Source organism: Adlercreutzia sp. ZJ141, from assembly GCF_011038965.1.
Classification (GTDB): Bacteria; Actinomycetota; Coriobacteriia; order Coriobacteriales; family Eggerthellaceae; genus ZJ141.
This window is the reverse complement of record NZ_JAAKEB010000006.1, coordinates 1-57,671: the sequence shown is the minus strand read 5'-3', so window position 1 is coordinate 57,671 and position 57,671 is coordinate 1. Positions and strand designations below refer to the sequence as shown.

Annotated in this window: 54 protein-coding genes and 1 tRNA gene (1 of these 55 running past the window's edge); 51 read left to right on the top strand and 4 right to left on the bottom strand. The window is 55.4% G+C overall.

The window, feature by feature from the left end:
* From G7Y44_RS03990 to leuB, 23 genes are all read left to right on the top strand, one after another.
* On the top strand, positions 1-187 hold the 3' portion of the coding sequence (locus G7Y44_RS03990) for a DUF4160 domain-containing protein (RefSeq protein ID WP_165247763.1). It extends 92 nt beyond the left edge of the window; 187 of the gene's 279 nt are visible here — the last part of the coding sequence; the start codon falls outside the window, past its left edge; the stop codon is at positions 185-187.
* Between the two features lie 108 nt (positions 188-295).
* Positions 296-1,651 (top strand): amidohydrolase family protein, encoded by a 1,356-nt coding sequence (locus tag G7Y44_RS03985; RefSeq protein ID WP_165045787.1) that lies wholly within the window; start codon positions 296-298, stop codon positions 1,649-1,651.
* 4 nt (positions 1,652-1,655) lie between these two features.
* Positions 1,656-1,850: a CASC3 protein CASC3 gene (locus tag G7Y44_RS03980; protein ID WP_165045785.1), complete on the top strand. Its 195-nt coding sequence runs from the start codon at positions 1,656-1,658 to the stop codon at positions 1,848-1,850.
* Positions 1,851-1,886: 36 nt separating this feature from the next.
* Complete coding sequence (locus G7Y44_RS03975) at positions 1,887-2,744, top strand: twin-arginine translocase TatA/TatE family subunit (RefSeq protein WP_241159171.1); 858 nt, start codon at positions 1,887-1,889, stop codon at positions 2,742-2,744.
* Between the two features lie 3 nt (positions 2,745-2,747).
* Positions 2,748-3,578, top strand: coding sequence for a twin-arginine translocase subunit TatC (tatC, locus tag G7Y44_RS03970; protein WP_165247761.1), 831 nt, complete (start codon positions 2,748-2,750; stop codon positions 3,576-3,578).
* Between the two features lie 165 nt (positions 3,579-3,743).
* Positions 3,744-4,106: a hydrogenase maturation nickel metallochaperone HypA/HybF gene (locus G7Y44_RS03965; RefSeq protein WP_165247759.1), complete on the top strand. Its 363-nt coding sequence runs from the start codon at positions 3,744-3,746 to the stop codon at positions 4,104-4,106.
* Positions 4,107-4,177: 71 nt separating this feature from the next.
* Positions 4,178-5,062, top strand: a complete 885-nt coding sequence (nadE, locus tag G7Y44_RS03960; RefSeq protein ID WP_165247757.1) for an NAD(+) synthase — start codon at positions 4,178-4,180, stop codon at positions 5,060-5,062.
* Positions 5,063-5,164: 102 nt separating this feature from the next.
* A complete protein-coding gene (locus G7Y44_RS03955) occupies positions 5,165-6,649 on the top strand; it encodes an FAD-dependent oxidoreductase (RefSeq protein WP_165247755.1) in 1,485 nt (494 codons plus the stop codon).
* On the top strand, positions 6,646-7,359 hold the full coding sequence (gene yfcE, locus G7Y44_RS03950; protein WP_165247753.1) for a phosphodiesterase: 714 nt from the start codon (positions 6,646-6,648) through the stop codon (positions 7,357-7,359). Before G7Y44_RS03955 ends, yfcE begins: the two co-directional genes overlap by 4 nt.
* Positions 7,360-7,579: 220 nt before the next feature.
* Positions 7,580-7,933 (top strand): Hpt domain-containing protein, encoded by a 354-nt coding sequence (locus tag G7Y44_RS03945; protein WP_165045775.1) that lies wholly within the window; start codon positions 7,580-7,582, stop codon positions 7,931-7,933.
* Positions 7,934-7,990: 57 nt separating this feature from the next.
* Positions 7,991-8,371 carry a metal-dependent transcriptional regulator gene (locus tag G7Y44_RS03940; RefSeq protein ID WP_165247751.1) on the top strand — a complete coding sequence of 127 codons (381 nt, stop codon included), beginning with the start codon at positions 7,991-7,993 and terminating at the stop codon, positions 8,369-8,371.
* Positions 8,372-8,583: 212 nt separating this feature from the next.
* Entirely contained in the window at positions 8,584-9,465 is an 882-nt protein-coding gene (locus tag G7Y44_RS03935) for an FtsB family cell division protein (RefSeq protein ID WP_165247749.1), read from the top strand.
* Positions 9,466-9,606: 141 nt separating this feature from the next.
* Entirely contained in the window at positions 9,607-10,581 is a 975-nt protein-coding gene (locus G7Y44_RS03930) for a Ppx/GppA phosphatase family protein (protein ID WP_165045769.1), read from the top strand.
* Between the two features lie 29 nt (positions 10,582-10,610).
* Positions 10,611-10,693 (top strand) — tRNA-Leu (locus G7Y44_RS03925).
* A gap of 134 nt (positions 10,694-10,827) precedes the next feature.
* The gene (locus G7Y44_RS03920) at positions 10,828-11,883 is read left to right on the top strand and encodes a polyprenyl synthetase family protein (protein WP_165045767.1); all 1,056 of its coding nucleotides are present in this window, start codon (positions 10,828-10,830) and stop codon (positions 11,881-11,883) included.
* A gap of 104 nt (positions 11,884-11,987) precedes the next feature.
* The gene (locus tag G7Y44_RS03915; RefSeq protein ID WP_165045765.1) at positions 11,988-12,887 is read left to right on the top strand and encodes a peptidoglycan-binding domain-containing protein; all 900 of its coding nucleotides are present in this window, start codon (positions 11,988-11,990) and stop codon (positions 12,885-12,887) included.
* A 432-nt stretch (positions 12,888-13,319) separates the two neighbouring features.
* Positions 13,320-14,588 carry a 3-isopropylmalate dehydratase large subunit gene (gene leuC, locus G7Y44_RS03910; protein ID WP_165247747.1) on the top strand — a complete coding sequence of 423 codons (1,269 nt, stop codon included), beginning with the start codon at positions 13,320-13,322 and terminating at the stop codon, positions 14,586-14,588.
* Between the two features lie 12 nt (positions 14,589-14,600).
* Positions 14,601-15,098 carry a 3-isopropylmalate dehydratase small subunit gene (gene leuD, locus G7Y44_RS03905; RefSeq protein WP_165247745.1) on the top strand — a complete coding sequence of 166 codons (498 nt, stop codon included), beginning with the start codon at positions 14,601-14,603 and terminating at the stop codon, positions 15,096-15,098.
* A gap of 74 nt (positions 15,099-15,172) precedes the next feature.
* Positions 15,173-17,710: a phosphatidylinositol-specific phospholipase C domain-containing protein gene (locus G7Y44_RS03900; protein WP_165247743.1), complete on the top strand. Its 2,538-nt coding sequence runs from the start codon at positions 15,173-15,175 to the stop codon at positions 17,708-17,710.
* Between the two features lie 159 nt (positions 17,711-17,869).
* Positions 17,870-18,157 carry a type II toxin-antitoxin system Phd/YefM family antitoxin gene (locus G7Y44_RS03895; RefSeq protein ID WP_241159170.1) on the top strand — a complete coding sequence of 96 codons (288 nt, stop codon included), beginning with the start codon at positions 17,870-17,872 and terminating at the stop codon, positions 18,155-18,157.
* Positions 18,154-18,477: a type II toxin-antitoxin system RelE/ParE family toxin gene (locus tag G7Y44_RS03890; protein WP_165247742.1), complete on the top strand. Its 324-nt coding sequence runs from the start codon at positions 18,154-18,156 to the stop codon at positions 18,475-18,477. The genes G7Y44_RS03895 and G7Y44_RS03890 overlap by 4 nt, the downstream gene beginning before the upstream one ends.
* Positions 18,478-18,486: 9 nt before the next feature.
* On the top strand, positions 18,487-18,738 hold the full coding sequence (locus G7Y44_RS03885; RefSeq protein WP_165247740.1) for a hypothetical protein: 252 nt from the start codon (positions 18,487-18,489) through the stop codon (positions 18,736-18,738).
* Between the two features lie 219 nt (positions 18,739-18,957).
* Positions 18,958-20,064: a 3-isopropylmalate dehydrogenase gene (leuB, locus tag G7Y44_RS03880; protein WP_165247738.1), complete on the top strand. Its 1,107-nt coding sequence runs from the start codon at positions 18,958-18,960 to the stop codon at positions 20,062-20,064.
* Positions 20,065-20,201: 137 nt separating this feature from the next.
* On the opposite strand, the gene G7Y44_RS03875 is transcribed toward leuB, so the two are convergent.
* Positions 20,202-20,582 (bottom strand): NifB/NifX family molybdenum-iron cluster-binding protein, encoded by a 381-nt coding sequence (locus tag G7Y44_RS03875; RefSeq protein ID WP_165045756.1) that lies wholly within the window; start codon positions 20,580-20,582, stop codon positions 20,202-20,204.
* A gap of 326 nt (positions 20,583-20,908) precedes the next feature.
* On the opposite strand from G7Y44_RS03875, the gene G7Y44_RS03870 reads away from it, so the two are divergent.
* Both G7Y44_RS03870 and G7Y44_RS03865 read left to right on the top strand, forming a co-directional pair.
* The gene (locus G7Y44_RS03870) at positions 20,909-21,337 is read left to right on the top strand and encodes a helix-turn-helix domain-containing protein (RefSeq protein WP_165247736.1); all 429 of its coding nucleotides are present in this window, start codon (positions 20,909-20,911) and stop codon (positions 21,335-21,337) included.
* Positions 21,337-21,960: a zeta toxin family protein gene (locus G7Y44_RS03865; protein WP_165247734.1), complete on the top strand. Its 624-nt coding sequence runs from the start codon at positions 21,337-21,339 to the stop codon at positions 21,958-21,960. Before G7Y44_RS03870 ends, G7Y44_RS03865 begins: the two co-directional genes overlap by 1 nt.
* Positions 21,961-22,052: 92 nt before the next feature.
* Here the strand turns inward: G7Y44_RS03865 and G7Y44_RS03860 are convergent, their stop codons facing one another.
* Complete coding sequence (locus G7Y44_RS03860; protein WP_165247732.1) at positions 22,053-25,004, bottom strand: hybrid sensor histidine kinase/response regulator; 2,952 nt, start codon at positions 25,002-25,004, stop codon at positions 22,053-22,055.
* A gap of 191 nt (positions 25,005-25,195) precedes the next feature.
* Between G7Y44_RS03860 and G7Y44_RS03855 the strand changes: the two genes are divergently transcribed.
* The 20 genes from G7Y44_RS03855 to G7Y44_RS03760 all read left to right on the top strand — a co-directional run bounded on the left by G7Y44_RS03855 (position 25,196) and on the right by G7Y44_RS03760 (position 49,557).
* Positions 25,196-28,165: a hypothetical protein gene (locus tag G7Y44_RS03855; protein WP_241159169.1), complete on the top strand. Its 2,970-nt coding sequence runs from the start codon at positions 25,196-25,198 to the stop codon at positions 28,163-28,165.
* Between the two features lie 120 nt (positions 28,166-28,285).
* Positions 28,286-29,596, top strand: a complete 1,311-nt coding sequence (gene hisS / locus G7Y44_RS03850; RefSeq protein ID WP_165247730.1) for a histidine--tRNA ligase — start codon at positions 28,286-28,288, stop codon at positions 29,594-29,596.
* 366 nt (positions 29,597-29,962) lie between these two features.
* Complete coding sequence (locus tag G7Y44_RS03845) at positions 29,963-30,877, top strand: substrate-binding domain-containing protein (protein WP_165247728.1); 915 nt, start codon at positions 29,963-29,965, stop codon at positions 30,875-30,877.
* A 186-nt stretch (positions 30,878-31,063) separates the two neighbouring features.
* Positions 31,064-31,924, top strand: coding sequence for a phosphate ABC transporter permease subunit PstC (gene pstC / locus G7Y44_RS03840; RefSeq protein ID WP_165045749.1), 861 nt, complete (start codon positions 31,064-31,066; stop codon positions 31,922-31,924).
* Positions 31,921-32,892 (top strand): phosphate ABC transporter permease PstA, encoded by a 972-nt coding sequence (gene pstA / locus G7Y44_RS03835; RefSeq protein ID WP_165045747.1) that lies wholly within the window; start codon positions 31,921-31,923, stop codon positions 32,890-32,892. The genes pstC and pstA overlap by 4 nt, the downstream gene beginning before the upstream one ends.
* A complete protein-coding gene (gene pstB / locus G7Y44_RS03830) occupies positions 32,882-33,754 on the top strand; it encodes a phosphate ABC transporter ATP-binding protein PstB (RefSeq protein WP_441299688.1) in 873 nt (290 codons plus the stop codon). Before pstA ends, pstB begins: the two co-directional genes overlap by 11 nt.
* Positions 33,755-33,916: 162 nt before the next feature.
* Positions 33,917-34,639 carry a response regulator transcription factor gene (locus tag G7Y44_RS03825; protein WP_441299687.1) on the top strand — a complete coding sequence of 241 codons (723 nt, stop codon included), beginning with the start codon at positions 33,917-33,919 and terminating at the stop codon, positions 34,637-34,639.
* Between the two features lie 10 nt (positions 34,640-34,649).
* Entirely contained in the window at positions 34,650-36,176 is a 1,527-nt protein-coding gene (locus G7Y44_RS03820; protein ID WP_165247726.1) for a sensor histidine kinase, read from the top strand.
* A gap of 106 nt (positions 36,177-36,282) precedes the next feature.
* A complete protein-coding gene (locus G7Y44_RS03815; RefSeq protein WP_165247724.1) occupies positions 36,283-36,819 on the top strand; it encodes a GNAT family N-acetyltransferase in 537 nt (178 codons plus the stop codon).
* A 17-nt stretch (positions 36,820-36,836) separates the two neighbouring features.
* A complete protein-coding gene (locus tag G7Y44_RS03810) occupies positions 36,837-40,211 on the top strand; it encodes a DEAD/DEAH box helicase (protein ID WP_165247722.1) in 3,375 nt (1,124 codons plus the stop codon).
* A gap of 346 nt (positions 40,212-40,557) precedes the next feature.
* Positions 40,558-41,163, top strand: a complete 606-nt coding sequence (locus G7Y44_RS03805; protein WP_165247720.1) for a hypothetical protein — start codon at positions 40,558-40,560, stop codon at positions 41,161-41,163.
* Positions 41,164-41,449: 286 nt separating this feature from the next.
* Positions 41,450-41,980, top strand: coding sequence for an antiterminator LoaP (gene loaP / locus G7Y44_RS03800; protein WP_165247718.1), 531 nt, complete (start codon positions 41,450-41,452; stop codon positions 41,978-41,980).
* Between the two features lie 95 nt (positions 41,981-42,075).
* The gene (locus tag G7Y44_RS03795; protein ID WP_165247716.1) at positions 42,076-42,897 is read left to right on the top strand and encodes a sugar transferase; all 822 of its coding nucleotides are present in this window, start codon (positions 42,076-42,078) and stop codon (positions 42,895-42,897) included.
* A gap of 54 nt (positions 42,898-42,951) precedes the next feature.
* Entirely contained in the window at positions 42,952-43,956 is a 1,005-nt protein-coding gene (locus G7Y44_RS03790) for a radical SAM protein (RefSeq protein ID WP_165247714.1), read from the top strand.
* On the top strand, positions 43,947-45,053 hold the full coding sequence (locus G7Y44_RS03785) for a glycosyltransferase family 4 protein (RefSeq protein ID WP_206214392.1): 1,107 nt from the start codon (positions 43,947-43,949) through the stop codon (positions 45,051-45,053). The genes G7Y44_RS03790 and G7Y44_RS03785 overlap by 10 nt, the downstream gene beginning before the upstream one ends.
* A complete protein-coding gene (locus G7Y44_RS03780; protein WP_165247712.1) occupies positions 45,050-46,345 on the top strand; it encodes a glycosyltransferase in 1,296 nt (431 codons plus the stop codon). The genes G7Y44_RS03785 and G7Y44_RS03780 overlap by 4 nt, the downstream gene beginning before the upstream one ends.
* A 17-nt stretch (positions 46,346-46,362) precedes the next feature.
* Positions 46,363-46,536 carry a hypothetical protein gene (locus G7Y44_RS03775; RefSeq protein ID WP_165247710.1) on the top strand — a complete coding sequence of 58 codons (174 nt, stop codon included), beginning with the start codon at positions 46,363-46,365 and terminating at the stop codon, positions 46,534-46,536.
* A gap of 41 nt (positions 46,537-46,577) precedes the next feature.
* Complete coding sequence (locus G7Y44_RS03770) at positions 46,578-46,979, top strand: hypothetical protein (RefSeq protein WP_165247708.1); 402 nt, start codon at positions 46,578-46,580, stop codon at positions 46,977-46,979.
* A complete protein-coding gene (locus G7Y44_RS03765) occupies positions 46,980-48,290 on the top strand; it encodes a hypothetical protein (RefSeq protein WP_165247706.1) in 1,311 nt (436 codons plus the stop codon). It begins immediately after the preceding gene.
* Between the two features lie 55 nt (positions 48,291-48,345).
* Positions 48,346-49,557: a glycosyltransferase family 4 protein gene (locus G7Y44_RS03760; protein ID WP_165247704.1), complete on the top strand. Its 1,212-nt coding sequence runs from the start codon at positions 48,346-48,348 to the stop codon at positions 49,555-49,557.
* Positions 49,558-49,807: 250 nt separating this feature from the next.
* Here the strand turns inward: G7Y44_RS03760 and G7Y44_RS03755 are convergent, their stop codons facing one another.
* Positions 49,808-50,245: a transposase gene (locus G7Y44_RS03755; protein WP_165247702.1), complete on the bottom strand. Its 438-nt coding sequence runs from the start codon at positions 50,243-50,245 to the stop codon at positions 49,808-49,810.
* Positions 50,246-50,355: 110 nt separating this feature from the next.
* Here G7Y44_RS03755 and G7Y44_RS03750 point away from each other — a divergent pair, with 110 nt between their 5' ends.
* From G7Y44_RS03750 to G7Y44_RS03725, 6 genes are read left to right on the top strand one after another with little or no spacing between them, the layout of a single operon-like run.
* Positions 50,356-51,630 carry a nucleotide sugar dehydrogenase gene (locus G7Y44_RS03750; RefSeq protein WP_241159168.1) on the top strand — a complete coding sequence of 425 codons (1,275 nt, stop codon included), beginning with the start codon at positions 50,356-50,358 and terminating at the stop codon, positions 51,628-51,630.
* The gene (gene wecB, locus G7Y44_RS03745) at positions 51,631-52,731 is read left to right on the top strand and encodes a non-hydrolyzing UDP-N-acetylglucosamine 2-epimerase (RefSeq protein ID WP_241159167.1); all 1,101 of its coding nucleotides are present in this window, start codon (positions 51,631-51,633) and stop codon (positions 52,729-52,731) included.
* Positions 52,728-53,804 carry a Gfo/Idh/MocA family protein gene (locus G7Y44_RS03740; protein WP_165247698.1) on the top strand — a complete coding sequence of 359 codons (1,077 nt, stop codon included), beginning with the start codon at positions 52,728-52,730 and terminating at the stop codon, positions 53,802-53,804. The genes wecB and G7Y44_RS03740 overlap by 4 nt, the downstream gene beginning before the upstream one ends.
* A gap of 2 nt (positions 53,805-53,806) precedes the next feature.
* On the top strand, positions 53,807-54,373 hold the full coding sequence (locus G7Y44_RS03735; RefSeq protein WP_165247696.1) for an acyltransferase: 567 nt from the start codon (positions 53,807-53,809) through the stop codon (positions 54,371-54,373).
* A 3-nt stretch (positions 54,374-54,376) separates the two neighbouring features.
* Positions 54,377-55,516, top strand: a complete 1,140-nt coding sequence (locus tag G7Y44_RS03730) for a DegT/DnrJ/EryC1/StrS family aminotransferase (RefSeq protein ID WP_165247694.1) — start codon at positions 54,377-54,379, stop codon at positions 55,514-55,516.
* Positions 55,485-56,798 carry a lipopolysaccharide biosynthesis protein gene (locus G7Y44_RS03725; protein WP_165247692.1) on the top strand — a complete coding sequence of 438 codons (1,314 nt, stop codon included), beginning with the start codon at positions 55,485-55,487 and terminating at the stop codon, positions 56,796-56,798. The genes G7Y44_RS03730 and G7Y44_RS03725 overlap by 32 nt, the downstream gene beginning before the upstream one ends.
* A 470-nt stretch (positions 56,799-57,268) precedes the next feature.
* Here G7Y44_RS03725 and G7Y44_RS03720 read toward each other — a convergent pair.
* Positions 57,269-57,671, bottom strand: a 403-nt coding sequence (locus G7Y44_RS03720; RefSeq protein WP_165247690.1) for a transposase, incomplete at its 5' end; no start/stop codon positions are given.

Sequence of the window (57,671 nt, the reverse complement as noted above, 5' to 3'; positions counted from 1 at the left end):
TCGCAAGCTTACCGAGCAAGGATCCGCTAAGTTTTTCGTCAAAAAGAACGGCGACTCTGTTCTTCAGAGTCCAGGTGTCCTTAGTGACCGCGAAATTCGTCAAATCCAGGCATTCATCAAGGATAACTACCGCGAGATGTACCTTATGTGGGCCAAATTCAGCGACAAAGGCTTCTACCGAGGATAATAAACCGTCGTATTTCCAACCGCAGAGACTGTGTGCGCTCTCGCGCCGCGCGCTCGGCAGTGTTATCATACAAACTTACGTTATCGAGCGGATACGAAGAGGGTGCCCATGCTTATCTGCGCGCAATACATTCTTCCCATCACGTCCGAGCCGTTCCAGAACGGGGCCGTTCTCGTTCGCGACGGTCGCATCCGCGACATTGGTTCGGCTGACCTGCTGCGTCTGCGCTACCCCGAGGAAGAGGTACGCGATTACGGGCATGCGGCAATTATGCCGGGTTTGGTCGACTTGCATACGCATTTGGAGAACTCCGTCATGCGAGGCATCATCCACGACGTTCCCTACGCGTCGTGGGCGGTGAGCATCGCGGAAAAGAGCCTGAAGCTCGATTCGTCCGATTGGCGCGATTCTGCAGTGCTGGGCGGCCTTGAGGCGCTTTCGAGCGGCATCACTTGTGTTGCCGACATCACCACTACTGGTGCGGCATGCGCGGCTGCGCAAAGTGTTGGTCTGCGCAGCGTCATCTACCGCGAAGTGGGCGCTATGGATAAAAAGCGCGTACCTCAGGCAATCGTTCGTGCGCAGAAGGATATCGACCGGTGGCGTGGTCAGATCGATTCCGACCGCATTACGCTTGGCGTGGCCCCGGCGGCAATGTATGAATGCCATCCGTCGGTGTATGGGGCGGTTGCTGAGTTCGCACGCAGCGAGGGCTTGCCTGTCGCCATGCATCTTGCGGGTAGCCGTGAAGAGTACAACTTCATTAAATACGGTTCGTCGCCGTTTGCCGTTCATACCATGGAGGATCGTCGTGGCTACGTGGAAGTTCCGCCATGGCTTCCCACACAGGCGTCGCCCGTTCGCTACGCGCTGAACTGGGGCGCGTTCGAGGCCGATAACGTACTGGCCATCCATTGCGTCCATGTTGACCGCTTGGATATCGCAAAGCTCAAAGAATACGACGTTGCCGTGGCCGTGTGTCCGCGCTGCAATGCCCAACTGGGCATGGGTGTGGCACCGCTCGGTGAGTTCCGGCGCGCTGGTCTGCGCGTGGGTGTAGGAACCGACTCGCCTGCGGCAACCGATTCGACCGACATGTTTATCGAAATGCGCACCGGCATGCTCATTGAACGCGCTGTGAATGTTGGCGAGTTCCTCGATTGTGCTTCGGTGCTCAAAATGGCTACGCTCGGTGGTGCGCGTGCGCTGAAGATGGACGATCGTATTGGGTCGATCGATCTGGGCAAAGCTGCCGATCTCATTGCTGTTGACCTTGCGGGATCGCGTCAGACGACGCTTGATGATCCGGCGGCTTCCATTGTTAACACCTGCAGCGGCTCTGATGTTCTTATGACCATGGTCGACGGCAAGATTCTCTACGAACAGGATCGCTGGAATGTGGACGTCGAAGTGGCTCACAACATCGCGCGTGTGTTCGAAATTCGGGGAAAGATCAGGTCGTAACGTTATGGCAAAGCAGAAACTAACTGCAAAGCAGAAAAGCGAGCGCATTAAGGCTGCACAGGAACGCGAACGCCGCGCGCAAGAGAAGCGCGAGCGCGCTGAGCGCATCAAGCGCATATTTGTCGTGGTGGTGTGCGTTATTTTGGTATTGGCACTGGGCATACCGACGGTTGGTTTGGCGTTTTTGGGCGGTGCGTAGAAACCGGCAAGCGCAGGCGGTGCGGGGCCTCATGGCGTGAGCTGTTTGTGCTACTATATTCCGGTTGTTCCCGCAAGGGGTATTGTGCCCGGCGTGTCGCGCCCGGCGGAACTATTGGCGCAAAAGGCGCGTAACCGTGCAAAGGAGCGAGCTTTGTTTGGGTTAAGTGGAATAGAGCTTTTTCTTATTATCGTGTTCGGCTTTCTCATTTTCGGGCCGGACAAGCTGCCGGCTATGGCTAAGATGCTTGGCCAGGCTATTAGCAAGTTTAGAGCGGCTCAGCAGGAAATGAACGACGTGTTGAAGAGTGGGGTATACGATCCCGATTCCGACGAGCCGTTCAAGAATCCGCTCGATGTGGTTGACGAGGTTGGAAAGAAGGCGCAGAAGGCGTCGAAGGACGCGAAGAGTGCCGCCTCAAAATCTGCTGCCAAGAAACCCACGTCATCTGCGGCGAAGCCTGCTGCGAAATCCACGGCGACGAAACCCGCGCAGGCGACAGACGGTGCAGCGAAGTCCGCATCAGGCACTGGTGCGAAGAAGGCGGGGCAAGGCGAGTCATTCCAAGAGCGCAAAGCCCGCTACGCTGCGGAGCGCGCCGAGCGCCTGCGTACCGAAGGTGGCACTGCTGCAGCAACGACGGCGACAGCAGGAACAGCAACGACAGCAGCAGCGGCGAGTGCAGCCAAGGCGGCCGCCGCAGCAAAGCCTACTGCGGCAGTATCGGCAGCATCGACGGCATCTGAGCCGACAGCTAATGCTGCCGAGAAGCCCTCGGCACTGAAGCGCGCCGCAGCGGCGAAGGCCGCGACAGCACCCGTGACATCGGGTGTTGCAACAAAAGCAAACAATCAGGTTGCATCTGATGCGGCCGACATAAAGGAAGGGGAGTAACGCATGGCTATCGGTGCTGCCCGCATGCCCTTGTTCGATCACTTGGGCGAGTTGCGCATGCGCTTGGTGCGCATTGTGGTTTGTTTGGCCATTGGCGTGTGTATATTCTACTTTGCTGCGCCTACCATTGCCCAGTTCATGCTGCTGCCTATCGCCGACTACCTGCCGAAGGGTGACGAGGGCACGTACATGCTCACGGCAATCGATCCGTTTGAGACGTTTACCGTTCGCTTTACGCTGGCCATGTGGGCTTCGGTGGTTGCTACGGCACCTATTATTCTTTGGCAGATTCTTGCGTTCTTCCTGCCGGCATTAAAGCCGAGCGAGCGCAAATGGTTTATTCCCACGTTCGCGGCTGCGGTGGCCCTGTTTATCATCGGAACCATTTTCTGCTACTTCCTCATTTTGCCCCCAGCATTTCAATGGCTCACCGACCAAGGCGCGGGATTCGCTGAAATAACCCCGCGAGCCAAGTCGTACTTGAGTATTATCATCGGTTTTGAGATCGGCTTCGGTTTTGCATTCGAGCTGCCGTTGCTGGTGTTCTACATGGTGCTGTTTGACGTAATCCCTTACAAGAAGTTGCGCGAGAATTGGCGAATTGTCTACGTTGTGCTCATGGTGGTGTCTGCCATGGTGACGCTTGACGCTTCGCCGATTACCATGCTACTCATGTTCGCCGCGCTATTGATGCTCTACGAGGGCAGTTTGCTGATCGCTCGCGTGGCGCTGAGTAAGCGTATCAAGAAACGAGAAGCGCAGGACGCTGATGATGACACCGAGCGGAAGGCATCGAAATCGGTGTCTATTAAACGTGCAGCCAAGAAGAAGTAGGTTCGCGCGGTTGCGTGCGGGCGTGCTCGCGAATGATGGCGATGTGTCGGTGTTTTTGTCATCCGTTGTATGCGACGGCCGTTTCGGAAGAGTATGTGTTATCGTCCTGCCGAACCCTGCATAATAGGGTTCGGCAGGGTTTTTTATCGGCAAGGAGCAACGCCCATGCATGAATTGGGAATCATGACGGGGGTCATGGATGCCGTGTGCGAGTCGGCGCGACAGGCCGGTGCGACGAGCGTGCTGCGCATTGATCTGTCTGTCGGTGAGATGACCGAAGCTATTGTTGACGCATTGAACTTTGCGTTTGAGGCGCTGCGTGAATTGCCGGAGTACGCTTTGTGCGAGCATGCTACTTTGCAGGTGAACATCGTGAGACCGAAAAGCCGCTGCTTAGAGTGCGGTGCCGAGTTCGAGCACGATCGCTTTCATCTCTTCTGCCCGAAGTGTGACAGTTTTGCGACGCAGCTTGTTGCAGGGCGTGAGATGCAGATTGATTCGATCGAGGTCGACATTCCCTCCGACTAATAGAGCACTTCTTCGTGCGTCGTTTATGTGATTGTGTGTGGTGCAGGCAATGCGATGAAGGAGTAAAGGCGATGGATATCTCCGAGAAGTACGACGTATGCGTAAGCGCGTTGAGGGAGTTTGCGGAAGGTACGGGCTTTTCCGATTGCGTGATTGGCTTGTCGGGGGGTATCGACTCGAGTGTGGTTGCGGTTATGGCCGTCGATGCGCTGGGAGCTTCCCATGTACATGGCGTGTTGCTGCCAGGGCCGTATTCTAGTGATCATTCAGTTACCGACGCACTTGAGCTTGCGGCTTGTTTAGGAATCGAGTCGCGCACGGTTTCAATACGTGAGCCGTACGAGGCGTTTTCCAACGGGCTGCGTGAGGCGCTTGGGAGTGCGGGGCTGAGCGGACTTGCCGCCGAGAACACGCAGGCCCGGTGCCGTATGGTATGCCTGATGGCACTGTCGAACACCTACGGATGGATGCTTTTGAACACCGGGAACAAAAGCGAGGCGTTTATGGGGTATTCCACCTTGTACGGCGATACCGCCGGTGCTTTCGCTCCGCTTGGCGGCTTGTACAAAACCGATGTGTATGCGGTTGGCCGCTGGCGTAACGAGCAAGCGCAATCTCAAGGTCAGATTGCTCCCATCCCAGAAAATGTGTTCGTCAAGCCACCGAGTGCCGAGCTGTCGGCAAATCAGGAAGACGAGCGTTCCATGGGTATTTCCTACGACGTGCTCGACCGGTTGCTTATCGCCAGTCAAGAACATGGTTTGGACGCAGATGAACTAGTGCGTCGAGGCTTTGATGAAGGCGATGTTGCTCGTGTATTGGCAACGGTGCGCCGCACGGCATTCAAGCGTGCACTTGAACCGCCGTTTCCTACAGCGTCGTTTTATGGAGGTCGTGCTGCGTGTGATAGCGAGGCATGTGATGGTGAGTCGTGTAGTAACAAGGCGTACGAGTGAAACGCTGTGTGTGCGTGGTGCGGCGTGATATCGAACTCAATGCGACAAATGACAGTGTGCAAATGTGATGGCTTAACAGGTGTGAAGGAGGGACAGGCAGGTATGGATCGTCGGAGCTTCGTGAAGCTGGCAGGTGCCGGGGCTGCATCGGCTGTGGCCGGTTTGGGACTTACGGCATGTGTCACGCAGGCACCGTCAGCGCCAACGGGCGACGTACGCTCATATTCGGCAGTGGGGCAGCCTGCGGTGTCGTTTGACTATAACGTTGACGTACTGGTCGTGGGCAGTGGTATGGCCGGCTTGTCCGCTGCTATGTTGCCGGTGGAATCGGGTTTGTCAGTGCTGGTCATGGAAAGAGAAGACCTGCTTGGTGGTGAAAGCTATGAATCGAGCGGGGTGATTCGTGTTTGCGATACCCAGCTGCAAAAACAGGCAGGTATCGGACAGTCGCCCTCGGCGTTTTGGCAGCGCAACAAAGATTCGTATCTTAAAGCTGGCCTCACCTTGGCGAATCGTGCCGAAAGCATGCTAAAGAGCGCACCTGAATGGCTCGATCACTTAGTTGACGAGTACGGGGCGTCGTTCGCCGATCCGAAAAGCTACAAGCAGGATGGCCCAGTCGATATACTCGTGTCGTTTTCGGGCCTTGGCGACACGGAAATGATCATGCTGCCGCTGCGCGACAAGCTGGCGGAAAAGGGCGTGACATTCACGACGGAGCACGAGTGCGTTGCGCTTGTGCTGGATGGTACGGGAGCTATTGCCGGTGCGCGTTTCACGTCGGGTAAGGCGGGAACAGTTGACGTTCGAGCCCGCGCGGTGGTAGTCGCTACGGGAGGCTACAGTGCCAATCAGCTCATGGTTCATGCCAACAACCCTGATCAAGAGCTGTTGGGATGCTGTTCGCGCTTGTCGCAGGGAAATGCGCTTTCGTTGTGCTCGAGCGTTGGTGCGGCTACTGCCGACCTCAATGTGTCCATTATGGTGGCAAGCGATGTTCCTGACGCTACTTGGTGGGGCATGTTCGCGCCGTTGATCAATGTGAGCCCAGCGGGTAAGCGGCTTGCGCGAGAAGACGACGCTTCGGCGACGGCTGAAGCGTGCGTGGCGGACGAGCTGGGGTTTTGGTGGAGCATCTTCGACAACCAGATGAGCGAAGGCGTGCAGTCGGCCAGTGCGGCGAAAGTGATGACGAAGCGCGCGGATCGCTTGGTGGGTCCGTGCGACACCGTTTCCGATCTTGCGGCAGCCATGAACATTCCTGCCGATGCGCTAGAAGCTACCATGGAGGCGTTCAACAAAGCAATGGAGAAGAAAAAGGACGAGGAATTTGGTCGCGAATTGCAAATGAAGTCCTTGAAGGCTCCGTACTACGCGTTGAAACAGTTTCCGGTACGTAGCAGTTCCCGCGGGGGTGTAATGACCGATGAGGAATGCCGCGTACTTGATGAGTTGGAAAAACCCATTGGCAACTTGTACTGCTGCGGCACCGCTGCTGCGGGCAGTGTTGAAGGGCTGTCGACATGTGGGTCGTCGGGGTTCATTACCGGGCGCACTGTAGTTGCCGACCTTACGGGAAAGGAGTGATTGCATTGAAGCTGGTTATCGCATCTGACATTCACGGATCGGCATACTGGTGTCGCAAGCTGGTTTCCCATATCCATCAGGAGCGTCCCGATGTTATTGCGCTTCTGGGCGATCTGCTGTATCACGGTCCGCGCAACCCGCTGCCGCGTGATTACGCGCCGGCCGAGGTGGCCGCCATGCTGAACAACCTTGCGAGTCGTATTGTGGCCGTGCGAGGGAACTGTGATTCGGAAGTCGACCAGATGATGCTGTCGTTTCCCTGTATGGGTGATTACGCGCTGCTGTCGGATGGTGGTGCGGTACCGTTTCGTGTTGAGGCAGGGCAGGGTGATGCCTGCGACGACGCTTCAGGTGTTTCGAGCACCATGTCCGATGGTGTGGCTGATCCTGTATCTGACGCCGCTTCGAGCACTATGTCCGACACGACATCAGGTACCGCATCCAATGCGGCATCGCCTGTTTTCCCGTGTCGCCAGCTGCTGCTTACGCATGGCCATGTGTTCGGGCCTGATAACGTACCACCACACCCCGCTTCTGCAGCACAAGCGCCGATATTTGCGGTGGTGAGCGGACACACGCATGTGAAGCAGCAGGTTGTGCGCGACGGCGTGCTGTTCGTGAACCCCGGCAGCGTGTCGCTTCCGAAAGACGGCTCGAACAGCTTCATGGTGTACGAAGACGGCGCGTTCGAGGTTCGCCTGCTCGATTGATACGACGGGTCAAACGCCTCGCTCCCTTTCCTTGAGCGGCCCTCCTCCGTCAGTGGTTTCTTCGGAAGATGAAACGAAGATGAAACTTGCAAAAACGGATGAAACTCGCAAAAATAAGGAAAACTTTACAAAGCTGCATCTGGGGTGAAAACCACGGCATGGTTTCGGTGGTAGGGTTTGGCGCTCTGCCACTGCCCGATTATGAAGGGGGATGAGGCCAATGGGCATTGAAAGCAAATTCGCAGCGTTAGGCATGGACGTTGCAGAAACAACAGACCGCTTCTGCGGCAACATCGACCTGCTGCAATCGATGATGCGGCTTTTTGCAAAGGAAAGCTATGAAGAACGGCTTATGTCGACGTTTGCTGAACGCGATTGGGGCGAACTTGAGCGTGCGGCTCATGCGTTGAAAGGGTCGTCGGCGAATCTGGGCTTTGTTCACCTGAGCAGCTTGGCAGGCGTTGTTGTACAGACGCTGCGCGATGAGGATTATACGGGCCTTGACGAAAAAGTTGACGCGCTTGTGGCGGAGTTCGTTCGGGTGCGAGACGGCATCGTGGCGCTTGAAGGATAGATGGTTTCCCGAGCGGCGTGTGTTACCATGAGAGCACACGTATAGAAGGGGTCTGCCATGGAGAAAATATCGACGTCGCATGAGGACTACCTAGAAGCTATAGTCATGCTCGGCGGCACGACGGAGGTGTCGGTGCGTTCTGTCGATGTTGCCACAAAACTGGGTGTTTCTAAGGCATCGGTGAGCAAAGCCGTTACAGCTTTGAAGGAAAAAGGCTTGCTTGACCAGCCCTATTACGGCGACATTACGCTCACTGCCGAAGGGTATGCGTACGGGTCGGCGGTGTACGAGCGGCATCGTCTGCTCATTTTGTTTCTCACGAAGGCCATCGGCATTGATCAGGAGGTTGCCGAGCGGGAGGCATGCCTGATGGAGCACGCAATTAGCGATGGCTCTTTCGAGAAGTGGACTATCTACGTGAAAGAGCTCGACTTATAGGGAAGGGGTTAACCTGTAGGGTCGCCTGAGTTCGCTCATTTGTGCTCGCATATCGTTTTCGCCATTTCCACCGCCGCCAAAACAGACGGCGGTTTTTTGTTGACGGTAAGGATACTTTGTCCCATATGCCGTAGGTGTGTGTGGTATCCTGAATCAGCTTCCAGCACGAAACGAACAAGAAACGCAACACGGTGCCGAAGGGGCGAATCCCGGTGACCCAATACAGCAACATTCTGTCCTTCGACCAAGCGCGCCAAGGCGCGTCGTCCCGTCGTGTGCTGTCGCGCGGTGTGTCAGGCGCACGCGGTGACCGCTACGCAGGACTCGATTATTATGGGGAGCGCTACGGTAAAGAACACTACAGTAAAGAACGTTATGGTGCTTCCTCCATTCGGGTTAGTCGTGGTGGCAAGGCCTCCCGCATACAGGAAGACGAGTTTGATGGCGAACTTACTGCGCGGCAGCGACGCGCCCATCTACGTGAGCAGGCGAAGCGCTCTCGCGCGAAAGCAAAGGCCGAGCGTGCGTTTGTTAAGCAGTTCGGCACCACTGGCGCGTCGGATGCGGGCGAGGGTTCGTCGCGGGCTGCCGTATATAAAGGCGAAATGGGAACAAAGCATCGTCAAGCTGCACGCATGCAGACTGGCGATGCAGGGTCTGCGCGGAGCTTTGGCTTCTCGCTCTCGGGTGTGGTATCCGCAGCGCTGTCGGCGCTGAAACGCCCTCGCACTGCGGTGTGTGCATCAGTGGTTGTGTGTCTATTCTTGTCGGCATCGTTTCTGTATCCGTCGGCTCGTACGTATTACCAGGCAATTCGCGAGGAAGCCCGCCTCGAGGTGGAATACCAGGCGCTTGCTGAGCGCAACGAGGCGCTTGAGAGAAGCGTCGCGTACCTGCAAACCAACGCCGGCGTTGAGGATCGTGCCCGCTCGCAGTATGGGTGGGTGAAGAAAGGCGAGCAGGCTGGCAAGGTGAGCGGTATCGAGGCTACCGAATCGGAGGCATCCGTGTCGGCAAAGGTGCTGTCTGACGAAATCGAGCCCCCGGAAACGTGGTACTCCAAGGTGCTCGACCCGATTTTCGGGGTGTCGTAACCGTTTGACCAGCACGCGGCCGCGTTGTCACCGCATTTTCGTGAAAGGTATTTCATGAAAGGCTACTGATCCGTTTCGTTTCGACTTCCAAGGTTGTTTGGGCCTGCGTGCTGAACATGCGGGAGGTGCGAGGAGTTTCCCATGGCGTTCGATGATACTTCTGCACGGCGTTTTGCCGCGATTGATATCGGCACGGTGACGTGTCGTATGCTCATTGCCGATGTTGACCGTGCGGGGCATATTCGCGACGTCGATCGCGAGTACCGGATCGTGAACCTGGGTGAAGGCGTTGATGCGACGGGTGTTCTGAAACCACAAGCTATTGAGCGCGCGGTTTGCGCGGTTGCCGATTTCATGCAGGTGCTCGAGCGCTTCCGCACGAATCGGTTTGCGAACATTCCTGTTACCGCCATGGCAACGTCGGCTTCCCGCGATGCAAAGAACGCCGACGAGTTCGTATGCGCGCTTCGTGCAGTCGGCGTTGAGCTGTCAGTCATTCCCGGTGAGCGAGAGGCGGCGTTGTCGTTTTCAGGGGCGTCGTGCGATTTTCCCGGCGAGCGTCTGTTTGTGGTCGACGTGGGTGGCGGTTCTACGGAGGTAGTAGCAGGTGTGGCGGGCGATCAGGTGCTGCTCGCTCGTTCGTTTGACATCGGTTGCCGCCGCGTGACCGAGCGTTTCTTTCACACCGACCCACCCGCGCCAGAAGAGCTCGCACGTTCCCGCGAATGGATGCGTGAGACGATGGCGCCGTATTTCGAAACGGCGCGCGCTGCAGGGTTTGAAGCTGATCGGTTGGTTGCGGTTGCAGGCACGGCAACAACGGTGGTCGCCATTCGTGAGGCGCTTGCTCGCTATGACACGTCGCGCGTGCACGGCGCGGTGGTTACTCGCTTCGACTTAGACGCCGTGTATGAGCAGCTGATTGCGGTTCCCCTCGAGCGTCGTAAGCTCATCGTGGGTCTCGATCCGGGCCGTGCTCCGGTAATCGTGGCGGGCATGGTTATCTTGCAAACAGTGCTCGATTTGGCCGGTGTCAACTCGTTCACGGTTAGTGAATCGGATATTCTGCATGGAATCATTTTGGCGGAGGACTCAAATCGGAGATTTGCCGATTAATCTGCTACCATGTATATACAGTTGCGCAAGGGGGCGTGGCGGAATTGGCATACGCAGCGGACTTAAAATCCGCCTCTTCGGATTGTGGGTTCGAGTCCCACCGCCCCTACCAGCAGCGCGTCATTATGCGTTCGGGCGCATTGCGCCGTTTGCTTCTCGCAAGGCGTTTCCGTAGAGGTTGGAATCGCGACGAGTCGCGCAGTTTAAGTACAAAAGGAACACGGAAGCCATAAGTAGGAAGCGCCTATGACGAACACCAATGATTTCATTTTCACCATGGAAGAGCCGCTTGCTTCGTTCGAGGACTATCTCGCTCACTATGCGGAAGGGGTCGGCGACATGGTGAACTCGTACATTCCGCATGGGTCGCACCCCGATATGGATCGATACCTGTATGGCCCGTTGCGTCGTTATAGCGAAAACGGCGGCAAGCGCCATCGCCCGCTCATCGCGTTCGCTGCATGTCGGGCGGTGGGCGGCGATTCACGGCTCGCTTCGAGTGCGGCTGCTGCCATCGAACATTTTCACACCGCCGCGCTCATCCACGACGATATTGCCGACGATGCAGAACTGCGACGTGGCGAGCCGTGCATGCACCTTACCGAGGGGCTGGGCTTGGCTATCAATGCGGGTGATCTTGCGTTGACGCTGGTAAACGGCACGGTTATGCATGATCCGCTACTCGATGACGCATGTAAGGTACGCGTGGTCACCGAGCTTGTTGACATGACACGTCGCACGGTGGAAGGCCAAGCGCTCGACATCGGCTGGGCGCGCGATGGCCGCTACGACATTACGCCGGAAGACTATCTGGTCATGGCTACGCACAAAACCGCGCACTATTCGGGCGCAGTGCCGCTGGCCATTGGTGCCATTATTGGTGGCGGCTCCGAAGCTGAGATCGAAGCACTGCGCAACTACGGGCTTGACACGGGGCTGGCGTTCCAGATTCAAGACGACCTGCTGAATCTGATTGGTTCTGAGGAAAGCACGAAGAAGGATTTCCGCAATGACATCACGGAAGGCAAGCGCACACTCGTGGTGGTGCACGCTCTGCAGAACTCCACGCCTGAAAACCGCGATCGTATTATTGAGATTCTATCGTCGCGCGTGAAGGCACCGGGGGTGCTTGCGGAATGCGTGCGTCTGATGGATGAGTCGGGCAGTATTGACTACGCGCGCAGCTATGCGCAGAACTTGACAAGCATCGCGAAGAATCGCCTGATCGACATGGTTCCTCCATCTGATGCCCGCGACTTGCTGGTATCGATGGCCGATTGGTTTGTCGAGCGTCTTCAGTAAGCAGCCTGGCGGCGCGCCGATCAGGCAAGATTGCGATTGGGCTTGCACGCGGGGCTGGCCCGCCTGCGTGTGGGTGTGCGTGGGCCGCATGGGGAAGTGTGAGCATGGAAACCATCAAGTTGAACGATTCCGGTGCTACCGTTTTGGATATGCAGCAGCGTCTGGCTGTCGTGGGGCTTTTGGGAGAAGCCGATATCGATGGCGTGTACGGCGATGAGACGGCTATCGCCGTTCGGGCTTTCTGTCGTCAGGCAGGCCTGCCGGCAGGCACCGACGTCGATGAACGAGTTTGGGTGGCACTCGTCGATGCGTCGGGGCAGCTCGGCGACCGTACGCTGTATCTTCGCATGCCGTATTTCTACGGGCATGATGTGCGCGAGCTGCAGCGTGCCTTGGGCGTGCTGGGGTTTGATCCCGGTCCGATCGATGGCATCTTCGGCGCCTTCACCGAGCAGGCGCTGCGTAAGTTCCAGCTGAACATGGCGCTGCCGTCAGATGGCATCGCAGGTGCATTCACGTATTCGGCGCTGCATAACCTGCGTCATTCGTGGGCCGACAAGGAAATTGTGCCGAAAACCGACTACATTGGTTTTTCTCGTGCTGCCGACGTGCTCGAGCGGCATGCACTTTGTCTCTTCGGCACCTGCGAATTCACGCGGAACGTGGCACTGCGCATGTCGAACCTGGCAGTTGCCACAAACCCTGCATCGAAGATGGTCAGCGCCGAAACGCTGCTGGTTGCTCCCGATGACGGTATGGTGTTCGTGCATATTGTGCTGCCCGACGATAAATCGGCCGATGGTGTTCCCCGTGTTTCCTATTCTGGCGACGACTATTCGTTGTCCATGCGTCTCGAGACAGCGCTTACTGCCGCCCGCAAGAACGTTCCGTCACGCATTGCTATTGAGCTTCCAGGTCAGTCGTGGATGGACGCAGGTTCCGACCGCTCGGCACAGCACTACGCCACAGCACTCCTTGACGCACTCTGCAGCGCACTGTCTTAAAGTTCCGTCTGTTCTGACGAACAGACGGAACTCCTCGACGCTGCGAAGCGCTCCGGCACCTCATCTTGCCGCTCCAAGCATTCGTCGCATACCAAAGTACGCTTCCTCATGCTTTCACGGCAATCTGAGGCACCAGAGCGCTTCTCGCTGACATTACGAACGACAAGGACATTTCACGAACGACAAGGAACGCTCTCTTCTCCAGTATCCTTCTCGTTGATGATACAAACGACAAGGACGCTTCACGAACGACAAGGGGTACTTCGTTCGCGTACGTTTCCTCTGTTCATCTTGCTCTGTGTCTCTACGTTTTCCAAGCATGTTTTCGCTGTTGGCACCGCGTGGCTCGCGTGCGCCCGGTGGTACAATTACCCCGTTTTTCACGGGCTTGTTGTTTGCGGGTCCGATTTACGGTCTATCGAAGGAGAGAATATGGCGCGTCCCATGACTATGGCGGAGAAGATTCTCGCCGCTCACGCCCATCTCGATGAAGTTGAGCCGGGTCAGCTGATCGAGTGCGATCTCGATCTGGTGCTGGCAAACGACGTTACGGCTCCCATCGCTATTAAGAAGTGCAAGGAGTGCGGAACGGGTGACGTGTTTGACCCGACACGGGTGCTGCTGGTGCCCGACCACTACACGCCTAACAAGGACATTGCTGCCGCCGAGCAGGCGAAGATTGTCCGCGATTTCGCGCGTGAGCAGGGCATCACGCACTATTGGGAAGTTGGTTGCGTTGGTGTTGAGCATGCGCTGCTGCCCGAACAGGGCGTTGTGGGTGCGGGCGACCTCATCATTGGTGCCGATAGTCACACGTGCACATACGGCGCGCTTGGCGCGTTCTCCACGGGCGTGGGTTCCACTGATGCTGGTGTAGGTTTCGCTACAGGTAAGGCGTGGTTCAAGGTACCCGAGAGCATTCTATTTAAGGTTGAGGGCCAGCTCGCTCCGGGCGTTACCGGCAAAGATATCATCTTGCATATCATCGGCAAGATCGGTGTTGACGGCGCGCTGTACTGCGCTATGGAGTTTACCGGGTCGGCTATCGCTGCTCTTCCCATGGATGAGCGCCAGACCATTTCGAACATGGCTATCGAAGCGGGCGGTAAAGCGGGCCTTATCGCTGTTGACGACGTGACGCGTGCTTATATGGATGGTCGCGTTGAGCGCCCCTACACCGAGTACCATTCCGATCCGGACGCCCAGTACAAAAGCATCATCGAGATCGATGCCGCCGACATCAAACCGACGGTTTCGTGGCCCCATCTGCCGTCGAACACGCATTTGGCGGAAGACTCGCGGCATATTACCATCGACCAGGTGGTTATCGGTTCGTGTACGAATGGACGTCTTACCGATATGCGCCAAGCAGCCGATGTGTTGCGTGGTCACAAGGTTCATCCAAACGTGCGCTGCTTGATCATTCCGGCCACACAGCTGGTGTATCGCCAGTGTATGGAAGAGGGCCTGATGGAGGTTTTCCTCGATGCGAATTGTGCGATATCCGCACCCACGTGCGGCCCGTGTTTGGGTGGGCACATGGGCATTTTGGCGAAGGGTGAACGCGCCGTGGCAACCACGAATCGCAACTTCGTCGGCCGCATGGGCCATCCGGAAAGCGAGGTCTACCTGGCATCTCCGGCCGTGGCGGCCGCGTCTGCGGTGCTCGGTCATATTGGTATTCCGCAAGATTTGGACTAAGGGAGGCAATCCATGCAATTCAAGGGCACCGTTTATCGTTGCGGGCGCGATATTGACACCGACGTTATCATTCCCGCGCGTTATCTGACCACGTCTGATCCAGCAGAGCTTGCAAAACACTGCATGGAGGACCTCGACACCGAGTTCGTGAACAAGGTGTCGCAGGGCGATATTATTGTTGCCGATGAGAACTTCGGCTGCGGCAGCTCGCGTGAGCACGCGCCTATCGCCATCAAGGCGGCGGGCATTGACGTGGTTATCGCGAAGAGCTTCGCGCGTATCTTCTACCGCAACTCGATCAACATTGGCTTGGCTATTATGGAATGCCCCGAAGCCGTAGACGCCATTTCAAACGGCGACGTGGTAAGCGTGGATGCCGACACCGGCACTATCGTTGACGAAACTACGGGCCAGACGTTCAAGGCGCAGCCGTTCCCGCCGTTTTTGCAGGAGATCATCGAGGCAGGTGGCCTGATCAACCGCACGAAAGCAAAATTGGCTGCGGAATAGAAACGCTTGCATGCGCACCGCGCGATTCATACGGCGCGCATGCATTCATTGAAAATCTCGCCGAAAAGGAGTGCATGATTATGACCTACAATGCACCGGATTATTCACAGCAGTCCAGTTCCTCTTGGCGAGTGCAGTCTCAGGTGAATGCCGCCAGTACTGCGCCCGCAGGCCACAATGTGTGGCAGGTGCCGCTTACGCGCCGCAGCTTCGTTGCTGCGTCGGCGTTGGCGGCATCGGTGTTTCTGGCAGGTACTCCCGGTGTGTCCGGCGTATTCGGCGCACCCGGCGCGTCCGATTTCGGCGCGCAGACGGCCTGGGCGGACGACCCCGACAACAACGTGGGTGAGAAGCTTTCCGACTACATCATCCGCCTGCGGCCCAAGGGTTTTCTGCGCACGGTGAGCGTGCACGGCGACGGCACGGTTGTTGGGCAGGTGTGCTGGCTCTACCAGCAGGGCACCTCGAGCAAGCATCACCTGTCGTGGCATAGTGATCTTGGCGGATATTCCATCCACACGATGTCTAACTTCGAGGAAAAGAAGCTCTCGTCGTATAACGTCTGGTCGGTTGACGGCGATAGTAAAGACGAAGGGAAGGCCATTCATGTGTGGAGCGGCGACTACGACGAGAAGGCAAGCCGCGTGTTTAAGTTCCGTCGTCAAGACGACGGCACCTATCTCATCAAGAACGTGAACAGCGGCAGATACCTTTCGCTTGAGAATGTCAACAACGATACCAACGAGAACAAGCTCGTCCAGCGCGGAGAAGCGATGGCATGGGAGGTCGAGGTCGTCGGCGTGGGTGTGGGCGTGGAACGGTACCCCTCTTCCGATTTATGTCGGGCATGTTCTAGCTTCCCGTTTGGCACGGAATGGATGGGTTTTGTTGATGGCAACAAGCTTCTCTCGGAGATTTCCCTACCCGGCACGCACGATTCGGGTGCGCTCAGTATTGACAACGACACTGAGCCACAGACCTCTATGGCGAAGTGCCAGCAGGACTACATTCCCACGCAGCTCAACCTGGGCGTTCGCTATCTGGATATACGCTTGGGCACGGGAAACGACCCCGGCGTGAACCACGGCGGCATGTACGCGATGCGTAAGGACGGAAATGACCTGCATTTTTCCGATGTCGTCGAATATTGCAGGTCTTTCGTGGCGCATAACCCTTCTGAGACCGTTGTTATGCTGATCTCGAACTCCGGAGGCAGCGATGAGAAAATCACAGATGCTCTGGCGTCTTACATGCAATACGATCTTCAGCCGTTCTGGGATGAAGCGCGTATTCCCACGCTTGGCGAAGTGCGCGGCAAAATCGTGCTTCTGCGTCGTTTTACGCCGTCGGGAACTCATGCGAGCGACCATACGTACGGCATCGACCTGCACGATTGGGATTCCAAGATAGAGGCGAGTAGCGCTGAGGGGCTTGTCAAAATATACGATCAGGTGATGAAAGGGGAAACTAACGACCCTGAGTTCTATACCACGGTATATGCGCAAGATACGTACGGCGTCAGCGCCGATGATAAGCCCTCCCATGTGGATACGGCGCTTCAGGAAGCCTCGGAGCTGTCAAGCGCGAGAACCATCCAGATTACGGTGGATGACAAAACGGAGGAGAGAACGATCCCCGAGTATCACTACGTTATCAACTACACGTCGAGTTCGAAGTTCATCCACTCGTACAGCAACCCGTTCTACGCAGCTCAGTCTATGAACGAGCATTTATTCAAGAGCTCTTATTTTTGCAAACCCAGTGATTCGAGCACTGACCACAGCAACGATTTCATCGGAATAATCCCGTCTGACTTCTCGGATGCGGTGCTGGCCACCAACGTCTTTCGGCGAGACCTTCCTGACGGCAAAATACCGGACTTGTCGGAGCTGTGTCATGTGCCCACAACGATTACGCTTGTCTATGGTGACGACCTGATGAGCGCACAGTTTACAGGTGGCGGACTCAGCGGTGACGATTACTACAAGCTCGTTGATAGCTCGGCGGTACTTGACGTGGCTCATTCGGGTAACGAATACGAGATCGTGTATGTTGAAGTTGACCCGTTTGGTCCGGAGCACGAGACGAGCGTGCGCGCGATGGTTCCTATCACGGTGTTGCCGCGTCCAGTGAGCCTGGTGTGGGAGGGCATCGATAACCTTGTTTCGGCTGCCGATGTGCGCTCGAAGGTAGTGGCGAAGCTGCTAAACGTCGTCGATGGAGACGATCTCTCCGCGCAGCTTGAGTTTTGCTATGACAACGCAGGTGCGCCGGGTGCGGTGGTTGACACTTCGAAGCTCGGTGCGCTCGGCGAGGGCACCTACTGGGTGCGCGCCGTGGGACTTTTGGGCGACCAAGCGGAAAACTACGAGCTGGTTGACGACGGGCGTATCAGCTTTACCGTGTCGCGTGCGGTTGTGGTCGGTGAGGGCGGCGCCATTGCGGATACGGGCACGACAGGTGCTGCGAACTCGGGTACGAAGGCGGGTACGCCGCTTGCGCCGACAGGTGACAGTGCAAGCGCTGTGGGCATGGTGGCAGGTGTGACCGCCGTGGTGGCCGCAGGTGTGGCCGCGGGCGCATATGCGTATGAAGCTGCAGAAGTGTGCTAAAGAGTCACATCAAGTGTGTCAAAGGGTCACACCCAATGACACACGTGACACAGTCCCACGGTTTTAGCTTGTACGTTGCTTGATTGGTGTCTTGAACAAATCACATTAATGTGATAAATGTAACTAGAAATATATCACAAATTGTGTGAGGTGATTATTGTGCCTGCTGCGCTTCCCCTGATTCGGCCTATCAGCGATCTTCGCACCAATCTCAACGATGTGTGTGCTCAAGCTCAGGAATCGCGTCAGCCTATCTTCATGACAAAGAACGGAAAGGCTAGCCTGATTGTCATCGATTGCGATGCGTACGAAGAACAGCGGCAGCGCGATCGTTACGTGCAGAAGCTGCGTGAAGCGGAGATCGAGGCGAAATACCGCACAGAAACCGTTTCGCAAGCCTCACTCGATGAAACGATGGCGCGCATCTTTAAGGTATGGGGCGTATGAAACGCGAGGTGCGGTATCGCCCTCGCGCCGCGTTCGATTTGGAGTCCATCGTAATTTATGTGGGAGAAGTGTGCGGCAACCCTTCAGCTGCGCGAGCAACTTATGAGAGCATCGTGGATGCCATGGAGAAGCTGGCGACAATGCCGACACTTGGGCGACCTTTTGCTGACAAGACGCTCACCCGAACAAGCTTCCGCTCGTGGCTTGTTGGGAACTATCGGGTATTCTACGAGTTCAACGATGAAGAGCTTACCGTGTGGCGCGTAATTCACACGCACCAAGACATCGACGATATGGCACTCATCGACTGGCTGGAGTAAGGTGTGACTATGGCGAAAAAGAAAGACAAGAAGGAAAAGAAAGACAGTAAGAAGATCAAGAAGGTCAAGAAGATCAAGATAGACGTCGGGGAGTCGAAGAAATCCAAGAAGGCTGCCAAGAAGGCAGGGAAATCAAAAGGCGAGAAATCAGAAGATCAAAAGCGCGCGCTTGCCTTCTGTACGTGTTGTTCGAAGCGCTGTCTACTCGCAAAACCTCGCTGCTCAAAAGGCCGCCGTCTTGCTGAAAAGCTGTTGGGGTAGGTTACGCAGTAGGGGTAGGTTTAGCGGTTGGTTGAATTACTAAACGTCCTATTGAATTAAATGGGCTAAAGGGGATGTAGCCAACACTTGTAGCCAACACTTGTAGCCAACACTTGTAGCCAACACTTACTTTTTCTTTCGCTGGGACACTGAAATCTTCGCGCCAGGCGGACATCTGCGGTAATATTGCGCCGTATGCGTTTTGCGAAAGGAACGAACATGACTGACTACAAGATTTGCCTGCTGCCGGGTGACGGCATTGGACCTGAGATCATCGCTGAAGGCGTGAAGGTGTTAAACGCTGTGGGTGCGAAGTACGACACCACGTTTACGTGCACCGAGGCACTCATCGGTGGTGCGGCTATCGATGCGACGGGAAATCCGCTGCCGCAGGCGACACTTGATGTGGCGAACGCGTCTGACGCGGTGTTGCTCGCTGCGGTGGGCGGCCCGAAATGGGACACTACCGATCCTGCCGCTCCGCGCCCTGAGCAGGGGCTTCTGGGCATTCGCAAGGCGTTAGGACTCTACACTAATCTGCGTCCTGTGCAGATTTTCAACGCGTTAGCCGATGCTTCCACGCTGAAGCCTGAGATTATCGACGGCGTTGACATGATGATCGTGCGCGAGCTTACCGGTGGCTTGTATTTCGGGAAGCGCGAGCGCTTCTATGACGAAGAGGGCGCGGGCACAGGCGGCACTCGCGGACAGCGCGCGTACGACACGCTGGAGTATCGCGAATACGAAATTGAGCGCATCGCACGTCAGGCATTTGAGGCTGCGCGCAAGCGTCGCAACAAGGTAACCAGCGTCGATAAGGCGAACGTGCTGGAAACTAGCCGTATGTGGCGCGAGATTGTGCATCGCATCGGCGAAGCGGAATACCCCGATGTTGAGCTTGAGGATTTGCTGGTTGACAACACCGCCATGCAGCTCATCAACCGCCCCGCGGACTTCGATGTGGTGGTAACCGAGAACATGTTTGGCGACATTCTGTCCGACGAAGCTGCGCAGATTACCGGATCGCTTGGCATGCTGGCAAGTGCTAGCTTGGGTGACGGTGTGTCGCTGTACGAGCCCAGCCACGGCAGCGCGCCCGACATTGCAGGTCGCGGCATCGCCAACCCGCTTGCGCAGATCCTCTCGGTGGAAATGATGCTGCGTTATAGCTTCGGCATGGTAGAAGCTGCCGACGATATTAAGCGTGCGGTAACCGAGGTGCTCGATGAGGGGTGGCGCACCGGTGACATCAAGAGCACTGACACGCTTACCGATCACGTGGTAGGCACGGTAGCCATGGGTGACCTGGTAGTCGCGCATCTGTAGCAACATCATTTGCTCGTTAAGGAAACGCAGGGCAAGACGGCCATAATCGGCGTTTCCTTAAGGGCGCATAGAGCGAACGGGGCGCCCGCAATTTAGCAGGTGCCCCTTTTTTAACAATGCGCAACGTTGCGAACCGTCTAGTGATGATGGTTGCAGGCGTGTTCGGCACCCATAATGGGCACTTCGCCTGCGGCGACCAGCTTCGCTACGTCGCCGACGCGCGGCGTGCGGTTGTCGAAATATACGGTAATACCTGCGTCGGCAAAGCCCATAAGCGGGCGCATGCCCATGCCAGCCGCCACAATGGCGTCGACACCTGCGTCGTGAAGCAGCTTCACCGGGCGCAGGCAGCCGCCTTCCTCATGCGGCGGGTTGTCAAGCCCTTCTGCCGCAACAACCTTGCCATCGGCGATGTCGATGATGGTGAAGCAGTCGCAGTGACCGAAATGCCCGCTGCGCTCGCTCTCAAGTCCCGCTTCGCCCAACGTGGGCACGGCCAGCTTCAATACGTTGCTCATAGTCGCTCCTTTACAGAATAGGCTTTTTGTTTCGTCAAACAGCATAGCGCGAGCCTATGCAAAGGTCGAGTCACCTCATCGCAACTGGCAAAAACACGCACGAAACGCCTGTCGGACAGGCGAGGTCGGCATAGGGTTGGGCAGGATGGGGAAAGCTGGGGTACTCCAAACACCCTTCTAGTTTTGAGCGCTCGGCCATCTAGCGATCACCTCAGCATCCAATCCCCCAGTTCCCTTAACCCTTCCTCGTCTGCTATACTCTTTAAACTATTGCGATATCGCAATAGTTTAAAGGTGCGCCATAGGTAAAGAGAGTGGGGCTTATCATGTTGTCAGTTACTGAAAGCGCTAAGCTGCTCGGTGTATCCGCTGCTCGCGTACGGGCGCTTATTGAAAGTGGAAGCCTTCCTGCTGTTAAGGTGGGGCGCGCGTGGACGTTGCGAGAAGAAGACGTCATCCAGCGGCTTTCCCTGCATCCTGCCCCAGGGAGACCAGCGAAGCGGCCGACGCAGTTTGCAAGTGTTCCAAGTGGCGATGTAGCAGAAGAACAACCCTCTTGCGAAGAGAGAGATGAAGCAGAACGTCTACGTCTTAAGAATCTCTATTTCACCTGTAAGGACGCATTCGCCTTGCGCCCGAGTCCATACGTTATGGCACGTGCCGAATCGTCTGAAGAGGCAGCATTCTACATGGCTGTTGCCGACTTCTTCCTGCAGCAAAAGCAACGAGAGCTTGTGAAGAGTGGTGTGTACTGATGTCTAAGCAAGATCTACGTCCATTCTACATTGTTTTCGCTGGAGTCAACGGTGCAGGGAAGTCGACGCTTTATCGCTCGGGTTTATGGCGTAGTGCGGACATACCCGAAAAGATGGCGCGTGTAAACCCCGACGAAATCGTGCGCGAGCTTGGAGGGAGCTGGCGTAATACCTCGGATCAGCTGCGTGCAGGACGTGTGGCGCTCAAACGCATCGACGAGCTGTTTGAGAAGCGCACGAGTTTTACTCATGAAACAACGCTTGCAGGTCGTTCCTCGGTACAGCGTATTAAACACGCACATGACCTGGGATATCGTGTCTTCTTGTACTATGTTGGCGTTGAAAGCCCGCACATTGCGCTCCGGCGCATCGCGCATCGTGTTGAAGTCGGTGGACATGACATAGACGAGCGTGTCGTTCAACGGCGATTCACTGCTTCGCTTTCGGGGCTCGCCAGCGTACTTGACTTTTGTGAGCACATTACAGTCTTTGATAACACACGCGTGTTTACGTGCATCATGGAATGGTCGCGCGGCATGCTATCGTGGTGGGGAAATCCCCAGGTAAACGGCCCATGGCTTCTTGGTGCCATGCAAGATGAAAATGTGTGGCGAGTACGTTAGCAGTTCGTCTGCCACACATTTTAAACCTCTATCTCGAACCTCTATCTCGGCTACGACGCCTCGGCTACGAAAGCACCACTACAACATCCCCATTACGACATCCACTTGCGCAGCATGTGCACCAACGTGTCAATATCTAAGGGCTTTGCCATGTGGTCGTTCATGCCCGAGGCGTGCGCTTGGCGGATGTCTTCGGCAAACGCGTCGGCGGAAAGCGCCACAATGGGGATATCTGCCAAATCCGGCCGCTCGCTGGCTTTGCTGCGGATGGCTATCGACGCCTCGTATCCATTCATAACTGGCATTTGAATATCCATCAGCACAATGTCGTAGTAGTGGGGGTCGTGCTTCAGCAACATGTCGACTGCTATCTGGCCGTTCTCGGCATGCTCCACAACAGCTCCGGTCATGCCGATAAGCTCTTGGGCAATGGCGGCGGCCATCATGTTGTCCTCGGTGAGAAGAACATGCTTGTCGGAGAAGGCGAGTTCCTCCAAAATCGTTCGCTCATCAAGAACGTCGGTGGTTTTTCCCGACAGCAGTTCCTGCATCACCTGCACCAGGCGGCTGCGGAACAGCGGTTTCGATATGAACGCATCTACGCCAACTTCGCGCGCTTCTTGTTCAATCATCGACCAGTCGTAGGCAGACAGAATAATGATGGGAATGTTCTTGGTAACAACCTCGCGAATGCGCCGCGCTGTTTCCAGGCCGCTCATGCCGGGCATACGCCAGTCGAGGATAACGGCACGGAAGGGGTCGTTATTGGCTTCGGCAGCAAGTACCGCATCGATGCCTTCTTGGCCAGAAAGCGCGAACGCGAAGCGCATCCCTATGCTATCAAGCAATGTGCAGGCTCCCTCGCAGGCAACTTTCTCATCGTCAACCACCAGCACGCGCACGCCTTTCAGGTCTTCCAGGTCTTCGCGGCCTCCATCGCGCAGCTTTAAGTGAACGACCACGGTAAACGTGGTGCCTTCCCCTTCTTTCGACTCAACATCAATCGTGCCGCCCATCAGCGAAACAACGCTCTTTGCGATAGGCATGCCAAGGCCTGTCCCTTCAGCATTGGTTGTGCGTGAGTCTTGGGAACGTGTGAAGGGTTCAAACATAACCTTCATGAATTCCTCGCTCATGCCACAGCCCGTGTCGCTGAAGGTGAATTCGTAGCAACCGCACTCGGGCACAGGACTGGGAAGTTCGACAATGCGCATCCCGATCGTGCCGCCTTCGGGGGTAAACTTCACCGAGTTGCCCATGATGTTCACAAACACCTGCTGAAGACGGACGGGGTCACCAATCACGTATTCGTGCTTGATGCTAATAGAATCCATCTTGAGCTGTTGCCCCTTCGCGGCGATCTGCGGGTTTATGATGCTCACAAGGCTCTCAATAGATTCAGACAAGCTAAAGGGTTCTTCGGCAAGGCCGATGGATCCCGATTCAATTTTTGCCATGTCGAGCACTTCGTTGATAAGCCCCAGCAAATGCCTGCTTGCGGCGGTTATGTTGTTTAAACACTCATGCACACGCTCGGGTTCGTTTATGTGCATGCTGGCGATGGCAGTCAGCCCCATGATGGAGTTCATAGGTGTGCGAATATCGTGCGACATGGAGTTTAAGAAGTCGCTCTTGGCGCGCGATGCATGCTCCGCCGCATGGAACGCATTTTCCAATGCAAGGTGTTTTGCGAGGTCTTGTTCTTTGGCGGTGGTGATGTCTTGAATGGCAACAAGCAGGCCGATAGGCTCGCCTGCGGCATTTCGGTCGAGGCATAAGGTGTAGGATCGAAGCCAGCGGCCGCCCATATCATCGGCCGTTTTCCACTCGTTTTTGACAAAAGGCACCTCTGGGTGAAGCTTTTCCTTTGCATTATGCTTATTGAGGAAAAGAATGGCTGATGCGTCTTTGTGGGAGCTATCCGCCTGCGACACGTAATAAGCGAGCAGGTCGTCGTAGCTGCCCTTTACAGGCAGGCTGCTTTCGGCGTTGTTCTTTAAGACTTCATAGGTGCCCTCGGTGAGGTTAATGGACAACAGATTGGTGAACAGGTCTGTTGTCGCATCGATAATGCGATTGGCTTCCTGCCGCTCAAACAGCAGCTGCTGAGTTCGCTTTCGTGCTTGCATCATGAAAACCGCAATCACAATAGCGGCCGCAATGAGCATGCCGCCGATAACGATGAAACCAGAGGCGTTTGCTTCCGAGATCATGCTGTTGGTAATAGCCGAGGGGAACGAGCGCACGAGCACCCAGTCGTAGGAAGGAAGCTTGACCAAGAAGGTGTTGCCCACTCCTTCAGACGTGCGATAGGTGAAGTCGGTAGAAGTTCTTTCGGAGGTGTCTTTGACCAAAACTTCAATACTTGATCCATTGAGTTCCTTATCGAAGAAAACCTCGCGTATGTTTTCTGCGTTTGGCCTGGTGGGATCGGCTTGTGCAACTACGGTGCCGTCAGCCGTGCACAAGTAGGTGGGGGTGGGCTGCCCGTAGAACTCGGTAGACATAACCTCGACAAGGGTTTCCTCATGGAATAACGATACTAAGACACCGATGACTTTATCCCCGTCGTATACGGGGGCGTAGAAGACCAAAACGTTGCGGCCGTCGAAAAGGGCGTTACTGATGAAACAGATACCGCTTTCGCCTCGCATGCCCGCTTTATAGTAGTGTCGGTCGCTGGCGTCGGCGGTTCTGCCGTCGCCGTTGTTGGCTATGCCGTTGGCGTCGACGAAGAGCGTGTTGTCAAATTGCGAAATGGCGTAGTCGGTAACAACGTCATCAATGCTTACGTTGTCGTCCTTGATTGCGCGCTCGCAAATTTTGGCGGCGCCTCGAAGGCTGTTCAGGGAGCTGTCGAACACATCGTTAATGCGTCGGGCCGTTTGGTTGGCCGACGTTTCAAGATACTCGTTGGTTTGGTTAATGGTGCGTTGGGCGTTCACATTAATAAACAGAATCAGCGCCACAACAAGAACGGCGGCTGCAGCGAACACTGCCAGTATACGATTGCGCAGTTCGTTATCGGTTTTCATTTTGCTCATCTATAGCCTCATCTGCTTGGGAGTTGGCATTTTTTCGCGAAGTAGCCCGCGGGTAGGTTTGTGTTTACCGCGAACCATTATACAAATCTGAGAACGCAGGTGTGATACGCTTGTGAAAACAACGCTTCAAACAGAATTGCCCGGCGCAAAACGCACGGGCGCATGCAAAGGATAGGACGGTTCGCTCAAGAATGCTGGGTAAGGTGATGGAGCATCGCAACGTGGCAACATCTGCTACGCCTGCAATGCCGGCGGATACGGCGGCGCGCGTGCGCGTGGGTGCGGCCGTCGAAAAGGGCATTATCGACGTGCCACTTTCGGCGGAGCGTTTCATTTTGGAAGGTGCGGTGCTCCCCATTGCGAATGCAGGCGCTGACAGTGCTGACAGCGCTGAAGCAGGGGCCGACGGTGGTGTTTCTGCAGCAGTACGCGCGCGAGATGCGGTGAAAGGGCCCTACGGTGTGGTCACTTCGCATCTTTTGTGCCCGCCAACCGGGGGCAGTTACGTAGTCGATTTCATGGGAGGCAACGCGTTTGGCGCAAGTAGGGCGAAACTGCTTGCGTATATCGACCCGTTCGGCCGCGTGTTTGAAACAGACCGGTTCATTGAGGCTCCCCCAGCGCGCGAACCCGATTTGTCGTTCGCGAAATATACAGATCAGCCTGAACCAGATGTGCAGACGGGCTGCGTGTACGTATGGGATCGCGGCGAGAAGACCGATGTCGCGCAGTATCGCTGTGTGAACGATCGCTACTCAATGTTCGATTCGTGGTACGGGTTTAAAAGCTACGGCACCAATCTGTCCTACGAAGAGGCGTTTGCTCGGGCGTATCTGGCGTTTGTGTATCGTCCCTGGTTGGGCGCACAGCGCGTTCCCGGACGGGGGCTTGAAAGCGTGTTTGACATATTGCGCCACCAACCCGGGCTTCAGGCGCTCAGGTCCATCGCATCGCTGGTGCGCGAGGCTGACGCCGATCCGGCGTTTCAGCCGCCGGCATTGGTGCGATGCTTGGTGAAATGGCTAGAGACGGCAGGCCTTACCGAGCTCGATGCTGCTGATGTTCCCAATGACGAGTTGCGGCTGGTGCGCACGGCAAAGTACGCCGACATCTTCTACCTTGCAAGTGAAAGCGCCGATTCTCCGGTAACTAAGCGGCAAATTTGGGCACTTGAAGCTGCCTTGAACCGCTTTAAGCTGGTTGCCGACGCATTTGGCGATAACGCAAGTGTAGCAACCGATGTCGACTGCGCCCGATGGGACGCGTATCTGATCGAGACAGCGGGCGTGCGGCAGCCCGTTGTCGACCGACTGTTCGATGCGCCAGTTGGGTGCAGTAATGGCGAATGGATGCTGCGTCGCGGTGTATGCGCGGCACTTGAGAATGCCAAGCTCCCGTTCCGTGTTGATATGTCTTTGCGCGCCGACGTTGCCGCTGGTCTGGTTGCGCTTGATTTAGTGGTGCCCGATGCGTCGTTTATGCCCGAATGGGTGTGGCGCGATGGCGTGGCGGAAGTGGTAGGCGCAACTCCCACTGCTGCGGGCGCTGTTTCCGGCGCAGCGGATGCACCCGCACGCAGCGGATGGCTATGGGCGGGAGATGCTGAGCGTGCGTCTCAAGCTGCGCGCTATGCCATGCATGTGGGGCTACTGTTGGCTGCCGCTGCTTTCGAGGCGTCAAGCCAGGTGCAGTGCGTGCTGATATCTGCCCGCATGTTTGTCGACGATGTCGCAGAAGAGGCGACAGAAGGGCACGAGGGTGGCGCTGTACCCACGCCCGCTGCCGCCTCAGCGAGCTTTTCTTTGCCTGTCTCGGAGCATATGATAGCGGGCGATGTGCTCTACAACGTTTCTCTGAACAGGGGAGACTACGCTCAAAATGGATTTGCTGCCGAACGCGCCGGCGATCCGCAGGCGCTGTTCGTGCGATGCGCTGTGCCACTTGCCGCCGAGGCGTCATCGGCGCTCGATGCGGTACGCGAGTTGCCGTCGGCGCGATTCAGAAAGCGCGCCCCAGAACTTGCCGGCGATACTTTTGCGGCCGCTTCAGCTGTCGCATTAGGTGCCGATAATGTGCGCGACTTGCATATTCAATACGAATCGACACTTCGCCTTGCAGGTGAGGGTCTCGCCGACCGCATTGCCGGGACGGCAAGCGTGACCGAGGCGATAGCCGCATGTCGCGAAGCCGAGGCGCAGGCGAAGGCGGCGCGTGACGATGCTCAGCAGGCGGCATGTCGCCGTCTTATGGCAGGGCTTGTGGACGGAACCATCGACATGGCCGACCAAAACGCCATGGTTGCCAGTTTCGTCGGAGAAGACCGCTGTCGAGTAGCGCTCAACCGCGCGAGGACAATTGCGCAAGAAAGGCCAGAGGAAGCAATTAGCATCCTGTCTGCCGCAGTTACCGAAGCCGAGGCGCTCGACGGCTATGTTGATGGTGCCGTTACCGTTCATCGTGTGTTCGATGCGTATGCGTCGCGCGTGTTGTACAACTTGGCGCGCCGCGATGGTAGTATCGCGTGTCGGCAAGCCATCGATGATGCTGGCAAGCAGATGGTGTTGGCAAGTGACGCGTTCTATCTGTGCCACCTCGACCTGGTAAGCTTGTTGGAAAACTCGTTCGAGCGCGCGGACGACGCACTGCGCTACGGCAAGCGCGCCTGCGAGCTCGCGCCTACTGCGTTGGTAGGCTTTCGTGCGCTCGCCCGTGCATATATGCTGGTGGGCGACATGGAAAGCTCGAAGGAAACGCTCGAGCGCGGGTTGCTTATAGCTTCGCAGCCAAACGATATTGCCGTTGCGTACTACCAACTTGCCTACGTACTGTGGCGGTTGGGAAAACCCCGTGTGGGGGCGGCGTGCTACCTGAAATCGATGCAAACAGCATCGGTGGTGTACGCGCAGTCATCAGCGGAACTGAAGGAGCTGCTTGACGAGACGGGCGTGGTAATGCCCGAGCGCGACGAGATCGATGCCGAGCTCGCGCAAGCGGGCGTGCCTGTTGCTCCGGTGGAGTGTGTGCTCGACGCGTTGGGTGCGGGAGCTGCCGCCGCGGCGGATGAAGGGCTGTTCTTAGTTGCTCGCAACCTGCTTTCGCTGCGGTTGCGCTACCGTCCCGACGACGCGCTGACCGCAGTGCTGCGCTCGCTGGAGGTTTAGACGCGCAGATGCGATGTGGGTGCGGAATGCATACAACGTGTCATAAACGCGGTGCTGCTTTCTGAGCGGTTAGCGCTACAATGATCCGGTTCACGATGTCTGATAACGAAGGAAACACCTATGGCTATTCAATCTCCCGAAGGAACGTTCGACCTACTACCCGACGAAGCGGAGTTCTGGGCGCGCTTTAAGGCAACTGCCGCCGAGGTGTTTGGGCGCTATGGCTACGTGACCATCGAAACACCCATCGTTGAGCGAACCGAGCTGTTTGTGCGCGGCATCGGCGAGGCTACCGATGTGGTGTCAAAAGAGATGTTCACTGCCATTTCGGGGGAAAACCTCAAGCGGCTCACCGACGGTGGCAGCGTGAAAAGCTCAAGCCGCCTGTCTTTGCGTCCAGAAGGCACTGCCGGCGTGGTCCGCGCCGTGGTGCAGCACGATTTAGTGCCGCAGGGGGCAGCACCTGCAAAGCTTATGTACGCAGGGCAGATGTTTCGAGCCGAGCGCCCGCAGAAAGGCCGTCAGCGTCAGTTCAACCAGGTAGGCATCGAGTGCTTGGGGGCCGAAGCGCCCAGCGTCGACGCCGAGGGAATTATCATGCTCATGCGCTTCTTTGAGGCGGTGGGCATTCCGGTTTCCGCAACGCGCCTGCTGGTGAATTCCATGGGTTGCGAGGAGTGCCGTCCGGCGTATCGTGAAGCCGTGCGCGCCTACATGGCCGAGCATGAAACGCAGTTGTGTGAGGAATGCCTGCGTCGCGCCGACATTAACCCGTTGCGTGCGTTCGATTGTAAAAACGAGCGCTGCCGTGCTGTAATGGATAGTGCTCCGAAGATTACCGATCACCTGTGCGACAGCTGCCGCGATCACTACGAAGCGGTGAAGGCGTACTTGGATGCAGCAGGGCTAACTTATATTGAAGATCACAAGCTTGTACGCGGGCTCGATTACTACACGCGCACGGTGTTTGAGGTGCAGGTAACCGAAGGCATGGGCAGCCAAAACGCCATCGGTGGCGGCGGGCGCTACGACAAGCTGGCCCAAGAAGTGGGCGGGCGCGCTACGCCTGGTTTCGGCTTTGCGTTGGGCTTTGAGCGCTGCGTGCTTGCCTTACGTGCTGCCGGTGTTGAATTCCCGCGGGCGGGAACCTGTGACCTGTTTGTGGCTTGCGCAGGCGACGAGGCGCGGCCGCAAGCGTTTGCCCTGGTGCAAGCCGTGCGCGATGCTGGGCGCGCCGCCGAGCAAGACCACCAAGCACGCAGCTTAAAAAGCCAGTTCAAGCTTGCGAACAAGCTGGGCGCGCGTTATGTGATAACGCTGGGCTCTGACGAACTGGTAACAGGCACGGCTGTCCTGCGCAACATGGAAACGCACGAGGAAACGCCGGTTGACCTGGCCGACGTGTCCGCAATTGTCGCCGCGCTGGAGTAAATCGCCAGCGTCCCTGAAAGCTTCCTTTTCCAGAAATCCACCCCGTCGGCTGTGAACAAAGCCGACGGGGCGGATTCGCTTCCGTAAAGAAACTATAACTGGTCGTCCTACAAACGTAGGGTAGCCAAAATAAACCGCTCCTTCCTGAAAAACTTTACATTTCTCATTCACTTCTTTACTCGGCCTTTCCCGTTGCGTGATGGCAGCCTGATACGTCGCGCCGATCATGGTCATATGCGGATGTGCGGGCGCGAGATGTCGTGTTCTGCGCAATATAGCCGCGCGATAGCGGCCGCCGCGAGGGGTGGTCGTAATGGATGCGGCGGTTGTGAAAGCCGCCCTGACAAGAGGATTGAAGGGAGAAGCATGAAAAAGAAGGTTTTGGGAGTCGTTCTCGCTGCTGTAATGGCGATGGGCGCATTCGGCCTCGTGGGTTGCAGCTCGCAGGGGAGCGATTCCGCCGAGAACTCGGGTGGCGAAGCCACTCCGGCGGAAGCCGCTGGCGAGATTTCTGTGTACTCGCGTGAAGACGGTTCGGGAACTCGCGGTGCATTTGTTGAGCTGTTCGGCATTGAGGAAAAGGATGCTTCGGGCGAGAAGGTTGACATGACCACGCCCAGCGCTGCTATCACCAATTCCACCTCGGTCATGATGACGTCGGTTGCAGGCGATCCTAACGCTATCGGTTACATTTCGCTCGGTTCGCTGAATGACACCGTGCGCGCGGTTCAGATCGACGGCGTGGCAGCCACGCCCGAAAACGTGAAGAGCGGCGACTACAAGGTTGCTCGCCCCTTCAACATTGTTACCAAGGAAGGTCTGTCCGCAGAGGCTCAGGATTTCATCAACTTCATCATGAGCTCTGACGGCCAGAAGGTTGTGGAAGAGGCTGGCTACATTGCTGTCGACAGCGAGGCGAAGGCCTATGAGCCCAGCGGCGTGAGCGGCAAGATCGTGGTTGCTGGTTCCTCTTCGGTGACGCCGGTCATGGAGAAGCTGGCCGAGGCTTATGAGGCACTCAACGAAGGCGCAACCGTTGAGGTGCAGCAGTCCGACTCCACCACGGGTGTGAACATGACGGTTGAAGGCACGTGCGACATCGGCATGGCTTCGCGTGAGCTGAAGGACTCCGAGAAGGAATCCGGCGTTGTTTCGACTGTCATCGCTCAGGATGGCATCGCAGTTATCGTGTCGCCCGAATCTGCTGTGGCCGCTCTTACCTCCGAGCAGGTGAAGAGCATCTACACCGGTGAAGTGACCGATTGGAGCGAATTGGCGTAAGGCCCCTATCGAGCGCCTGCCCGCGCCGTGTAAGGCGCACGGAGGCGCACCTGTTCGCCCATCCCTGCAAGTGGTGTCCTCGAGCGCACTGCTTGCAGGGAGGGCTGGCTTAAGGTGCGCCGCCTGTTTGAATGGCGTAAAGGGCGGCGCTTGTTGGGTCCGATCGCTTCGATGAAAGGAGCAACCATGTCGTCATCTGCGGCGAAGGAGGGGTTGGCGCGCGCCCTGTTCGCCATTGCAGCTGCGGTTTCCGTGCTTGCAGTGGTGCTCATCTGCGTGTTTTTGTTCGCCAACGGCGTGCCTGCTATGGCGCAGATTGGGCTGCCTGAATTCCTGTTTGGCAGCACCTGGCGTCCGGCGAACGACTTGTATGGCATCTTCCCGATGATCGTGGGTTCTATCTACGTAACAGCGGGTGCCATGATCGTAGGCGTTCCGACTGGACTTTTGTGTGCGATTTTCTTGTCGCGCTTCGCGAGCCGCGGTGTGGCGGCGGCGCTGAAGCCCGGCGTTGAGCTTCTGGCCGGCATTCCCAGCGTAGTGTATGGCTTCTTCGGATTGGTAGTTATCGTACCGTTTATCCGCGAGAACATGCCGGGACGAGGCTTGTCACTTTTGGCAGCGGCTTTGCTGCTTGGCATCATGATTCTTCCGACGGTTATTACGGTGGCGCAAAGCGCAATTGACGCCGTGCCGCGAAAGTACTACGAAGGAGCGCTCGCGCTGGGGGCCGACCATGAGCGTTCGGTGTTCCGCGTTATCGTTCCGGCGGCAATTTCCGGCATCATGGCGGCAGTTGTGCTGGGCGTGGGCCGCGCCATCGGCGAGACGATGGCCGTAATCATGGTGGCAGGCAACCAGCCGGTTATCCCCGGTTCCATTTTCGACGGCGTGCGTACCATGACCGCCAACATCGTTCTGGAAATGGGATACGCGGCCGACTTGCACCGTGGAGCGCTTGTTGCAACCGGCGTGGTGCTGTTTGTGTTCATTCTGCTGATCACCATGCTGTTCAATGCAATCAAGAGACGAGGTGAGGTGAAATGACGTCGCAGTTCGCATACGCGCCCGAAGCTGCCGGCTCTTCCGGATCGGGCGGTCAGGTGCCGGGCGGCAATGGAGCAGACGACCTGTTTGCTGCGGCCGAGGCGGCGCAAGAACGTCGCCGCCGCACGGTTTCGGCGCTGCTTCGTGTGCTCGTGTACGCAGGTGCTGCCTTAACGGCGCTGGTGTTGGCGTTTTTGGTAGGCTACATTCTGATAAATGGTGTTCCCTACTTAACGCCGAGCCTGTTTGAATGGGAGTACACCTCCGAGAACGTGTCGCTTATGCCGGCGCTGGTAAGTACGCTGGTTATGGCGGGGCTGTCGCTGATTATGGCGGTGCCCGTTGGCGTGGGAAGCGCAGTGTATTTGGTGGAATACGCCCCGCGAGGAAGCCGCTTCGTGCAGTTGGTGCGCACCACCACCGAAACCCTGCAGGGTATTCCCTCCATTATCTATGGCCTGTTTGGCATGCTGTTCTTCGTAACGGCGCTGCAATGGAACCTCTCGCTTCTGTCAGGCGCATGCACGCTGGCTATTATGGTTTTGCCGGTGGTTATGCGCACGACCGAAGAGGCGCTGTTGGCAGTGCCCGACGCCTACCGCGAAGGCGGGTTTGGCTTGGGCGCGGGCCACTTGCGCACGGTGTTTCGCTGCGTGCTTCCCACCGCTATTCCTGGCATCTTGGGCGGCGTGATTTTGGCGCTTGGTCGATGCGTGGGTGAGGTAGCGGCGCTGCTGTTCACGGCTGGAACCATCGCGCAGGTGCCCAACTTCGTGGGCGAGGGCGCATTTGCCGTATTTGATTCGTGCCGCACGTTGGCGGTGCACATGTACGTGTTGGCAAGCGAAGGCCTGCACGTGAATGAAACGTACGCCACCGCCGTTGTGCTGCTGATCATGGTGGTTGGACTGAACCTTTTGGCCACGTTTGCGGCCACGAAGATGAAGAAAGGAAACGATGATGACTAATGCGGTGATGGAGCGCACAGATGCCGCCGTCGTGCCCGAAACCGGAAAGTCGCCCGTTGCGTTTGCGGCGCCTGTGTCGGAGTTCTCCCACACGGCAGTGCCCGTTGAAACGGCTTCGAAGATGGAAGTGCGCGACCTTGACCTGTACTACAAGAGCTTCCATGCACTGAAGGGTGTAAACCTCACCTTCCCGAAAAACCAGGTAACGGCTCTTATTGGCCCGTCGGGCTGTGGCAAGTCGACGCTGCTGAAAAGCCTGAACCGCATGAACGACTTGGTTGAGGGTTGCCGTGTTGAGGGTTCAATTACGCTCGATGGTAGCGACGCCTATCGCGAAATTGACGTGAACAACCTGCGTCGTCGCGTTGGTATGGTGTTCCAGCAGCCAAACCCGTTTCCGATGAGCGTGTACGACAACGTAGCATTTGGCCCGCGTACGCATGGCATTCGGAAGAAGTCTGACCTTGACGACATCGTTGAGCAGAGCTTGCGCGATGCTGCCATTTGGGATGAGCTGAAGGACCGCCTGAAGAAAAACGCTCTGGGGCTTTCCGGCGGACAGCAGCAGCGTCTGTGCATCGCTCGCGCGCTTGCTGTGCGCCCCGAGGTGCTGCTCATGGACGAGTCCACGAGTGCGCTTGACCCCATTTCCACCGCTAAGATCGAAGAGCTGGTGGGCGAGCTGAAGAAGAGCTACACCGTTATCATGGTTACGCACAACATGCTGCAAGCGCTGCGCGTTTCCGACAAAACGGCGTTCTTCCTGCTGGGCGAAATGGTTGAGGCAGGCGACACCGACACGGTGTTCACGTCGCCGAACGACGCCCGCACTGCCGACTACGTGGCAGGCCGCTTCGGCTAAGCTGCTTCGGAGGTTCAGCTGCTAGAAGGCACGGCGAATAAGCTGACAGGCTGCTCGGCGGTTCGTCCGCACGGCGCCTGGTCGGCTGTTCGACTGGTTGGCTCAGTGATTTTGCCGACGGCTGCGCTTCTTTACTTAAATTTGATGCATGAAGGCTCGCGCTTGGTTCGCGAGCCTTCTATAATCAATCGCATGATTTACTACGTTGAAGATGATACCAACATTCGCGAGCTTGCGGTGTACGCCCTTAAGCAAGCGGGCTTTGAGGCGCAGGGGTTTGCCCACGCCGATGAGTTCTTTGTCGCATGCAAAAGCAGCCTTCCCGATTTGGTGCTGCTTGACATCATGCTGCCCGACGTTGATGGCATGGAAGTGTTAAGCCGCTTGCGAGCTGACGCTGCCACGGCGGCGCTGCCGGTAATGATGCTTACTGCCAAGGGTACCGAATACGACAAGGTATGCGGGCTCGACGCGGGAGCCGACGATTACCTGGCAAAGCCCTTCGGCATGATGGAGCTTGTATCACGCGTAAATGCGCTGTTGCGGCGCGCCCGCGTGTCTGCTGGCTCGCAGCGTGGCGAACTTCGCGTGGGGCCCATTGCGCTTTCACCCGATGCACACGCGGTTACGGTGGATGGCGTGCCGGTAACGCTTACGCTGAAGGAATTCGATCTGCTGCATGCGCTCATGCAGAACCGAGGGTGTGTGCTTACGCGTGCGCAACTGCTCAAGGACGTGTGGGATATTACGTACGTGGGCGAAACTCGTACAGTGGATGTGCACGTGCAAACGCTGCGGCAAAAGCTGGCAAGCGCGTGTGAAGGAGCCGACAAGTTAATCGCCACGGTTCGCGGTGTGGGGTACTGCCTGAAAGTGCCCGCGTAGGCGGCGGGCCATGGAAAACGCCAAGCGCGCGCAAAGCCTATCGGGGAGGATTTTCGCCACGGTGTTGGCGTTTACCGTGGGCGTTATTGCGGTTACCGCGCTGGTTATTACCTGCATCTACTACGCTTTGGTTGAGCACGACAACGAAACACGCTTGCTCATTTACACGCGCGATGTTGCCGCTCATTTGGAAAACGTGGAACCTTCCAAACGCATCGAGGTTTTAAGCGGACAGTTTTCTGGTGAGGTGCGTTTAACACTTATCGCCTCAGATGGCGAGGTTCTCTACGACAGCGCCATGCATAAAACCCGCGAGCTGCCAAACCATGCCGACCGCCCCGAAGTGCTTGATGCGGCGCGCACAGGCGAAGGGGCAATCACCCGCTATTCCGACACACTGCGAACCGACACCGTGTATGCTGCCGTGTTGCTTGATGACGGATCGGTCATGCGCGCATCGGAAATGCGAAAGTCGCTGTTTGCGTTCGCGCGCGGCATGGTGTGGCCGGTAGTTGCGGCAAGTGTGGTGGCTGTGGTGCTGGTGCTGTTGCTGTCGCAAGTGCTCACGCGGCGCATCATGCGCCCCATCGATGCACTCGATTTCGCCGACCCGCTGAAAAATGACATCTATTCCGAAATGGTTCCTTTGCTCGAGCGTATCGACGAGCAACAGCGCCAGCTCAAAGAGCAAAACGATGAGCTTGCGCGCGCCGAAAGCATGAGACGCGATTTTTCGGCGAACGTTTCGCACGAGATGAAAACCCCTTTGCAGGTGATATCAGGCTATGCCGAACTCATGCGATCTGGCATGGTGCCACCTGAAGACACCGCGCGTTTTGCGGGGCTTATCTACGACGAATCGCAAGACATGCGTTCGCTCATTAACGACGTGCTCACGTTGTCTCGGCTTGACGAAGTTGGCTTTGGCGGCGTTGCGGCGGGACGCATTGATCTGCTGGAAACCGCCAAGCGTATGGCGGCGCGTTTGTCGGCGCTTGCTGCCGAGCGTGGCGTAAACGTGACGGTAGACGGTGAAGGTGCAACGGTGCTCGGCGAAGGTACGCTGCTCGAAGAAATGCTGTACAACCTTATAGAAAACGGTATTCGCTACAACCACGTTGGTGGCAGCGTTCAGGTAACGGTGTGTGAGGAATGGGTAGCCGATGCGTTCGCCTCGGCCGATTTGAGACTTTCTCCCCAACAAGCAGCCCAAATGTCACACGGGCGCATAGCTGCAACGTCGGGTGCGTGCGGCGCGCAGCGGCAGGCAGTGGTGCGCGTACGCGACACAGGCCCGGGCATTCCGCCCGAGGCGCGCGATAAGGTGTTCGAGCGCTTCTATCGCATGGAGAAAAGCCGTTCGAAAGAAACGGGCGGCACGGGTTTGGGCCTAGCCATTGCCAAGCACGCGGTGCTCTACCATAACGGCACTATCGAAGTGGAAAGCGAAATGGGGAAGGGCAGCGTCTTTATTGTGCACATCCCCGCCGCCGACCAGCTGTCAAGCTTCGAGCCGTTCGCTTCCTCCCGGCGGTAGCGCGCAGGCAGCGCTGGCATCTTCTTGCGTTATCTGCGAGTCGCGTGAACACGTGATAAACTTTCTCCTTGCGTGAAAGCGCGATTGAGTTGATGGGAGCGCAGGCATGGACGGCGAACTGACGCTGCGCGTCGCTCGAGCAGGCGACACCGAGCGCGTGTTAGATTTCTATACGCAAATGATTGATCAGATGGCGGGCACCGATTTCGATGTGCTGTGGAAACACGACGTGCACCCTTCGTCGGAATTCCTGCGTGCGTCGGTTGATGCAGGCCAGGTGCTGCTGGGCCTACTTGTTGATGGGTCGATTGTATGCGCGCTGGTTATGAATCGCGAAGGCGCCCCAGGATATGACAGCGTGCCGTGGCTTGTGCCCGCCGCATCGGGTGAGGTGTTGGTGTTGCACGTGGTGGCAACGTTGCCTGCTTATCATGGGCGTGGTTTTGCAAAGCAGCTGGTGAAAGCCGCCATTTGTGCAGCGCGCGAGCAGGGTGCGCGTGCGTTGCGCTTAGACACCTTTACTACCAACGTGCGTGGTCAGCGCCTGTACGAAACGTGCGGGTTTACGCGTGTAGGCACCTTTCCGGTGTTCTACGACGATCTGGGTACGGTTAATCTCGTTATGTATGAGTTTGCGCTGTAGGCAGCAGGGGCAACGGTATGATTACAACATGGGATGTCGAAGAATGCTGCACGTCGCGCACGTTTCAGCGGGCGAAGCAACTTGCGCGGCGTGTTGGTGGCATAACGAAGAAGCGGTGTGGCTATGATACTGGTCTGACGTATCTTTCCGGCTACGTTCTGTCATCAGATGGCTGGTCCGAGAACTACAGAGTTGACGTTGAGCTCGATGAGAACACAGACGAAGTGTATGACTACTCGTGCACGTGTCCGGCCGCGTTCAAGTACGATGGCATGTGTAAGCATGCTGCTGCGCTGGCGCTAGTATATCTGGACAATCCAACGGCGTTTAAGGGCTATCGCCCCGACCGTACGCCCGAAACCAGCCCATCGATCGACGCGTACATAAAGCGCATAAGTCGCGTGCGGGCCGAACGGGAGTCGCTTATAGACCCGGTGGGACTCGACGCTTTTCTCTCGTACGATTACGGCGACTGGTCGGTACGTTTCAAGGTGCGAGGCCCACGCGCCAGCTACGTAATGAAGAGCATCAGTAGTTTTCTGGATGCGGTGCACAATGCGCAATTTGTTACCTACGGGAAGAAGCTTGCGTTTACGCATGCGCCCGCCGCATTTGATGAGCATGCCCGCAAGATTATCGATTTTCTTGAACGCGCGGTGGAGAATCGCACCCGTCTTGACAATTTTCTGTTCTGGCATAACCGCGCAAGAGCGCTGATCGAACGTGATCTGTCGTTGTCGGACGTTGAGGTTATTGAACTTCTCGATTTGTTGGCCGATTATCCCTTCGAACTGAGCTGTTCGGGTCCCAGCCTTACTACGCGCTTGATGGTGGAAATCCGGCAATGTGACCCGTGTATCCCCCTGAAAATCGAGCGTAGTAGTAAGGGCGGGTACGTGATTGATCGCACGAGCGACATTGTGTTCGTGGCGGTACACGACCGTATGTATGTGTTGCAGGATGACGGGCTGTATAACTGTTCGCCATCGTTTGCGCGCTGCGCTGACTTTCTGCGCAATGTGTATGAATCCTCCGACGATGAACTTTATATTGCACCCGTTGATGCGCCACTGTTCTGCGCTGCGGCGCTGCCGCTGCTCGAAGAAACACTTGACGTGCAAGCACCGTCCGAGTTTGAGCAATTGCGGCCGGTGCCGGTACAATTCGAGTTCTACTTCGATTACGCGAAGAAGACCGACCTGATAGAAATTGAGGCGCTGGCGCGCTATGGCGAACGCAGCTTTCCAATAACGCTTGATCCTAAAGCTCAGGTTTCAGGTGCTGCGGCGGGTGCCGGTGCGTCCAAGGCCGCAACAGCGGGCGCCGCACCAGCAGCCGCCGAGGTCGAAGCCGCAGCAAAGGCCGAAGCGCCCACAATGCTGCGCGACGAAGTGCTCGAGCGGCGGGCAGCGTCACTCGTGCGCGAATTCTTCGAGCCCGATGCCACCTTGCCCTTAGGGGACGGCTCGGCAGCAGGCAAGCTGCTGTTCGGTGGGCTGTCGCAGTTTAGGGAAATGGGCGAGGTGTTCACCACGCCGGCGTTTGACCGGCTTACCAGCGACAAGCGCCCGCACGTGACAATGGGCGTTTCCTTGGCGGGAAACCTCATTAATCTTGATGTGTCGTCAAGCGACCTTCCGCCCGACGAACTGGCGGCGCTGCTTGCGGGCTACCGCAGACGCAGGCGCTACCACCGTTTGAGCACGGGCGCGCTGTTAAACCTTACCGACCTCGACTTTTCCGATGTCGATCGCTTGGTGGACGACACAGGCCTAAGCGTGGGCGATCTTGCTCGTGGGCGCGCGCAACTTCCCGCATACCGAGCGCTTTACTTAGATGACGAATTCGAAAGCGCCCGCCGCGACGAGTCCTTCGAAAGCTACGTGGCTCGCTTGCGCGCGGTAGATCAGTCGTCGTATCAGGTGCCGCCCTCGCTGAACGGCGTGCTGCGTCCGTATCAGGTAGAGGGCTTTCAATGGTTAAGTGCGCTTGCCGACATGGGGTTTGGCGGCATTCTGGCTGACGAAATGGGCTTGGGAAAATCGGTGCAGCTTATTAGCTTCCTGCTGGCGCGCGCGGAAGCAGCCCGTGCGGTGGGCCCGTCGCTTATCGTATGTCCGGCGTCGCTTGTGTATAACTGGCTAGCAGAGTTCGCCCGGTTCGCGCCCGAGCTTTCGGTACGGGCGATGGAGGGTCCCAAGCTCGACCGTTACCGTATTCGTACCGAGAGCGGTATCGACGTGCTGGTGGCCTCTTACGACATTACGCGCATGGACATAGACGACCTCGAACAACTTCAGCTTTACTGCTGCGTGCTTGACGAAGCGCAGTACGTGAAAAACCACACTGCGCTTACCACACGTGCTGTGAAGCGTCTGCGCGCGCAGCACCGCTTCGCGCTTACGGGCACGCCGGTGGAAAACCGCTTGTCGGAAGCGTGGTCTATCTTCGACTTTTTGATGCCGGGGTTCTTAAGTTCCTACATGCGGTTCCGCGAGCGCTATGAGCTGGGTATTGTGGGTGGCGATGAAGAATTGTCGCAGCGACTGCAAGCGCTGCTAGGGCCGTTCATTTTGCGCCGCCGCAAGGCGGGCGTGTTAACCGAGCTGCCCGAAAAAATTGAGTCGGTGGTGCGTGTGGCGTTAGGGAGTGAGCAACGACGCTTATACGATGCCGCCGAACAACAGCTGCGCCAAGAACTAACCGTTCAGAAGAAGGCGTCGGCCAGCCGTAAGAATAACAGCAAGAACAGCGGTAAGAACGGCGGCAAGAACGATGCTGCTTCCGAGAAATCGCGTGTAGAGGTGCTTGCCGAGCTGACGCGCTTGCGCCAGATTGCACTTGACCCAGCGCTTGCGTTTGAGAATTACCAGCACGGCTCGGCGAAAACCGACGCCGTTATCGAACTTGTTCAGCGCGCCTGCGATGCAGGCGAAAAGGTGTTGGTGTTCTCGCAGTTCACCAGCTATCTGGCACGTTTTGCCGACGAACTGAAAGCGCGGGAATTGTCGTATTTCCGCATTACGGGGTCGACATCTAAGAAAGAGCGCGTGCGGCTGGTTGACCGCTTTAACACCGACGATACGCCGGTGTTCCTTATTTCGCTGAAGGCGGGCGGTACGGGTCTGAACCTTACCGGTGCGAGTGTGGTGGTGCATGCCGACCCGTGGTGGAATGCCGCCGCTACGAATCAGGCAACCGACCGCGCGCATCGCATTGGGCAGCGCCATGCGGTAAGCGTGTACAAGGTTATAGCCGCAGGCACGGTGGAAGAGCGCATTCTGAAATTGCAGGAAGCAAAGGCTGAACTGGCCGAAAACGTACTGGGTGCGGCAGGGGCGTCGTTATCGGCCCTCACAAGCGAAGAACTGCTTGATTTGCTGGAAGGTTAAGGCGCATTGTCTGGGGAAACACTGATGAAAGGCTGTTCTGCCTTATAAACGTAAGGGCTGGCGGATTTTAATCGGTGTTTCCTTAGAGATATAACCCCAGGTAATAATGCCTTTTTGTGTCGTCAAAAGGTACACGTTTTCAACTCGCAAAAGCTTGACCATTATACATATTCCCCCTCTTGTAAAAGCCCAGAATAGGGCTTTTTTCACACGTAAAGTCGGACAGCGGCAGCGCTTTGTCATCCCTCTTTCACCCTTTTTCTAAACGTGTGCTTTTTGATGACGCTTGTGCGCGGAGGCTTCTCTGCACTTTCAGGCGCATCAAAGCAAGAAGGAGGAAAGCGGGTTGGTCGCAAGCGGAATTGGTGCTGCTACGAGGCTTTCGGGTAACACCGCACGCAACATAGCGCTTGGTGGCATGCCTGTTGGCAGAAGGTCGCCGCGTGGCAGGCGGCGGTGGTATCTGGTGCACGCCCCCGGGCGCGAGCAGGCCACCTGCGACAAGCTGCGCAAAATTCTGCCCCCCGACTTGCTCGAGGACGCGTTTGTCATGCGCAAAGAGCGCTGGCGCAAGTACCACGGCGCATGGAGGCTCTACCCGGTACCAATGTATCAGGAGTACTTCTTCGTCGTAACAAAAGACGTGCTGGCGCTGGACAAAGAGCTTGCCAAGCTCACCTTCCCCGCGCGCATAGCGAAGGCCGACGGGCGTCACTTCGCGCCGCTCGCGAAAGGCGCGCAACAGTGGTACGAAGGCGTGCTCGACACCGAGCGCGTCATCCGTACGAGCACCGCTGTCATAGAAGACGGCGTGCTGCACGTGCAGTCGGGCCCGCTGGTGGGTCAGGAAGACCGCGTGGTGAAGGTGGACCGACACAAGCGCTTTTGCTTTGTGGACGTGGACGAAGGGTTCGCCGAGTGCGTTCCCCTGGACGTTCCGTACAAAAGCTAGGAAACACTGATTAAGGCCGTCTTGCATTGCGAAGTTGGGGCTGGCGGAAGTAATCAGCGTTTAGGGGAAAGGCTCTGCCTTTAAACCCCTCGGTGTAAAGCGATGCCGCGTTCGGCGTTCGTACAAGCCGTGGGGAATGGATATCCCGTCGTTTCTTAGGGGAAGGCCAAAACGGCCCCCAGTGGCGAAGCTGTGTCTGGAAGTTGGGCTTTGCGAGAAGCTGTTGCGAAAAGCTGTGTGCAGCTTTCGTGTGCAGTTTCGCTATTGGTAAGAAGGAGGGTAAGTCATGGCCCCTTGGTATGCCGTTCAGGTGTTTACCGGGCAAGAGGACAAGGCGGTTGGTCTCATAGGGCAGACCCTTACCATTTCGGGGGAAGAGAACCTGGTTGACGAGGTGTTTGTTCCAAAGAGAAAAACCCTCACAAAACAACAAGGTGAACTTGTGGAAGGCGAAACCGCTCTATTTCCTGGCTACATTATGGTCGTAACCAGTAAGGTGGAACGCCTTTCTGCTCTTCTGGGGAAGGTGCCCGCCTTCACCCGGCTTTTGGGAACCGACGGGATGTTTACGCCCTTGGCGGAGGGCGAGGTGGCATGGATTTGCGCCTTCACGCAGCGAAAGCATCGGACGGTGGAAATGTCTGAGGGCTTCGTGGAAGGCGGCCGCGTGGTTGTCGCAAGCGGCCCTTTGGTGGGCCGCGAGGCCTTAATCAAAAAAGTAAACCGCCGCAAGCGCGAGGCAACACTAGAACTTTTCATCATGGGCAGAACGGTGGAAGTAAAGGTGGGCTTGAGCCTTGTGAAGAAGAAGCAGTGAAGTTAAGGTTGTCTCCTGCTGATTCAGGCGCTTGACCTGCGTCAGACGGCAAGAAGAGAAGCCTCAGAATTATCTGCCACAAACCAGAAAAGCGAATGAGCGAAACCGCAGAACAACGAAATACGGATACACAGAACGGCTCGAAATCGAGCCGCTCGCTCTTTCTGGAGCCCTTGGATTGCAAAGTAGAAGGCGACAGCTGTGGCTGGCCTGTTTCACGTACGCTTTCTAATAGAGAAGCCGCTGAGCTACTGGCACGGTCTAACGCAGGCATTCATCCTGATCTGTCGCGCTTGGGGTATCGCTTCGTGAAGCGTACATTCGATATCGTGGCAAGCGGGGTTGCGATTGCGCTGTTGTTGCTACCGAGTTTGGCGCTGTGTATTGCGATCTGCATCAAGAGTCCAGGAGCAAGCCCTCTCTACGGCCAGACACGCGTAGGAAGACTCAACCCCGACGGTTCCTACTGCTTGTTTCGAATGTGGAAGTTCAGAAGCATGGTACCGAATGCTGACGAGCTGTTGGACGGCTTGAAAGATCAAAACGAGGCTGATGGTCCGCTGTTTAAAATAAAGGATGACCCTCGGGTTATTCCCGGTGTAGGGCGCTTCATCCGAAGGCACTCCCTGGATGAGCTGCCCCAGCTCGTCAACGTATTATTGGGAGATATGAGTCTGATAGGTCCACGTCCAGCTTTGCCGGGTGAGGCGGTGCAGTACGACACCCGTGCGAAGCGTCGTCTTACCGTGAAGGCCGGCTGCGGCGGCCCCTGGCAGGCGGGGAGTCGCAGCGACGGCACCTTCGATGAGATGATCGACTTAGACCTTGAGTATGTGGAGAGTTGCTCGGTTGGCTACGACCTCAAGCTGATAGCCCGCACCGCCAAGGCAATGGTCTACGGGGACGGGGCTTACTGAGGCATTCTTTGATACTTAGACACCCCTCAAGGCGCAAAGATTAGGAGTAAGATCATGGCTACGACAGTGCAGGGCAGCCTGATTACCACATTTAGGTGTAACGCTAAGTGCAATATGTGCAACATATGGAAGTGTCCGACTACGCCGACGGAAGAGATCGACCCCGAGTTCTACCGTAAGCTGCCGAATGGCTTGAGGATCAACATTACGGGCGGCGAGTCCACCATCCGAGATGACATCGACAAGATATTCGAGATTCTCTATCCGAAGGCAGAGCTTCTGGAGCTCTCAACTAACGGTTATTACACCGACAAAATCGTGGCTCTGGCAAACAAATACCCCAACATCCTCATCCGCGTCAGCCTCGAAGGACTTCCCAAGCTCAACGACGAGAAGCGCGGCACCAAGGACGGGTTTGACCATGCACTGAGAACCATGCTCGAGCTGCGGAAGTCAAAGTGCAAAAACATCGGGTTCTCTGTAGTTATCTCGCCTGATAACTACAAGGACTTATTACCTCTCTATGAGCTGTGCGCTGCGCTTGACGTGGAACTCGGCAACTCCGTTGTGCATAACTCGTGGTACTTCCACAAGGAGGACAACCAGATAACGAGCGAAGACGCTCTTGCCGCGCACGAAGAGTTCGTCAAGGCGCTGCTCACCTCGAAAAGACACAGCATAAAGGGAAAGCTAAAGGACTACGGCAGAGCCTACTTCAACAAGAGCATCCACAGGCGCCTGCGCGGAGACGAATCGGGCTATCGCCCGCCATGCGGTGCTCTCAGGGACTTCTTCTTCATAGACCCGTGGGGCAACGTCTCTCCCTGCAACGGCTCTGGCGAGGAATGGGTTATCGGCAACATCAAGGAGCAGTCCTTCGAAGAGATCATGGCTTCCGACAAGGCGAAAGAAGCTCAGAAGCTCGTAGACACATGCGGCCGCAACTGCGCCTTCATCGTAACCGAGCGCCACGACATGGTGAGAAGGCCGTGGAAGCCGATCAGCTGGATCGTCAAGAACAAGATTCGCATAGCCAGAGGGCAGTCCGTATGTTGGTAGCCCCCTTGAAGGCCAGCGTGATAGGCACACGCGGGTTTCCTGGCGTCGAGGGCGGAGTGGAGCGCCACTGTGAATGCTTGTATACCCGCCTTGCGAGAAAGGCGAACATCCTCGTCTACCGCAGAAAACCCTACGTCGAACCCATATCTGATTATGAAGGGGTACACTTCAAGGATCTCCCGTCGACAAAGCTCAAGGGGGTCGAGGCTGTCATCCACTCATTGCTGGCAACCCTCGCGGCGTTCACGAGTAAGCCCGACGTCGTTCACTACCACAACATTGGGCCTGCGCTGTTCTCGCCGTTGCTTAGTCTGAGGAGCATCCCTGTCGTGCTCACATACCACAGCCCGAACTACGAGCATGACAAATGGGGCAAGGTCGCGAAGAGTGTTCTGCGCCTAAGCGAGAGAGTCGCGCTCAAGAGCGCCTCTAGAGTCATTTTCGTAAACAGCCATCAGATGCTGCGTTGCGGCGACGAGTCCATGTCCAAGGCGGTGTTCATCCCCAACGGTGTCGAGGCCCCTGTGGCCCCCTCGGGCACAGGGGCGCTCGCTCGCTTCGGTCTTGAGCCGGACGGCTACGTCTTGTCTGTGGGAAGGATTACTCCCGAGAAGGGGTTCGACGTGCTGATACGGGCCTTTCGCGCAATCGCCCCAGAAGGCTTCAAGCTGGTCGTCGTCGGAGGAGTCGAGTCCGAGCGCGCGTACAGTGAAGGGCTCAGAGAGCTCGCCGAAGGCGCGCCCGTGGTGTTCACGGGCCAGCTTCACGGTGACGATCTTGCCCAGATGTACGCGAACGCAGCGCTCTACGTTCTCGCCTCACGCAACGAGGGTTTTCCCCTCGCGCTGTTGGAGGCGATGAGCTACGGGCTCGACGTAGTCGTTAGCGACATTCCGGCAACACATCTCGTGCGGCTTTTGCCGGGCGATTACTTCCCGATGGACAGCTCCTCCGAGCTTGCGGAGGTTATGAATCGAAAGCTCGTGCACCCGACGCGCAGGGCGTACGAGCTCTCTTCCTTCGACTGGGATGAGGTTGCAGAAAAGACGCTCGTGGTCTACGAGGCGGCGATTAAAGAGGAAGGGGGCATGCTGTGAAGGTCTGCTTGGTGAACAAGTTTCACTGGCGCAAGGGCGGAAGCGAAACCTACTACTTCAATCTAGCCGAGGCTCTCAAGACGATGGGTCACGAAGTGGCGTGCTTTGCCATGGACAGCTCTGAGAACGAACCGTGCGAGCAATCCAAGTACTTTGTCAGCATGCGTGACTATAACGGCGACACGAGTCTGGTGAAAAAACTCAGAGACGGTGCTGCACTCATCTACTCCCTCGAGGCTAGACGCAAGTTCAACGACCTTTTGGAGGAGTTCCAGCCGGACATCATCCACCTGAACCTAGTGCACCGGCAGCTCACATTCTCCATTCTTGATGCGCCGTATCTCAAGAGCCATATGGTGCCTGTCGTCTACACTGCGCACGACTACATTCCCGTTTGCCCCGGCTGCACGATGCTTGACGGTGCGGGTGAGGTCTGCGACGACTGTCTTAAGGGCAGCTTCATGCCGTGTGTGCGGAAGCGTTGCGTCAAGGGATCGAGGGCGAAGAGCGTGTTGGCCGCGGCGGAGGCGGCATTCCTGAAAAGACACGGCTCGTATTGGAAAATTGACCGCATCATAGCCCCGTCGGAGTATATGCGCGCAAAGCTCGTCGACGGAGGGTTTCCGTACGAGCAGGTCGTCGCGATGCAGAACTTCGCGAAGGATGAGGCCCTCGACCGGGCGCGCTCGACAGAGGACAAGACCGACCGCGAGAACCCTTACGTCCTCTACTTCGGTCGCCTTTCGAAGGAGAAGGGGGTCGATGTCCTCATCAGGGCGTTCCTCTCCATCTCTGACGAGATTCCCCAGGAGTGGCGTTTGGTGATAGCCGGGGAAGGACCCGAGCGAGCAGAGCTGGAAGAACTACTGGAAAACCATCGCAGTGCGCACCGTATCGAGCTGGTCGGCTTCCGGAAGGCGGACGAGATGCGGGTGCTTGCCGAGAGGGCCGCCCTCGCCATCGCGAGTTCGCGATGGCGAGAGAACATGCCCTACTCAGTCATCGAGTCCTTCGCGGCGGGCACCCCCGTCATTGCGAGCCGCATAGGCGGTCTTCCCGAGCTGGTAAAAGAGGGGGGTACGGGCTTTCTGGCCGAGCCTGGTAGTGTGGAATTCCTGGCCGAGGCGTTGCGTCGGGGTATCGAGCTATGCACCGACCTGTATGAATACCGTGCGATGCAGCAGCGTTGCAGAGATTACGTGGTCGAAAGATGCGATCAGGAAAGGTATATGAGCGAGCTCGTCTCTCTGTACGAGAGTTTGAGTCTGCAGAGGTTGGTGGCAGTCTGCTGACTAGAAGGAAAGGACGAATGATGGGCAAGACAATAATGTTCAGCAATGCTGCCGTGATTTGGGCAATGATTAAGAACGGGTTCATGACGCATCCGTATCTCGATGCTCAGCAGGCATTGAATGATATAGCGGCGCTATACAAGAAAGGTTTCGTATCTTCTGCGGAAAAGGGGCGTTTGAGATCGCCTTAAGAGCGCTTCACTAATAACTTTCTGCTAGTTTGGGGAAGAGCATGGTAGGGGTGATGATATTAAACGGCGCGCATGGTATGGGGGTTATGGGGGATCTGAACCTCCAGAGCTGGAACGAGCTACGGAACGGTTCCGAGGCGGAAACGGTGGGCGCCAAGGTACGCCGCTGCGCTCGCAATTGCTGGATGGTCGACTCAGTATCGCCTGCCATGAGCAAGAACGTCGAGAAGCGCGGCGCCTGGGCTGTCTCCCACAAGCTCAGATCCGGCAAGAAGCACGATATGTGCGAACTGAAAGTCGTGTGCGACTATGAGACAGGGAGGGTGTTCAAGGAGGAGTCTGGCTTGCTGTCCATCTGCGACAACATAGTTGAGATTAACGACGGCCTGACGGCTGAAAGCAGAGCGGACGCACACATATACAAGACCGAGGAGGCGTTGTAGTTGGGCACGGCAAGCCTACAGGTTCAACGAATAAAGCGTTATTGTTCAGAGGCCTCAATAAGGAAACGTCGTTTTCTGCGATCGGACGTCTTGTATATCAAGATCGCGACCGTCGGATGGCTTATCTTATTCAATGCACTGATCTTCCACATGGCACTTCAGGACACATATGGTGCCTTTGCTTACATTGACGAGTCCGTTGCTGTCCTCATGTTGATCATCGCTGTCCTCCGCGCGTGTTCCAGCACGTTGTGCGTGATTAACGTGAACGGCAGACGCGCGATCGCTTGTCTGGTTCTCTACGTTGTAGTGGGTCTTATTGGTAATGCTAGCGGTGGGATTCAGACAGCGATTCTCCCAATTTGCATAGACGTGTTTACTTTTTTGAAGTTCTGTATTGTCCTCTACGCTGCAATTGTTCTTTTTAATGGAGACAGGGAACTCCTCCGTCTCGCATGTGTGGAGAGTCGGCTGCTAATAGTTATTGTGCTTGCATGTGCGGTTGCCAACTTGCTTTTTGAATGCGGAATGAGCTGGGGCGAGCGATACGGATTACGTTCGTTTAAGTGGCTTTTCAACCATCCTTCTGTGGTCAATTCGGTTCTGGTGGGACTCGTGGTGTTGCTCGTCTCGGACGTGCGAAAAAACAGAATGTGGATCTACCTTGCTTTACTGGTCATGTGTCTCACCCTCAGAAGCGTGGGCATTGCTACGGCGGCGCTCGTATGTATTAGCGTAGAACTTCTTGATGGCAAGAAACACTTTGGTTTTGGATATCTTGCTTTGGTGGCAGGTGCTGTGCTATATCTTGGATACGATCAGATCGCGTATTATTACACTATGATTGGCAGTGCTCGTCTTGAGTTAACACGAACGAGTATAGATATCGCCAATACTTACGCTCCAATTGGGACAGGATTTGCGACTTTTGGTTCCAATATTACTGCCAATCCAGAGTATTACTCATCACTCTATTACCAGTATGGACTGAGTAGGGTTTATGGTCTTGCTCTTGGCTCGTCATCTTTCCTGAGTGATACCTTCTGGCCAACGGTCATTGCTCAAGGCGGATGGCTGGGATTCCTCTTCTTTGTAGCTTTCATATACTTTATGTTCGTATCACTAATTCGTAAGAGGGGGAGTATCTCATTATCTACGATCTGCGTATTCGGATATCTGATTATTGCGACAGCATCCGCAAGTGCCTTCTTTCATCCGACCTCAGTGTTTATTGCGTTTTGTCTCGGTCTTTCTTGGTCTGGGACACTTCATGCTGGACTTGAACTTGTTATTCAAGATACACATCAATGAGTTCTTCGAGCATTTAAACCATATTAATCTTATGATCCAGAAAAGAGGATGATAGGTGCTAATCGCTGACTCTCATGAATTTATTGAGCTTTATCGTGGGGACAAAGATATTAGGGCAGGAATTGAGTTCTTAAAACTTGATGAAGGTATTCGCTACGTTTCCTTTGCGCCAGATATGGCAAGTCCAATCGATCGTGACAGATTTAATGCTAAATATGTGCGTGAAATTGGACTTCCTGAGTTGCCAATAGGCTATGACTTGCAACTGCTATCTTCAAAAGCAATCCGATTCAAAAAAAAGGAAACCGGTGGAATTGTTTCATATATGCCAGGTTATAGAAATGCGCTTTTCAAGGCAGCTCCAGATATTATATTCGAAAATCCTTATTCATGGTTAACACCGAGGAGCTATCAGACATATAGCTACTCAAAAAAGGCAGGTGTGCCTGTAATTTATTATGATCCAGGTGATGATATCCCTATATCCAATAAACATAGGCTGATGGCAATTTGGGAAAAGCCAGTAGTGCATCACGTCTCGGCAATAATCACATATAACGAAGCTGGACGAAACAGATTCATTAATAAATACGGTTATCCGAAAGAAAAGATATACGTGATTCCGAAACCGATTGATGTATCGGCATGCCAATACCATGGCGATGTGTCGCAATTAAGAAGGAGATTTGGGGTACGAGAAAATACGATTGTTGTCGGTTATGTTGGTCGTCTGGCAAAATACAAGAGCAGCAGTATATTGCTGGAAGTTGCAAAAATGGCAGCTAGTGATGATAGATTTAGTGATTTTCTGTTTGTGTTTATCGGTGGTGCTCTTGCTTCAACGGAAAGTGAGAATGATTATAAGCTTTCGAATACACATGTTACAGGCATGGTTCCCCATGATGACGTTGCGAAATATATCGCAGCATGCGACATCATAGCTTATCCTGAGAACAACCCTGACTTTGGTGGCTTTTCGACGGCGATTGCCGAGACAATGGCTGCAGGGAAGGCCATCATCTTTGGCACTAAGAACCCAGGCTTCTATGTTCCTCTACGCAATGACGATACAGCTAAGGTTATACCACCATGTAACCCATCGGCAGTCGCTAATGCGCTTCTTGAGTTAGCGAATAATCGTGACATGATACTCAAACTTGGGAATGCGGTTAGACAATACGCTTCCGAACAAATGGATTATCCGATTGTAGTAAAACGCTATTACGAAATAATGAAACAAATCCTTAATAATACTGCAAGAGAATAGCGGGAAACAGATTATTCGCGAGCTCGTCGGATAAGTCTTAATTCGTGTGGGAAAAACAGTCAAATCTAATGACTGATCAGGTATAACAAAGAGAATCTAACCTCGAGTTGACATTCGAGGGCAAAAAGAGGGCACACTAACCCAAGCCCTCCATAGAGTAGCTTTAAAAAAGATGACCAAAAGCCAGAAAATCGAATATGTTACAACCTGTGTGGGGGAGACCTTGAGCCCATCGCATGTGACCTATTCGCTAGTTAGCACCCTCCTTTCTCTTGTCGCTTCTTGTAAACAGCGGGATGGGCTTGTTGGGTTCTCGCTTATGTCCAAGCACCAACAAACAACGCCGTCTCAAAGCCTCAAAGCTCATAAAGCCACGGCACGTGCGAATGATGTCTTTGATCTGTCGGTTCAAACTTTCTGCAATTGCGTTTGTACATCCGTATTCCCAGGCATTTACGATGTAGGTTTTCCGTTTGCTTATGGTGTTAGATACAGAGCGTACTTCAGGTACATTAGTGCGTCGTGCGATAGATATCCATCGCTTCAAAACGGTTTCCATCTCGCCTCGGCTTTCAAAGGTTGTATCAGACCATTCGAAGAAAAGCTGGAGGGCAAGATAGGCTCGTTTCAGATCATCTGCCCCGATAGACTCAAGGGAACATCTTACGCATTCACGTTCTTTCGGCATAAATGCCCCGAAACAGATAAATCCTCCAAATTTTAGAGAGAGTTCACGAATGCTGATAGGAGGCCGTAAAAGTGAGGAAAAGTGTTTTACGAAAGATCAATTTCCGATCATTGATCTGCGGTACAGTAGGTCTTGGTTATGTCGGCTTACCATTAGCCATAGAGAAGGCCAAGGCAGGCTTTAAGACCATCGGCTTTGATGTGCAAGCTGAGAAGGTCGCCATGGTAAACCGTGGTGAGAACTACATCGGCGATGTTGTGCAAGAGGATCTTGCCCAGCTGGTGGGTGACAACATGCTTGAGGCGACCACCGATTTCTCTCGCATATCAGAGTGTGACTTCGTGGCAATTTGTGTTCCCACTCCGCTCGATGTACACCAGCAGCCCGATACATCATATATGGAAGCATCTGCCAAAGAGATCGCACCCTATCTCAAAGAAGGCGTGATGGTAGTCCTTGAGTCAACCACGTATCCTGGTACCACTGAAGAACTCATCAAACCCATCCTTGAAGAAGGCTCAGGACTTGTGTGTGGTGAAGGTTTCTATCTGGGCTTTAGTCCCGAGCGAGTAGATCCGGGCAACCTCATCTACAAGACGAAGAACACACCGAAGGTTGTGGGTGCTATCGGCGAAGAAGCCCTTGAATGTATTGCAGCAGTGTATGAAGCTGTGCTTGAGGGTGGTGTAACCCGTGTGTCTAGCCCTGCTGTGGCCGAGATGGAAAAGATACTTGAGAACACTTATCGTAACGTCAACATAGGGCTTGTGAATGAAATGGCGATGCTCTGTGATCGCATGGGAATCGACATATGGGAGGTAATTGATGCCGCCAAGACCAAGCCCTATGGCTTCACGGCATTCTATCCCGGCCCTGGGTTAGGTGGCCACTGTATACCACTTGATCCCTACTACCTTTCTTGGAAGGCACGTGAGTATGGCTTTCATACGTCCATGATAGAAGCGTCTATGATGGTAAACGACCGGATGCCCGAATACTGCGTAGATCGTACAGCTCGCGTTCTCAACGAACATGAGAAGTCACTTAAAGGTGCTAACGTTTTAGTCTTAGGTGTGGCCTACAAACAAGACATCGATGACTACCGGGAAAGCCCTGCTTTGCGCGTGATTGAGTGCTTGGAAGCGCGGGGAGCGAACGTGACCTATTTCGACCCCTGGGTGCCACAATACTGTTACAAAGGCAAAACACGCACAAGCTTGTCTGAGCTATCGGCCGAGGCAATTGCCTCGGCCGATATTGTTTTGGTCACCTGCGCTCACTCCAACGTTGACTACGTGCTTGTCCAGCAGCATGCCAAAGCAGTGCTCGATACAAAGAACGCCATGAAGACAGTTGAGCCTCGTTGCAACATCGAGGTGTTATAAGTGGTTGCCAAGATCATGACTGTGGTGGGCGCGCGTCCGCAGTTCATAAAGGCTGCAGTAGTATCCCATGCTCTCTCAGAATATGAAGGTGTAAAGGAAGAGATTGTCCACACAGGGCAGCACTACGATGCGAACATGTCACAGACCTTCTTTGATGAGTTGGATATCCCTGAGCCGAAGGTGAACTTGGGCGTGTCGGGTGGTACGCACGGTCAGATGACGGCACGCATGCTCGAGGCACTCGAGACGCAAATGATAGAGAGCAATCCTGTTGTGGTGCTGCTGTATGGTGATACCAACTCGACGCTTGCGGCAGCGCTTGCAGCGGCAAAGCTGCATATTCCTATTGTGCATGTTGAGGCGGGAGCAAGGACGCATTCGGCGACGAATCCCGAAGAGATTAACCGGATTTGTACCGACCACGTTGCTACGAAGCTCTTGTGCTGCACGCAGGAAAACTTCGACAACCTTAAGCTAGAAAACCTCGCCGATAGGGCAGAATTCGTCGGCGATCCTATGTATGACGCCTTCCTGCGTTACTCGGCGGTAGTAAAAAAGCCGAGGCTCACAGGTATTCTCGGTGAGGGTTCAAACTTGGAGCTGCCCGAAGAGTTCTACTACGTCACCTGCCATCGCGAGGAAAACACAGGCGTGGATGAGACGATGTCGGGCCTTCTTGATGCTTTGTCGAGCTTAGATGCACCTGCTGTGTATCCCGTTCATCCTCGTAACCGTTCAATGGTGAAGCGCTTGGCTGCAAAAGACAGTCTTTCAAACATTCTCTTCGTGGAGCCGGTGGGGTATCTCGAGAGCGTGTATCTGGTCAACCATGCAAAGCAGGTGATCACCGACTCAGGTGGGTTGCAGCGCGAGGCGTTTTTTGCTGGTGTTAAGTGCACGACGATACTCGATTTTAAGGTGTGGCCGGAAACAATGGTAGACGGGCGCAACCTTCTCGCACGTCCCACCAGGGAGTCGATACGCACTGCAATGGAACAGCCGCAAACAATAGATAGAGACTACCAGCCCTTCGGAGACGGGAATGCGGCAAAACGAATTGCCGACAGCGTTGTTAGCCTTGCGAAAGGATGCTCTAGATGAAGTACGCAATCATAGGATGTGGCCGCATTGCAGTAAACCACATCAAGGCAGTAGTTAACAACAAGCTTGATCTTGTGGCAATGTGTGACATTGATAGCTCCAAGTTCGACATCATGTTAGAAAAAGCTGGTTGCGGACACTTCCCAGAAGCTGAGCGCTATGCCGACTACAAACAGATGCTGGCTGACCATCCCGAAATCGAACTTGTGGCTATCGCTACCGAAAGCGGCAAGCACGCGCGTATTGCCCTCGACTGCATCGACGCAGGCAAACACCTCATCATCGAAAAGCCCATGGCAATGTCAATGGCTGATGCTGATGAGATCATTCGGCGTGCGGATGAGAAAGGTGTGAAAGTATCGGCCTGTCATCAGAACCGCTTTAACGTGGCCATCCAGCAGTTGCGCCAAGCGCTTGAGGCAGGTCGCTTTGGTCGTCTATCCCACGGCACCATCCACGTGCGCTGGAATCGTGGCAAGAGCTATTACGATCAGGCTCCTTGGCGGGGTACCTGGGAACAAGATGGCGGCACGCTCATGAACCAGTGTATCCACGGTATTGATCTTCTGCGCTGGATGATGGGTGACGAGGTGGTTGAAGTATATGGCACTACCCGCCAGCGCTTTCATGACTACCTGGAGGCCGAAGACGTAGGTGTAGCCGTAGTGAAGTTTGCTAACGGTGCAGTAGGTAGCATTGAGGGTACGAGCAACGTATATCCCAAAAACCTTGAAGAGACGCTCTATCTCTTTGGTGAAAACGGAACAGTAAAGATCGGTGGCACCTCTACCAACAACATCGATGTGTGGGACTTCGCTGACGAGACTGAAGACGATCAAGTAAACAAAGGGCTAGTCGAACAAACCTCAAACGTCTACGGCAATGGACACACGCTTTTGTACGCTGATGTAATCGATGCTATCGAGAATGACCGTGTGCCCTACGTGGATGCAGTAGCAGGGAGAAACGCCCTTGAGATGGTGCTTGCTATCTACAAGAGTCAAAAGACAGGTAAGCCTGTGCGTCTTCCCCTCTCCAACTTTGCGAGCACAGACATGGCAGGGGAGTTCTAAACATGCGGAATGTATTTGTGCATGAAACGTCGTGCATTGACAATGGCACAACCATTGGCGAGGGTACAAAGATATGGCATTTCTGTCATATCCAGTCAGGCGCAGCAATTGGAAAGAACTGTAGTCTCGGCCAAAACGTCAACGTTTCCAATAATGTGAGGATAGGGGATGGCTGCAAGATACAGAACAATGTGAGTATCTATGAAGGCGTTGAGCTTGAGTCCTATGTATTTTGCGGGCCATCGTGTGTGTTCACGAACGATTTAACACCTCGCGCGAAGTATCCCAAAGGTAGCAAACATTACAAGAAGACGGTCGTTCGCGAAGGCGCGAGCATTGGAGCGAACGCGACCATAGTGTGTGGCCATGAAATCGGGGCTTGGGCGCTGATCGGCTCTGGAGCTGTCGTGACTATGGACGTGCCTGCGCATGCACTTATGCTAGGTGTTCCTGCGCGTCAAAAAGGATGGGTGTGCGAGTGTGGGGAAGTACTTGGCGATGGTCTGTCCTGCCCGACATGCAACCGATCCTATAGACACGACGGTGAAGGCATCAGGGAGGTGAGGTAGCCCATGCAGTTCAGAGATCTTGGCGCGCAGTACGAAAGGCTTAAGCCGGAGATTGATCATGCTATCGCCAGTGTACTGGCTGATGGTCGATTCATAGGTGGCTCTGAGGTGTTCGCACTTGAGACGGAGCTAGCCAACTACGTTGGTGTGAAACACTGCATAACGTGCGGAAACGGTACTGATGCCTTACAACTTGCCCTTATGGCATGGGGTGTAGGGTCAGGTGATGCTGTGTTTGTCCCCGACTTCACGTTCTTCTCGAGCGGGGAAGTGGTGTCTGCTGTAGGCGCAACACCGGTGTTTGTGGATGTTGATGAGCATACGTTCAATATTGACCCTGCCAAGCTGGAACAAGCTGTTTCGTATGTTGAGCGAGAACGGCAACTTACTCCAAAAGCTGTTGTGGCAGTTGACCTCTTCGGTCTTCCTGCCGGCTACCCATCCATTCGGAAGGTGTGCGACGAACACAACTTACTTCTTCTTGAAGATGGCGCACAGGGCTTTGGTGGCTCCATTGAAGGCAAGATGGCGTGCTCTTTCGGCGATACATCGACCACCAGCTTCTTTCCGGCAAAGCCGCTCGGTTGCTACGGTGACGGTGGGGCGGTGTTTACCGATAACGACGAATGGGCCGAACTTATCCGTAGCTACGCTGTGCACGGCAAAGGCACGATGAAATACGACAACGTGCGTGTCGGTATGAACAGTCGCCTAGACTCCCTACAGGCAGCTATCTTGCGTGTTAAGTTTAAGGCGTTTCGCGAGTATGAAGTCACCGATGTGAATGCGCGCGCGGCTTGGTACGATACCGCGCTCGAGGGCACGTCTCTCGAACTGCCCCAAGTACCTGACAGTTATACCAGCTCTTGGGCTCAATACACAGTGAGGGTTCCTGAAGGTGTCGACCGTGATGCACTCCAAGCAATGCTCAAAGTACAGGGCGTACCGACAATGGTGTACTACCCTAAACCCATGCATGAGCAGCTTGCTTTCAAAGATCGGTGTGTTGTTCCACTAGAAAGCTGCCCGGTGACCGACCAGCTTTGCCACACAGTGTTAAGTCTGCCCATGGGGCCGCACCTGTCCGAAAAAGATCAGCTGCGGGTTGTCGATGAGCTTCGCTTCTGTCTTGCAAATGCCTAATGCTATAAAAGAGAAAGTCAGAACCCTCTTTGAACGAGGGTTCTTTCATATCTTCGGCGCGAACGTCATCAACAAGTTCCTCGGCTTTTTCACGAACGTCGCCATTGTCTGGTTTCTGTCCAAGGATGATTATGGTGTATTCGGGTATGCCAATAGCATCTACTCCATGACTCTTCTTGCTACCGGCTTCGGTCTTATCGCCGGCATGTTTCAATTCTGCCTCGAGGAACGGGGAGATGATGAACGTAAGTCGCTACGCTGGTACTCGCTGACGCGAGGGCTTGCGGTTGATGTCGTTATAACGGCACTTATCATCGCTGTTGGGTTGTATGTTCCCTTACCCATAGAAGAAGCGAACCGCTATCTTGCTCTGTTTGGCCCTTTGCTTCTTCTTGACTACGTGTTTCAGTACTGCTCCACCGTTTTGAGGATCAAGCTCGAGAATCAGAGGTTCTCTACTCTCCAACTCTTTAATGCTGGGGTGTACTGTGTATTTGCCTGCGTAGGGGCGCATACTGCGGGCATCGTCGGGACGATAGGTGGAAGGTATGTGGCGTATGCTGCCAGTCTTGTTTTGGCGTTCGTCCTGCTTAAGGGTTCTGGCGTTGCGGTGACCCGAGGTGACAAGCTGCCGCTTGCTTTAAGGGTCTCTCTCTGGAAGTACTCAGTGTCAACCCAGGTGTCTGCCGTATTAAACAACCTGACCTATCTCCTTGACGTGTTTCTGGTAGGGCTCTTTCTCGCGAGCGCTTCTAGTGTTGCGAGCTACAAGGTTGCCACGATCATACCCGAGGGAATGGCGTTTGTGCCTGGTAGCGTCATTATGTTCGTCTTGCCATACTTCGTAAAGCACGCACACGACAAGGTTTGGTTTCAGGGCAAGGTGAGCCTGCTGCTTAAGGTCAGCGTAGTCTTTTACCTCGTGCATTCAGTACTTTTGGTTCTATTAGCCCCAGTCATCATCTCGGTTCTCTGGGGTGATGGGTACATGGATGCTTTGACAGCGTTTCGTCTTTTGTCCGTGTCATTCTTCTTCAACGCGATGCGCACGACTTGTACCAATCTTTTGTGCTCGCTGAGGGCTATAGCATCAAACCTCTTCGTCTCAGCACTCTCCCTTGTTCTGAACGTAATCCTGTGTGTTCTGCTGATTCCTGAGTATGGAATCGTCGGTGCGGCGTTTGTTCCCACGAGTGTCTCTGTAGTTGCGGCAGTCACTGCTTTTATTGCGCTTCGTAGATCGATATCAAAGCTAGAAGGAGGTGTTGGTAATGGAAGCTAATCCTGGATTAAAGTTAGCGGTAATTGATTAGCGTCTGGAACCAGTATCCGCCTTAGGCGATACTCCGATCGATTGAGATTGGAGCAAGCGCATGGCAAATAGATTCAGCAGGGATCAGTGGCGGACGCAGGTGGAGGGTAAGTCTTAATTCGTGTGGGAAAAATAGCCAAAACTAATGTCTGAACAGGTGAAACAAAGAGAATCTAACTTCAAGTTGTGGCCTTTCCGAAATCTGTGTTGCCGATAGGCTTAAAACATTAACTTGAACAGGCGATATGCGTGAGTTTTAAGGCGGCAACACCAGTTTCAGAAAAAACAGGATGGTTTTTGGGCGCACTGACAGATACCCTTGAATTTTAGGGCTTTAAACACAAGCTATGAGATGCAGCTTTACAACTAGAAATACAACATCATGTGACTCTAGGTCCAGGCGGGCTTCTGGGTACAGACAGGTGTGCCATGTCTATCCTTTAGTGCTTCTTCTTACTTCTCTTGGAAGGTTTGGAAGCATAAGCGCTTACACGCGCCTTCTTTCTTCTTTCATAGGCAGTAGCACCCTCAACAGCATCTGGTGCACCAAAGGCCAAAAGAAGTCGTCTTCTGGTTTCATCGAAGGTGCCAAACCCGCGGCTTTCGCGCTTGAGTTCTTTGATCTTGTCGTTGGTCGATTCTGCTCGAGCGGTGTTGATGTGGCTTATCGTGGCAGTTACCAAGTACTGCTGGTACTTCGCGACCGTTTTGGCAAAGCGTCGCATCTCAGGTATTGCAAGCCCACTTGCCTTCATGATCCAGTTGTTGAGGGCCTTCTCGCATTCCTGTCTATCAGTCCAGGGATGGTCTTGCCATATGTAGTAGAGTTGAAGTACCAGATAG

What these genes read in the sequence shown, in the direction of transcription:
- G7Y44_RS03890 (WP_165247742.1), top strand. Translation starts at nt 18,154, where the DNA reads ATGAAACGCGAGGTGCGGTATCGCCCTCGCGCCGCGTTCGATTTGGAG.
- G7Y44_RS03735 (WP_165247696.1), top strand. Translation starts at nt 53,807, where the DNA reads ATGCGGAATGTATTTGTGCATGAAACGTCGTGCATTGACAATGGCACA.
- leuC (WP_165247747.1), top strand. Translation starts at nt 13,320, where the DNA reads ATGGCGCGTCCCATGACTATGGCGGAGAAGATTCTCGCCGCTCACGCC.
- G7Y44_RS03820 (WP_165247726.1), top strand. Translation starts at nt 34,650, where the DNA reads ATGGAAAACGCCAAGCGCGCGCAAAGCCTATCGGGGAGGATTTTCGCC.
- loaP (WP_165247718.1), top strand. Translation starts at nt 41,450, where the DNA reads ATGGCCCCTTGGTATGCCGTTCAGGTGTTTACCGGGCAAGAGGACAAG.
- G7Y44_RS03870 (WP_165247736.1), top strand. Translation starts at nt 20,909, where the DNA reads ATGTTGTCAGTTACTGAAAGCGCTAAGCTGCTCGGTGTATCCGCTGCT.
- G7Y44_RS03945 (WP_165045775.1), top strand. Translation starts at nt 7,580, where the DNA reads ATGGGCATTGAAAGCAAATTCGCAGCGTTAGGCATGGACGTTGCAGAA.
- G7Y44_RS03845 (WP_165247728.1), top strand. Translation starts at nt 29,963, where the DNA reads ATGAAAAAGAAGGTTTTGGGAGTCGTTCTCGCTGCTGTAATGGCGATG.
- G7Y44_RS03855 (WP_241159169.1), top strand. Translation starts at nt 25,196, where the DNA reads ATGCTGGGTAAGGTGATGGAGCATCGCAACGTGGCAACATCTGCTACG.
- leuB (WP_165247738.1), top strand. Translation starts at nt 18,958, where the DNA reads ATGACTGACTACAAGATTTGCCTGCTGCCGGGTGACGGCATTGGACCT.
- G7Y44_RS03980 (WP_165045785.1), top strand. Translation starts at nt 1,656, where the DNA reads ATGGCAAAGCAGAAACTAACTGCAAAGCAGAAAAGCGAGCGCATTAAG.
- nadE (WP_165247757.1), top strand. Translation starts at nt 4,178, where the DNA reads ATGGATATCTCCGAGAAGTACGACGTATGCGTAAGCGCGTTGAGGGAG.
- G7Y44_RS03740 (WP_165247698.1), top strand. Translation starts at nt 52,728, where the DNA reads ATGAAGTACGCAATCATAGGATGTGGCCGCATTGCAGTAAACCACATC.
- pstA (WP_165045747.1), top strand. Translation starts at nt 31,921, where the DNA reads ATGACGTCGCAGTTCGCATACGCGCCCGAAGCTGCCGGCTCTTCCGGA.
- leuD (WP_165247745.1), top strand. Translation starts at nt 14,601, where the DNA reads ATGCAATTCAAGGGCACCGTTTATCGTTGCGGGCGCGATATTGACACC.
- G7Y44_RS03795 (WP_165247716.1), top strand. Translation starts at nt 42,076, where the DNA reads ATGAGCGAAACCGCAGAACAACGAAATACGGATACACAGAACGGCTCG.
- G7Y44_RS03725 (WP_165247692.1), top strand. Translation starts at nt 55,485, where the DNA reads ATGAGCTTCGCTTCTGTCTTGCAAATGCCTAATGCTATAAAAGAGAAA.
- G7Y44_RS03775 (WP_165247710.1), top strand. Translation starts at nt 46,363, where the DNA reads ATGATGGGCAAGACAATAATGTTCAGCAATGCTGCCGTGATTTGGGCA.
- G7Y44_RS03860 (WP_165247732.1), bottom strand. Translation starts at nt 25,004, where the DNA reads ATGAGCAAAATGAAAACCGATAACGAACTGCGCAATCGTATACTGGCA.
- G7Y44_RS03885 (WP_165247740.1), top strand. Translation starts at nt 18,487, where the DNA reads ATGGCGAAAAAGAAAGACAAGAAGGAAAAGAAAGACAGTAAGAAGATC.
- G7Y44_RS03810 (WP_165247722.1), top strand. Translation starts at nt 36,837, where the DNA reads ATGATTACAACATGGGATGTCGAAGAATGCTGCACGTCGCGCACGTTT.
- G7Y44_RS03875 (WP_165045756.1), bottom strand. Translation starts at nt 20,582, where the DNA reads ATGAGCAACGTATTGAAGCTGGCCGTGCCCACGTTGGGCGAAGCGGGA.
- G7Y44_RS03940 (WP_165247751.1), top strand. Translation starts at nt 7,991, where the DNA reads ATGGAGAAAATATCGACGTCGCATGAGGACTACCTAGAAGCTATAGTC.
- G7Y44_RS03985 (WP_165045787.1), top strand. Translation starts at nt 296, where the DNA reads ATGCTTATCTGCGCGCAATACATTCTTCCCATCACGTCCGAGCCGTTC.
- pstC (WP_165045749.1), top strand. Translation starts at nt 31,064, where the DNA reads ATGTCGTCATCTGCGGCGAAGGAGGGGTTGGCGCGCGCCCTGTTCGCC.
- G7Y44_RS03815 (WP_165247724.1), top strand. Translation starts at nt 36,283, where the DNA reads ATGGACGGCGAACTGACGCTGCGCGTCGCTCGAGCAGGCGACACCGAG.
- G7Y44_RS03915 (WP_165045765.1), top strand. Translation starts at nt 11,988, where the DNA reads ATGGAAACCATCAAGTTGAACGATTCCGGTGCTACCGTTTTGGATATG.
- tatC (WP_165247761.1), top strand. Translation starts at nt 2,748, where the DNA reads ATGGCTATCGGTGCTGCCCGCATGCCCTTGTTCGATCACTTGGGCGAG.
- G7Y44_RS03965 (WP_165247759.1), top strand. Translation starts at nt 3,744, where the DNA reads ATGCATGAATTGGGAATCATGACGGGGGTCATGGATGCCGTGTGCGAG.
- G7Y44_RS03900 (WP_165247743.1), top strand. Translation starts at nt 15,173, where the DNA reads ATGATTATGACCTACAATGCACCGGATTATTCACAGCAGTCCAGTTCC.
- hisS (WP_165247730.1), top strand. Translation starts at nt 28,286, where the DNA reads ATGGCTATTCAATCTCCCGAAGGAACGTTCGACCTACTACCCGACGAA.
- G7Y44_RS03930 (WP_165045769.1), top strand. Translation starts at nt 9,607, where the DNA reads ATGGCGTTCGATGATACTTCTGCACGGCGTTTTGCCGCGATTGATATC.
- G7Y44_RS03730 (WP_165247694.1), top strand. Translation starts at nt 54,377, where the DNA reads ATGCAGTTCAGAGATCTTGGCGCGCAGTACGAAAGGCTTAAGCCGGAG.
- G7Y44_RS03755 (WP_165247702.1), bottom strand. Translation starts at nt 50,245, where the DNA reads ATGCCGAAAGAACGTGAATGCGTAAGATGTTCCCTTGAGTCTATCGGG.
- pstB (WP_441299688.1), top strand. Translation starts at nt 32,882, where the DNA reads ATGATGACTAATGCGGTGATGGAGCGCACAGATGCCGCCGTCGTGCCC.
- G7Y44_RS03955 (WP_165247755.1), top strand. Translation starts at nt 5,165, where the DNA reads ATGGATCGTCGGAGCTTCGTGAAGCTGGCAGGTGCCGGGGCTGCATCG.
- G7Y44_RS03790 (WP_165247714.1), top strand. Translation starts at nt 42,952, where the DNA reads ATGGCTACGACAGTGCAGGGCAGCCTGATTACCACATTTAGGTGTAAC.
- G7Y44_RS03770 (WP_165247708.1), top strand. Translation starts at nt 46,578, where the DNA reads ATGGTAGGGGTGATGATATTAAACGGCGCGCATGGTATGGGGGTTATG.
- G7Y44_RS03865 (WP_165247734.1), top strand. Translation starts at nt 21,337, where the DNA reads ATGTCTAAGCAAGATCTACGTCCATTCTACATTGTTTTCGCTGGAGTC.
- G7Y44_RS03920 (WP_165045767.1), top strand. Translation starts at nt 10,828, where the DNA reads ATGACGAACACCAATGATTTCATTTTCACCATGGAAGAGCCGCTTGCT.
- G7Y44_RS03785 (WP_206214392.1), top strand. Translation starts at nt 43,947, where the DNA reads ATGTTGGTAGCCCCCTTGAAGGCCAGCGTGATAGGCACACGCGGGTTT.